At 41.9% G+C, this 57,671-nt stretch carries 56 protein-coding genes, 1 tRNA gene and 1 riboswitch (2 of these 58 running past the window's edge); of the genes, 26 read left to right on the top strand and 31 right to left on the bottom strand.

Annotated elements, in window-relative coordinates:
• Positions 1–82: the 5' end (the start) of a pseudouridine synthase gene (locus tag ACY8DT_RS00570; protein WP_462421034.1), read on the bottom strand. 614 nt of this gene lie to the left of the window's left edge; 82 of the gene's 696 nt are visible here — the first part of the coding sequence; its start codon is at positions 80–82; its stop codon lies off the left edge, out of view.
• A complete protein-coding gene (locus tag ACY8DT_RS00575; RefSeq protein WP_462421035.1) occupies positions 82–1,716 on the bottom strand; it encodes a putative polysaccharide biosynthesis protein in 1,635 nt (544 codons plus the stop codon). The genes ACY8DT_RS00570 and ACY8DT_RS00575 overlap by 1 nt, the downstream gene beginning before the upstream one ends.
• A gap of 78 nt (positions 1,717–1,794) precedes the next feature.
• Between ACY8DT_RS00575 and ACY8DT_RS00580 the strand changes: the two genes are divergently transcribed.
• Positions 1,795–3,048 carry a BaiN/RdsA family NAD(P)/FAD-dependent oxidoreductase gene (locus tag ACY8DT_RS00580; protein WP_462421036.1) on the top strand — a complete coding sequence of 418 codons (1,254 nt, stop codon included), beginning with the start codon at positions 1,795–1,797 and terminating at the stop codon, positions 3,046–3,048.
• 313 nt (positions 3,049–3,361) lie between these two features.
• Here the strand turns inward: ACY8DT_RS00580 and ACY8DT_RS00585 are convergent, their stop codons facing one another.
• The gene (locus ACY8DT_RS00585; protein WP_462421037.1) at positions 3,362–3,685 is read right to left on the bottom strand and encodes an antibiotic biosynthesis monooxygenase; all 324 of its coding nucleotides are present in this window, start codon (positions 3,683–3,685) and stop codon (positions 3,362–3,364) included.
• Positions 3,686–3,842: 157 nt separating this feature from the next.
• Here ACY8DT_RS00585 and ACY8DT_RS00590 point away from each other — a divergent pair, with 157 nt between their 5' ends.
• Complete coding sequence (locus ACY8DT_RS00590) at positions 3,843–4,376, top strand: DUF421 domain-containing protein (RefSeq protein ID WP_462421038.1); 534 nt, start codon at positions 3,843–3,845, stop codon at positions 4,374–4,376.
• Between the two features lie 21 nt (positions 4,377–4,397).
• Here the strand turns inward: ACY8DT_RS00590 and leuS are convergent, their stop codons facing one another.
• The 4 genes from leuS to ACY8DT_RS00610 all read right to left on the bottom strand — a co-directional run bounded on the left by leuS (position 4,398) and on the right by ACY8DT_RS00610 (position 9,878).
• Complete coding sequence (leuS, locus tag ACY8DT_RS00595; protein ID WP_462421039.1) at positions 4,398–6,812, bottom strand: leucine--tRNA ligase; 2,415 nt, start codon at positions 6,810–6,812, stop codon at positions 4,398–4,400.
• Positions 6,813–7,079: 267 nt separating this feature from the next.
• Positions 7,080–7,544, bottom strand: a complete 465-nt coding sequence (locus ACY8DT_RS00600; RefSeq protein WP_462421040.1) for a methylated-DNA--[protein]-cysteine S-methyltransferase — start codon at positions 7,542–7,544, stop codon at positions 7,080–7,082.
• 5 nt (positions 7,545–7,549) lie between these two features.
• The gene (locus ACY8DT_RS00605; protein ID WP_462421041.1) at positions 7,550–9,100 is read right to left on the bottom strand and encodes a permease-like membrane multi-spanning protein; all 1,551 of its coding nucleotides are present in this window, start codon (positions 9,098–9,100) and stop codon (positions 7,550–7,552) included.
• Positions 9,078–9,878, bottom strand: coding sequence for an ABC transporter ATP-binding protein (locus ACY8DT_RS00610; protein WP_462421042.1), 801 nt, complete (start codon positions 9,876–9,878; stop codon positions 9,078–9,080). Before ACY8DT_RS00610 ends, ACY8DT_RS00605 begins: the two co-directional genes overlap by 23 nt.
• A 55-nt stretch (positions 9,879–9,933) precedes the next feature.
• Here ACY8DT_RS00610 and mnmM point away from each other — a divergent pair, with 55 nt between their 5' ends.
• Positions 9,934–10,512 carry a tRNA 5-(aminomethyl)-2-thiouridylate-methyltransferase MnmM gene (mnmM, locus tag ACY8DT_RS00615; RefSeq protein WP_462421043.1) on the top strand — a complete coding sequence of 193 codons (579 nt, stop codon included), beginning with the start codon at positions 9,934–9,936 and terminating at the stop codon, positions 10,510–10,512.
• A 12-nt stretch (positions 10,513–10,524) separates the two neighbouring features.
• On the opposite strand, the gene ACY8DT_RS00620 is transcribed toward mnmM, so the two are convergent.
• Positions 10,525–11,325, bottom strand: a complete 801-nt coding sequence (locus ACY8DT_RS00620; RefSeq protein ID WP_462421044.1) for an alpha/beta fold hydrolase — start codon at positions 11,323–11,325, stop codon at positions 10,525–10,527.
• A gap of 82 nt (positions 11,326–11,407) precedes the next feature.
• Between ACY8DT_RS00620 and ACY8DT_RS00625 the strand changes: the two genes are divergently transcribed.
• Entirely contained in the window at positions 11,408–11,914 is a 507-nt protein-coding gene (locus ACY8DT_RS00625; protein WP_462421045.1) for a gamma carbonic anhydrase, read from the top strand.
• Between the two features lie 106 nt (positions 11,915–12,020).
• Entirely contained in the window at positions 12,021–13,007 is a 987-nt protein-coding gene (locus ACY8DT_RS00630; RefSeq protein ID WP_462421046.1) for a proline dehydrogenase family protein, read from the top strand.
• A gap of 43 nt (positions 13,008–13,050) precedes the next feature.
• On the opposite strand, the gene ACY8DT_RS00635 is transcribed toward ACY8DT_RS00630, so the two are convergent.
• On the bottom strand, positions 13,051–14,463 hold the full coding sequence (locus ACY8DT_RS00635) for an FAD/NAD(P)-binding protein (protein WP_462421047.1): 1,413 nt from the start codon (positions 14,461–14,463) through the stop codon (positions 13,051–13,053).
• An 87-nt stretch (positions 14,464–14,550) separates the two neighbouring features.
• Positions 14,551–15,456, bottom strand: coding sequence for a nuclease-related domain-containing protein (locus ACY8DT_RS00640; RefSeq protein ID WP_462421048.1), 906 nt, complete (start codon positions 15,454–15,456; stop codon positions 14,551–14,553).
• A gap of 358 nt (positions 15,457–15,814) precedes the next feature.
• Between ACY8DT_RS00640 and ACY8DT_RS00645 the strand changes: the two genes are divergently transcribed.
• Positions 15,815–16,060: a hypothetical protein gene (locus ACY8DT_RS00645; protein ID WP_462421049.1), complete on the top strand. Its 246-nt coding sequence runs from the start codon at positions 15,815–15,817 to the stop codon at positions 16,058–16,060.
• 62 nt (positions 16,061–16,122) lie between these two features.
• On the opposite strand, the gene metK is transcribed toward ACY8DT_RS00645, so the two are convergent.
• Positions 16,123–17,304 carry a methionine adenosyltransferase gene (metK, locus tag ACY8DT_RS00650; RefSeq protein ID WP_462421050.1) on the bottom strand — a complete coding sequence of 394 codons (1,182 nt, stop codon included), beginning with the start codon at positions 17,302–17,304 and terminating at the stop codon, positions 16,123–16,125.
• Positions 17,305–17,391: 87 nt separating this feature from the next.
• Positions 17,392–17,494, bottom strand: a riboswitch (SAM riboswitch).
• Positions 17,495–17,573: 79 nt separating this feature from the next.
• The gene (locus ACY8DT_RS00655) at positions 17,574–18,329 is read right to left on the bottom strand and encodes an Ltp family lipoprotein (protein WP_462421051.1); all 756 of its coding nucleotides are present in this window, start codon (positions 18,327–18,329) and stop codon (positions 17,574–17,576) included.
• A 319-nt stretch (positions 18,330–18,648) separates the two neighbouring features.
• On the opposite strand from ACY8DT_RS00655, the gene pckA reads away from it, so the two are divergent.
• The 5 genes from pckA to ACY8DT_RS00680 all read left to right on the top strand — a co-directional run bounded on the left by pckA (position 18,649) and on the right by ACY8DT_RS00680 (position 25,371).
• The gene (gene pckA / locus ACY8DT_RS00660) at positions 18,649–20,226 is read left to right on the top strand and encodes a phosphoenolpyruvate carboxykinase (ATP) (protein ID WP_462421052.1); all 1,578 of its coding nucleotides are present in this window, start codon (positions 18,649–18,651) and stop codon (positions 20,224–20,226) included.
• 349 nt (positions 20,227–20,575) lie between these two features.
• Entirely contained in the window at positions 20,576–21,616 is a 1,041-nt protein-coding gene (locus ACY8DT_RS00665) for a quaternary amine ABC transporter ATP-binding protein (protein ID WP_462421053.1), read from the top strand.
• Positions 21,606–22,445: an ABC transporter permease gene (locus ACY8DT_RS00670; RefSeq protein WP_462421054.1), complete on the top strand. Its 840-nt coding sequence runs from the start codon at positions 21,606–21,608 to the stop codon at positions 22,443–22,445. Before ACY8DT_RS00665 ends, ACY8DT_RS00670 begins: the two co-directional genes overlap by 11 nt.
• 23 nt (positions 22,446–22,468) lie before the next feature.
• Positions 22,469–23,392 carry a glycine betaine ABC transporter substrate-binding protein gene (locus ACY8DT_RS00675; protein ID WP_462421055.1) on the top strand — a complete coding sequence of 308 codons (924 nt, stop codon included), beginning with the start codon at positions 22,469–22,471 and terminating at the stop codon, positions 23,390–23,392.
• Between the two features lie 122 nt (positions 23,393–23,514).
• Complete coding sequence (locus tag ACY8DT_RS00680; RefSeq protein WP_462421056.1) at positions 23,515–25,371, top strand: oligopeptide ABC transporter substrate-binding protein; 1,857 nt, start codon at positions 23,515–23,517, stop codon at positions 25,369–25,371.
• A gap of 305 nt (positions 25,372–25,676) precedes the next feature.
• Here the strand turns inward: ACY8DT_RS00680 and ACY8DT_RS00685 are convergent, their stop codons facing one another.
• Positions 25,677–26,138 (bottom strand): NUDIX domain-containing protein, encoded by a 462-nt coding sequence (locus ACY8DT_RS00685; protein WP_462421057.1) that lies wholly within the window; start codon positions 26,136–26,138, stop codon positions 25,677–25,679.
• Between the two features lie 78 nt (positions 26,139–26,216).
• Between ACY8DT_RS00685 and yidD the strand changes: the two genes are divergently transcribed.
• Positions 26,217–26,465 (top strand): membrane protein insertion efficiency factor YidD, encoded by a 249-nt coding sequence (gene yidD, locus ACY8DT_RS00690; protein ID WP_462421058.1) that lies wholly within the window; start codon positions 26,217–26,219, stop codon positions 26,463–26,465.
• A 15-nt stretch (positions 26,466–26,480) separates the two neighbouring features.
• Here the strand turns inward: yidD and menE are convergent, their stop codons facing one another.
• From menE to ACY8DT_RS00715, 5 genes are read right to left on the bottom strand one after another with little or no spacing between them, the layout of a single operon-like run.
• Positions 26,481–27,860 (bottom strand): o-succinylbenzoate--CoA ligase, encoded by a 1,380-nt coding sequence (gene menE, locus ACY8DT_RS00695; RefSeq protein ID WP_462421059.1) that lies wholly within the window; start codon positions 27,858–27,860, stop codon positions 26,481–26,483.
• A gap of 42 nt (positions 27,861–27,902) precedes the next feature.
• Entirely contained in the window at positions 27,903–28,724 is an 822-nt protein-coding gene (gene menB, locus ACY8DT_RS00700) for a 1,4-dihydroxy-2-naphthoyl-CoA synthase (protein WP_462422202.1), read from the bottom strand.
• 11 nt (positions 28,725–28,735) lie between these two features.
• Entirely contained in the window at positions 28,736–29,521 is a 786-nt protein-coding gene (menH, locus tag ACY8DT_RS00705; RefSeq protein ID WP_462421060.1) for a 2-succinyl-6-hydroxy-2,4-cyclohexadiene-1-carboxylate synthase, read from the bottom strand.
• Complete coding sequence (gene menD / locus ACY8DT_RS00710) at positions 29,511–31,172, bottom strand: 2-succinyl-5-enolpyruvyl-6-hydroxy-3-cyclohexene-1-carboxylic-acid synthase (RefSeq protein WP_462421061.1); 1,662 nt, start codon at positions 31,170–31,172, stop codon at positions 29,511–29,513. Before menD ends, menH begins: the two co-directional genes overlap by 11 nt.
• Complete coding sequence (locus ACY8DT_RS00715; RefSeq protein WP_462421062.1) at positions 31,169–32,530, bottom strand: isochorismate synthase; 1,362 nt, start codon at positions 32,528–32,530, stop codon at positions 31,169–31,171. The genes menD and ACY8DT_RS00715 overlap by 4 nt, the downstream gene beginning before the upstream one ends.
• 127 nt (positions 32,531–32,657) lie before the next feature.
• Here ACY8DT_RS00715 and ACY8DT_RS00720 point away from each other — a divergent pair, with 127 nt between their 5' ends.
• The 3 genes from ACY8DT_RS00720 to ACY8DT_RS00730 all read left to right on the top strand — a co-directional run bounded on the left by ACY8DT_RS00720 (position 32,658) and on the right by ACY8DT_RS00730 (position 34,885).
• The gene (locus ACY8DT_RS00720; RefSeq protein WP_462421063.1) at positions 32,658–33,581 is read left to right on the top strand and encodes a 1,4-dihydroxy-2-naphthoate polyprenyltransferase; all 924 of its coding nucleotides are present in this window, start codon (positions 32,658–32,660) and stop codon (positions 33,579–33,581) included.
• A gap of 182 nt (positions 33,582–33,763) precedes the next feature.
• Positions 33,764–34,495: a DUF5067 domain-containing protein gene (locus ACY8DT_RS00725; RefSeq protein ID WP_462421064.1), complete on the top strand. Its 732-nt coding sequence runs from the start codon at positions 33,764–33,766 to the stop codon at positions 34,493–34,495.
• Between the two features lie 126 nt (positions 34,496–34,621).
• Positions 34,622–34,885 (top strand): hypothetical protein, encoded by a 264-nt coding sequence (locus ACY8DT_RS00730; protein WP_462421065.1) that lies wholly within the window; start codon positions 34,622–34,624, stop codon positions 34,883–34,885.
• Positions 34,886–34,948: 63 nt separating this feature from the next.
• Here the strand turns inward: ACY8DT_RS00730 and ACY8DT_RS00735 are convergent, their stop codons facing one another.
• Both ACY8DT_RS00735 and ACY8DT_RS00740 read right to left on the bottom strand, forming a co-directional pair.
• Positions 34,949–35,425, bottom strand: a complete 477-nt coding sequence (locus ACY8DT_RS00735; RefSeq protein ID WP_462421066.1) for a hypothetical protein — start codon at positions 35,423–35,425, stop codon at positions 34,949–34,951.
• Between the two features lie 25 nt (positions 35,426–35,450).
• Positions 35,451–36,557 carry an alanine racemase gene (locus ACY8DT_RS00740; protein ID WP_462421067.1) on the bottom strand — a complete coding sequence of 369 codons (1,107 nt, stop codon included), beginning with the start codon at positions 36,555–36,557 and terminating at the stop codon, positions 35,451–35,453.
• Between the two features lie 165 nt (positions 36,558–36,722).
• Here ACY8DT_RS00740 and ACY8DT_RS00745 point away from each other — a divergent pair, with 165 nt between their 5' ends.
• From ACY8DT_RS00745 to ACY8DT_RS00760, 4 genes are read left to right on the top strand one after another with little or no spacing between them, the layout of a single operon-like run.
• The gene (locus ACY8DT_RS00745) at positions 36,723–37,868 is read left to right on the top strand and encodes a betaine/proline/choline family ABC transporter ATP-binding protein (RefSeq protein WP_462421068.1); all 1,146 of its coding nucleotides are present in this window, start codon (positions 36,723–36,725) and stop codon (positions 37,866–37,868) included.
• Positions 37,865–38,500 (top strand): ABC transporter permease, encoded by a 636-nt coding sequence (locus ACY8DT_RS00750; RefSeq protein WP_462421069.1) that lies wholly within the window; start codon positions 37,865–37,867, stop codon positions 38,498–38,500. Before ACY8DT_RS00745 ends, ACY8DT_RS00750 begins: the two co-directional genes overlap by 4 nt.
• A 22-nt stretch (positions 38,501–38,522) precedes the next feature.
• Positions 38,523–39,464 (top strand): osmoprotectant ABC transporter substrate-binding protein, encoded by a 942-nt coding sequence (locus tag ACY8DT_RS00755; RefSeq protein WP_462421070.1) that lies wholly within the window; start codon positions 38,523–38,525, stop codon positions 39,462–39,464.
• Complete coding sequence (locus ACY8DT_RS00760; protein WP_462421071.1) at positions 39,461–40,156, top strand: ABC transporter permease; 696 nt, start codon at positions 39,461–39,463, stop codon at positions 40,154–40,156. The genes ACY8DT_RS00755 and ACY8DT_RS00760 overlap by 4 nt, the downstream gene beginning before the upstream one ends.
• 48 nt (positions 40,157–40,204) lie before the next feature.
• On the opposite strand, the gene ACY8DT_RS00765 is transcribed toward ACY8DT_RS00760, so the two are convergent.
• Positions 40,205–41,524 carry a thermonuclease family protein gene (locus tag ACY8DT_RS00765; RefSeq protein ID WP_462421072.1) on the bottom strand — a complete coding sequence of 440 codons (1,320 nt, stop codon included), beginning with the start codon at positions 41,522–41,524 and terminating at the stop codon, positions 40,205–40,207.
• A gap of 238 nt (positions 41,525–41,762) precedes the next feature.
• Between ACY8DT_RS00765 and ACY8DT_RS00770 the strand changes: the two genes are divergently transcribed.
• From ACY8DT_RS00770 to ACY8DT_RS00790, 5 genes are all read left to right on the top strand, one after another.
• Positions 41,763–42,383, top strand: a complete 621-nt coding sequence (locus ACY8DT_RS00770) for a flavodoxin family protein (protein ID WP_462421073.1) — start codon at positions 41,763–41,765, stop codon at positions 42,381–42,383.
• Positions 42,384–42,607: 224 nt separating this feature from the next.
• Positions 42,608–42,847 (top strand): hypothetical protein, encoded by a 240-nt coding sequence (locus ACY8DT_RS00775; protein ID WP_462421074.1) that lies wholly within the window; start codon positions 42,608–42,610, stop codon positions 42,845–42,847.
• Positions 42,848–43,061: 214 nt separating this feature from the next.
• The gene (locus ACY8DT_RS00780; RefSeq protein ID WP_462421075.1) at positions 43,062–43,556 is read left to right on the top strand and encodes an ArsR/SmtB family transcription factor; all 495 of its coding nucleotides are present in this window, start codon (positions 43,062–43,064) and stop codon (positions 43,554–43,556) included.
• Between the two features lie 40 nt (positions 43,557–43,596).
• Complete coding sequence (locus tag ACY8DT_RS00785) at positions 43,597–44,961, top strand: MFS transporter (protein WP_462421076.1); 1,365 nt, start codon at positions 43,597–43,599, stop codon at positions 44,959–44,961.
• A 212-nt stretch (positions 44,962–45,173) separates the two neighbouring features.
• A complete protein-coding gene (locus ACY8DT_RS00790) occupies positions 45,174–45,884 on the top strand; it encodes a hypothetical protein (protein ID WP_462421077.1) in 711 nt (236 codons plus the stop codon).
• A gap of 76 nt (positions 45,885–45,960) precedes the next feature.
• On the opposite strand, the gene ACY8DT_RS00795 is transcribed toward ACY8DT_RS00790, so the two are convergent.
• From ACY8DT_RS00795 to ACY8DT_RS00840, 10 genes are all read right to left on the bottom strand, one after another.
• A tRNA-Thr gene (locus ACY8DT_RS00795) sits at positions 45,961–46,031 on the bottom strand.
• Positions 46,032–46,136: 105 nt separating this feature from the next.
• Entirely contained in the window at positions 46,137–47,327 is a 1,191-nt protein-coding gene (locus ACY8DT_RS00800; protein WP_462421078.1) for an MFS transporter, read from the bottom strand.
• Between the two features lie 7 nt (positions 47,328–47,334).
• Positions 47,335–47,766 (bottom strand): MarR family winged helix-turn-helix transcriptional regulator, encoded by a 432-nt coding sequence (locus tag ACY8DT_RS00805; protein ID WP_462422203.1) that lies wholly within the window; start codon positions 47,764–47,766, stop codon positions 47,335–47,337.
• 150 nt (positions 47,767–47,916) lie between these two features.
• The gene (locus tag ACY8DT_RS00810; RefSeq protein ID WP_462421079.1) at positions 47,917–49,101 is read right to left on the bottom strand and encodes a thiolase family protein; all 1,185 of its coding nucleotides are present in this window, start codon (positions 49,099–49,101) and stop codon (positions 47,917–47,919) included.
• Between the two features lie 33 nt (positions 49,102–49,134).
• Complete coding sequence (fadB, locus tag ACY8DT_RS00815; protein WP_462421080.1) at positions 49,135–51,393, bottom strand: 3-hydroxyacyl-CoA dehydrogenase/crotonase FadB; 2,259 nt, start codon at positions 51,391–51,393, stop codon at positions 49,135–49,137.
• 48 nt (positions 51,394–51,441) lie between these two features.
• Positions 51,442–52,647 (bottom strand): acyl-CoA dehydrogenase FadE, encoded by a 1,206-nt coding sequence (gene fadE / locus ACY8DT_RS00820; protein ID WP_462421081.1) that lies wholly within the window; start codon positions 52,645–52,647, stop codon positions 51,442–51,444.
• Positions 52,648–52,696: 49 nt separating this feature from the next.
• The gene (gene fadD / locus ACY8DT_RS00825; RefSeq protein ID WP_462421082.1) at positions 52,697–54,211 is read right to left on the bottom strand and encodes a long-chain-fatty-acid--CoA ligase FadD; all 1,515 of its coding nucleotides are present in this window, start codon (positions 54,209–54,211) and stop codon (positions 52,697–52,699) included.
• Positions 54,212–54,235: 24 nt separating this feature from the next.
• Complete coding sequence (fadX, locus tag ACY8DT_RS00830) at positions 54,236–55,795, bottom strand: fatty acid degradation protein FadX (RefSeq protein ID WP_462421083.1); 1,560 nt, start codon at positions 55,793–55,795, stop codon at positions 54,236–54,238.
• Between the two features lie 490 nt (positions 55,796–56,285).
• Positions 56,286–56,636 (bottom strand): DUF4352 domain-containing protein, encoded by a 351-nt coding sequence (locus ACY8DT_RS00835; RefSeq protein ID WP_462421084.1) that lies wholly within the window; start codon positions 56,634–56,636, stop codon positions 56,286–56,288.
• Between the two features lie 368 nt (positions 56,637–57,004).
• On the bottom strand, positions 57,005–57,139 hold the full coding sequence (locus tag ACY8DT_RS00840; protein ID WP_462421085.1) for an HNH endonuclease signature motif containing protein: 135 nt from the start codon (positions 57,137–57,139) through the stop codon (positions 57,005–57,007).
• 215 nt (positions 57,140–57,354) lie between these two features.
• Here ACY8DT_RS00840 and ACY8DT_RS00845 point away from each other — a divergent pair, with 215 nt between their 5' ends.
• Both ACY8DT_RS00845 and ACY8DT_RS00850 read left to right on the top strand, forming a co-directional pair.
• On the top strand, positions 57,355–57,537 hold the full coding sequence (locus ACY8DT_RS00845; protein ID WP_462421086.1) for a hypothetical protein: 183 nt from the start codon (positions 57,355–57,357) through the stop codon (positions 57,535–57,537).
• 14 nt (positions 57,538–57,551) lie between these two features.
• Positions 57,552–57,671, top strand: partial view of a hypothetical protein gene (locus ACY8DT_RS00850; RefSeq protein ID WP_462421087.1) — the 5' portion only. It continues 3 nt past the right edge of the window; only the first 120 of its 123 coding nucleotides appear in the window; it begins with the start codon at positions 57,552–57,554; the stop codon falls past the right edge of the window.

Raw genomic sequence — 57,671 nt, forward strand, 5'->3', positions numbered from 1 at the left:
TGACCTGACCATCCCTGATCAGTTTAGACACTTCTTTACGGCTGCCGATCCCGGCATTAGCCAAAAATTTATCCAATCGCATTATAAAAACCTCAACTTCTGTCTGATTTTATCTGCTCTGGCACCCAGTATCTCGTCAGCCAGCCTGCTTCTGAATGACAGGAACATATAAACGAATGCACCGACCGGCACCGTAACAGCAAGTATGATGATTGAATCAACCTTGTTCTCAACGTCAAGAGTAAACAGCAGAAGCAAATAAACGACCTCGACTGACAACAGCATGACTACAGTGTAAAAACCAATCTGCATCAGCGGCTTTATCAGTGGACGGATGTGGAATTTTCCATATTTCTTTATAATCCAAAGATTTAAAGCCACGCCGATACCAAGTGCAATCGCCGTGCCCATTACCGCACCCACCGTGTGGAACTGCATGATCAGTGGAATGTTGATTGTAACTTTGACTGCAAGCACTGCAAGGACGACATATAATGTAAGGTTCTGTTTATCAATCCCCTGTACAATCGAACATGTGATTGAAAACAGTGAAATGATTATGCTGACTGGTGCATAGAATATTAGTATTTTAATACCCATCTCATTGTAACTGTAAAAGGATGTATACAGTGGTGCGGACAGGATCATCATGCCGACCGCTGCCGGAACGGTAAAGAACAGAAGCATCAGAAGCATCATCTTGATTTGATGATGGACATTGTCCATTTCTTTCCTCTGAAAATTTTTAGTGATGAACGGCAGGATGCTAATCGCGAAAGCTGCTGCAAGAGACGTCGGAATCATGATCAGCTTGTGTGTCGTAAGATTCAGCATACCGAACCAGCTGTCATGGTACTGCTCCGGCACACCCGCCATCGCAAGACCGTTATTATGTGTCAGCTGATCGATGAAAATTATCACGGGTATACTGATTCCTACTATTATAAATGGAATCCCGTAACGTATGATTTCACCGTACATTTCCCTATACGAAAAATCGTAATCTGTTTTGTCAGCTTCTACAAGCTTCTGAATATGAGGCTGCCTCTTTCTCCAGAAGACGAACAGAGTCGCAATAGCACCGATTCCACCGATGAATGCTGCAAATACGGCGATTTCATTGGCTGTCTGAACTGTACCATCCAGCACATTGATAACAATATAGGCACCGCTCAAGAGCACTGTGATTCTGATGATCTGTTCCACTACGGATGAGGCACTCGTCGGACCGAATGATTCGAATCCCTGGAATATACCCCTGAATGTCGCCATGAATGGAATGATGATGACTGCGATGCCGATAATGCGGATGATGCGGGTAATATCTTCCGCCGTCCAGCTGCCCTCCCCGCTTCCTGCTGCAAGCGTCTGCAGATTAGCTATGTAGGGCGCTGCGATATAAAGTGCCAGAAACGCGAGTATACCTGAAGCGATCATTACGAGCAGACTGGATTTGTACAGTTTCTGACTCGTCTGGTATGCACCCAGTGCATTGTATTTGGCTACATACTTCGACACGGCACCGGGCACCCCTGCTGCTGCGATTGAAAGCATGATTGTGTAGGGCGTATAAGCATAACCGTATAAGGCTAAGTTTTCTTCTCCGCCCATAATACTGTAAAATGGAATCAAGTAGAGCATTCCTAAAACTTTAGTGATCAATGTCGCCAAAGTCAGATAGAATGTCCCTCTAACCAGTTTATTTGAATCTGACATTTTTATAACCTTCTTATTTTAGACTAAACTACATTATAATCAAAATATCATCACTTTCAAACCAAAAGGAGAAAATCTATGTTTGACATAATCGTTGTAGGCGGCGGCGTCAGCGGCCTCATGGCAAGCTATGCTGCCTCAAAAGATGGCAGAAAAGTGTTACTTATCGAGAAAAATAAAAAGCTCGGACAGAAACTTCTCATATCAGGCGGCGGACGCTGCAACGTCACAAACCGCCTGCCATACGAAGAGATTATCAGCCATATACCAGGTAACGGCAAGTTCCTGTACGGCCCTTTCAGCACATTTGATAATGAAAGCATCATAGACTTCGTCCAAGCACGGGGTGTCGGCCTTAAGGAAGAGGATCACGGCCGGATGTTCCCGGTGACCAACAAGGCAATTGATGTATTGAATGTCTTTTTAAAAGAACTGGATCATAATGATGTGACAATCCGGTACAATACTATAGTAGAGAAAATAATAATCGAAGACAGTAAAATTACCGGCGTACAGCTGAACGACGGGGAAATTATAAAAGCCGGCAATGTGATCATCACTACTGGGGGAAAAAGCGTACCGAACACCGGCTCCACTGGAGACGGCCACAGATTTGCGACAGAAGCCGGCCACAATATTACAGAGTTATTCCCGACCGAGGTGCCCATCACCTCCTCCGAGAACTTTATTCAAGAAGGCACCTTAAAAGGGATGAGCCTGAGTAATGTTGCCCTGTCCGTCCTCAGAAAAAACGGCAAACCGAGAATCACACATCAGATGGATATGATATTCACACACTTCGGCGTTTCAGGTCCTGCGGCACTCAGATGCAGCCAATTTATATTCAAAGAGCAGAAAAGTCAGAAACGTAAAGATATTTCCATGATGATAGATTTTTATCCAGATGTTAAAAAAGGTGCTCTGCAGGAAGAACTGGATGCATTGTTAAAAGCCAGCCCTGATAAATCCATTAAAAATATTCTTAAAGGAATGATGCAGGACCGTCTTGCCGAATTTCTGATCGGATATAATGATATCGACGGCGACGCGACCAGTCATCATCTTAAAAATGAAAATAAGCATAAGATTGTTGAATTTCTCAAAGGATTCACCTTCAAAGTCGACGGCACCCAGTCCATTGAAAAAGCTTTCGTCACAGGCGGCGGTGTCAATTTGAAAGAGATAACACCCCAGACGATGGAAAGCCGTATGGTTGACGGTCTTTATTTTGCCGGAGAAGTGCTGGATATCCACGGCTATACCGGCGGCTACAATATTACCAGCGCCCTCGTGACCGGATATGTTGCAGGCCACAGCGCGGGTTTGAAGTGAGTTTCTCTTCTCAAGGCTGGGCCGGATGGCATGAAATCCTACTTTCAACCTGACTCGTACCATTCCAGACATGCGGATGACACGAAACCCTACTTTCCATCTGACTCGTGCCATTCCAGACATGCAGATGGCACGAAACTCTACTTTTCATCTGACTCGTACCATTCCAGACATGCAGATGGCACGAAACCCAGTCTTTCATCTGGCTCGCGCCATAACTCATGACCACCGGACTGCAACTTATAGCGCCGCGGCATATATCAGAACACATACAGCAAACCCCATCACTCATGCTGAGTGACGGGGTCGGACTTTATTCCGGTTTATGCTGGTAGGCAATATCATAAATGCGGATTTCGTTGTCAATAATCGGATTATCTATCTTTTTTTCTTCTCCGGATTTTGCCTCATGCGCTTTTTTATTTTTACGGCTGTCTCTCCAGGCTTCGAATGCATCATGATCTCTCCATGTTGTTGAGATCAAAAGCTCGTCATGGTCCTCAAGGTTTTCATTCTTCAATACTTCCATCCATTCGAAGCCTTCAAATGTATGCACAGCTTTCGGTTCCTGAAACTTTACTGCCACTTCATCGATCCGGCCCTTTTTAATGCTTAATGCGTTTACCACTTTAATCATTCTTATCCATCCTTTCATAAAGGTTCTATATAAAACAATATCATAAATCACATCGTCAACTATCATTGTAAAAGTTACAATATTCTAAAAAGGTTTAACTTTTTCTGTATAAAGGAATTTATAAAAAGCATAAGTTGTACCGGAAAGGAGTATCATTTTGTCTTTTCAAAATATGTTTATCGGTGATTTCGAAGTCATTCTGCGCACAATCATTGTCGGCCTGCTCGCATACCTCTCACTGGTTGTCATTATCAGAATCAGCGGCAAACGCACATTATCTCAAATGAATGCTTTTGACTTCATCGTTACGGTTGCACTTGGTTCGATATTGGCAAGCATCATCCTGACTAAAGATGTGTCCCTCGTCCAAGGGATGACAGCATATTTAATATTGATCGTCATGCAATATATCATTACCAAGCTGACACTCTATAGTGATAAATTTAATAAAATAATTAAATCTGATCCAAAATTATTATATTATGATGATCATTTTTTAGATAAAAACCTAAAAAAAGAAAGATTGAATAAAACTGAAATCCATCAGGCAGTCCGTGCAAATGGGACGGCTAACCTGGAAAATGTAAAGGCTGTAATTCTGGAGTCTGAAGGCAGTATTTCTGTCATTCCTAAAAGCGACAAAGATTCAGATGATAAGGATAAGGATATAATGACAAATGTGAAAAAGTAAGGTCGGAGACCTTACTTTTTCTTAGTTTGCCACTATATTGATCAGTTTTCCCGGTACTGCAATGACTTTCCTTACAGTTTTATCCTGGATTGCTTCCTGGACTTTGTCAGATTCGATTGCGATGCGTTCCAAATCTTCTTTGGATGCATCTGTCGGTACATTCATCTTCTCGCGGACTTTACCGTTAACTTGAATGACGATTTCAACTTCTTCTTCAACCAGTTTACTTTCATCGAATACCGGCCATTCTTCATAAGTTATCGTACCTTCATGACCGAGCTTTTCCCACAGTTCTTCCGCTAAATGCGGTGCAATCGGAGACAACAGTTTAACAAAGTTGCCAATATGCTCTTTGGATATTTCGTCCTGCTTATTACACTCATTGACGAACACCATCATCTGAGATATTGCAGTGTTGAAATCCAGTGTTTCATAATCATCGGAGATTTTCTTCACTGTCTCATGATATACCTTATCGAGCTCAGGTGTTTCTCTATCGACAATTTTATCCTGAATTTCGCCTGTATCTTCATTGATGATAAGCCTCCATACACGGTCGAGGAAACGTCTCGAACCATCCAGCCCGGTCGCACTCCATGCGATTGAAGCATCAAGCGGTCCCATGAACATTTCATACAGTCGAAGTGTATCTGCACCGTGTGAATAAACGATATCATCCGGATTGATGACATTACCTTTTGATTTACTCATCTTCTCATTGCCTTCACCAAGAATCATGCCCTGGTTGAACAACTTCTGGAACGGCTCTTTTGTATGCACAACACCGATATCATAAAGCACTTTATGCCAGAAACGTGCATACAGCAAGTGAAGGACAGCGTGTTCAGCCCCGCCGATATATAGATCAACCGGCAGCCAGTGTTTCAGTTTTTCAGGATCTGCCAATGCCTCATCATTATGCGGATCGATAAAGCGCAGGTAGTACCAGCAGCTGCCTGCCCACTGGGGCATCGTATTCGTTTCACGGCGTCCTTTGACACCGTCTTCTCTCACAACTTCTATCCACTCTGAGTTATTCGCAAGTGGCGATTCACCTGTTCCGGACGGCTTTATTTCATCCATGGACGGCAGTTCCAAAGGAAGCTCATCTTCAGGTACTGTTGACATCGTCCCGTCCTCCCAGTGGATGACTGGAATCGGTTCGCCCCAGTAGCGCTGACGTGAGAACAGCCAGTCACGGAGCTTATATGTCGTTTCTTTTCTTCCATAATTATTGTCATTCAGAATCTCAAGTGATTTTTCAATCGCCTCTTCAGTGCCGAGGCCGTCGAGTTCGCCTGAATTCACATGGGTTCCGTCGCCTGTATAAGCTTCTTCCTCTATGTTTCCACCCTCGATCACTTCGACGATCGGCAGACCGAATTCCTGTGCGAATTCATAGTCACGCTGATCATGTGCCGGAACAGCCATTATTGCGCCTGTTCCGTATGATGCAAGAACATAATCAGAAATCCATATCGGAAGTTTTTCACCGTTGAACGGATTGATGGCGTAAGCACCTGTGAAAGCACCTGTTTTTTCTTTCGCAAGATCAGTACGCTCCAGTTCACTCTTCATCGCTGCTTTATCCTGATAAGCTTTGATCACTTCTTGTTGTTCTGCTGTCGTGATTTCATCCACCAGCTCATGTTCCGGTGCGAATACGGCATATGTCGCTCCGTAAATCGTGTCAGGACGTGTTGTAAATGCAGTAAATTCTTTATCGGTATCTTTTATCTTGAAGTCGATATTCGCTCCTTCAGACTTGCCGATCCAGTTGCGCTGCATATCTTTAAGTGATTCCGGCCAGTCCAAATCTTCCAGATCTTCCAACAGACGATCTGCATATTCAGTGATTTTCAGAACCCATTGACGCATCGGTTTCCTTACTACCGGATGTCCGCCCCGCTCTGACAATCCATCGATGACTTCTTCGTTTGCCAGTACCGTACCGAGTGCTTCACACCAATTCACAGGCACTTCATCGATATAAGCGAGTCCTTTATTGTACAGCTGGATGAAAATCCACTGTGTCCATTTGAAATAATGAGGGTCTGTTGTATTGATTTCACGATCCCAGTCATAACTGAAACCGAGTTCCTTGATCTGCCTGCGGAAATTATCGATATTCTTTTCATTAAATTCACGTATATCATTTCCTGTATCAATCGCATACTGCTCTGCAGGAAGGCCGAAAGCATCCCAGCCCATCGGATGGAGGACATTGTAGCCCTGCATACGTTTCATTCTTGAAACGATATCTGTTGCTGTATAACCTTCCGGGTGACCCACATGAAGCCCTGAACCTGAAGGATATGGAAACATATCCAACGCATAGAATTTTTTCTTATCATATTCTTCTTCTGTTTTGAACGTTTTATTTTCTTCCCAAAATTCCTGCCATTTCTTTTCAATCTCTCTGTGATTATAAGCCATTTGGACCCTCCTATTTGTATGTAAAAAAGTATATAAAAATCCCATGTTTAATAAAACATGGGACGATCTATATGACCGCGGTACCACCCGCATTCACTTTAAAAGTGCATCTCAAAAGTATTCAATTCATTGAATACAGACAAGTTCATGGCCTGCTGTTACCGGTTTTCACCGCCACCGGTTCTCTTGAAACAGCTTCACATTACTACTTCTGTACAAGTACTAATATATGTTATTTTTTAAATATTAGCAAGTGTATAAAATCATTTATATTAATTGCAGACCCTCAATCGTCAGTAATTTCGACTTTTTATCCAACCCGCCGGTGTAACCGCCTAAAGTGCCGTCACTTGAAATGACTCTGTGGCACGGGACAATGATTGAAACCGGATTTTTACCATTCGCATTGGCGACGGCCCTTGAATAATTCGCACCCCCGCATCTGACAGCGAGTTCTTTATAACTGATTGTCTGCCCGTAAGGGATTTTCCACAGTTCACTCCAGACCTTCTGCTGGAACTTCGTTCCGCTGTACCTGAAGTTGATCGGCACTGTGAAATCGCTCCGTCCGCCGCCGAAATATTCATTCAGCTGCTCTATACACGTATCAATCACCTCTGTATGATCATCACTTTCTCCAGGCTCACTCACATGATCGATACCAATTATCTTTTTATCATCACTCGATATCTTCAGCCAGCCGACCGGAAATTCCGCGTAGACAACTGCCATATCCATCACCCCTTAAAAACGATTTTTAATCCTCTGTCATAAATATTTTTCACTATTTTAGTGATTAACAAGTACATAACCGTGCTGAGTACAAGTATTCCCATAATCATTATACCAATCATCCGATGATTCAATTCACCTTCTGCACCGACAAATATATTAGACATCAACCCTGTTGAAAATACTAATATAAAAATGACTATTGTCATAATCACAGATGCGCCGGTATCCAGACGCTCTGTGGGTTTATTGGTGTTGACAACCGGATATTTCGCACCGAACCACATGCCGATCGGAATGACTGCCAGTGCAGTCAGAACAATAAAAACAAAACTGTAAACGAGTCCAAGTATAGAAACATCTGTAAATATAAAGACGATCATCGACATCAGCATATATACCGGAACGATTGTCATGAAATTATAGAGGAATTTTGAGGCCACTACATCACCCGCTTCAACCGGCAGCGAGCGCATCATATCATGATGCCGCGCATCCCTTGCCGTATTCGTTGCCGAAGCAAATATGGAAATGATGACGGTCCCGGTAATGGACACTGAGATAACAATCGCATCCATACTCATTGGTACAGCATTTTCAGGTCCAACCGGATTAAACGCTACAAAATATACGATGAAAGGAATGAAATACTGCGGTAAAATTGCGGACCACTCTTTAAAATCTCTGATTGTCATATTAAAATCTTTCATTAACAATGCTTTTTTTACAGAATGGACGCCCAGAGATTTACCGCCTGCTTTTTTCCCGCGTCCGGAAGTGGTGATCCAGCCTTTGATAAAACCGTCTTTAACCACATGCGTCAAAGAAATAAAAATAGTGATGGACAAAATAACACTTAAAATTATAAGTACAAAAAATTTACCCAGACTCACACTATAAATGAATCCATCATATAACCAGTCGGGGTCAGGAAAGTAGTTCAGCACAGTTTCTATATTGACCACACCGAATGTAATGATAAGATACGGCAAAACTGCAGCAAAACCGCCGATAAATGTCAAAATTTCCGAAACCTTTTTAGGACTCGCAACTTTCGTCACCAAAAATACGATGATATAGCTTATGCCAAGTATTACTAAACTGAGCAGCATAAAATATATAATGGAAGATATGAATGGCAACACACTCGTATACCTTAAAGAAAATGCACTTCCCGTTATGAGAGCGACAGCCAGTGTTATCGGTAAAACGCCTGTACACAGCTGCATGATGAATTTTGCACGGAGCAGATCTACTGCCTTGACCGGAAAAGTTAGATATAGTTGCATATTTTTGTTCATGAACATATCTTTTACAATACGATTGACCGTTATCAGAGACAATATGATCATGAGCAGCACAGAGATCATCAACATGATGGATGACAGCATCGCTTCTTCTGCAAATAATAAAAAGTTGAAAAACGTAATGATGATTATTGGAAGGAATAATAATGCCACCAATACAATAATAGCGAGAGATATTACTGTCTGCGTGCGTATATTTTTAAAGTGATTAACCGCCGATTGTATCTCAACTTTCAGAACCGGGAGCATCCCCTTCCTCCTCCCCTGTCAGTGTTAAAAACACATCTTCAAGTGAACCGGATTCAAGACCGCTTTCGGCTCTCAGCTCGGTGAGTGTGCCGGTCGCTTTCTCTTCACCTTCGTAAATGATTAATATCCTGTCCGCGATCTCCTCAGCAAGACTGAGTGTGTGCGTCGTTAAAAAGACGGTGTTCCCTTCAGTGACATAATTTCTTAAAAAGCTTTTCAAGTTACGGTTGCTCTTTGGATCAAGCCCCACATTCGGCTCGTCCATAAAGATGACTTCCGGTTCATGCATCAATGCCCCGATTATTACGAGCTTCTGGCGCATTCCGTGGGAGTATCCTTCCACTAATGTACCGAGTGCGTCCGTTAAATCAAACAGCTCAAGCAGCTCCGCGGATTTTTCTTTATAATCATCCTGGGACATTTGATAAACACTCGCTACAAAATCCAAGTATTCTTTACCAGTCAATTTCCCCATAATATCCGGTGTATCCGGAACGAAGCTCACTTTTCTTTTAAGCGATACACTGCCCACGCCCGGCTGCTCTCCGAGTATTTCAATCTTTCCGGCAGATTTTTCAGTGAGGCCCATCAACATTTTAATCGTCGTCGATTTGCCCGAGCCATTCGGCCCCAGAAATGCGAAGAGTTCTCCATCATCCACTTTAAAACTTAAATTATGTACAGCATGTTTGTGTCCAAATATTTTTGTCAAATTGCTCACTTCAATCATTTCCACGCTCAACTCCTCACCTGTTATATAAAATAATATATCCATCATGTCCAATACACAATCCATATGGTAAAATTCTTTTATAAAGAAGAGGTGTACTATTATGCTCGAAAGAATTCTGCCAAAGGCAAAATCCCTGGTTAAAGAGATCGCAGCACAAAATGATATTTTAATCGATGCCACGTGCGGCAACGGCCACGATACAAAGTTCATGGCAGACTTAACCGGTCCTTCCGGAAAAGTTTACAGTTTTGATATTCAGGAAGAGGCGCTCGATAATGCGAAAACCTTAACTGAAGGCTTATCAAACATCCATTACATACTCGACTCGCACGCCAACGTGGACAAATACATAAATGAAAATGTAAAAGCGGCAATGTTCAATCTGGGATACCTGCCTAAAGGCGATAAATCCATTACGACTAAAAGTGATTCCACACTGGAAGCGATCACTCAGATCTTCGATATTTTAGAGCCTGGCGGCAGAATCGTCATTGTCGTCTATCACGGCCATCCAGGCGGTAAAGAAGAAAAGGATGCTCTGTACGATTTCGTGATGCAGTTGCCCCAGAAGGAAGCAAATGTTCTGGAATACCGTTTCATCAACCAGAAAAACAGCGCCCCTTTCATATTCTGTATAGAAAAAACTCATGCTGCCCAGCCGAGTGATCGGACAGTATGAGTTTTTTATTTTCTATAATAAACCGATTCTGAACAGTTGTGAATCAAAGAACTTCTCTAAATAATAATATGGTGTTTCAGTGTCCTCCCGCTGAAATATGCTGTGATCTTCACTGTTCAGCATAATGACCTGAAGTTCTTTGCTCATCATTTTTTTAACGTAGTTTGAAGAGATGAAAGGTTCAATGATTTCATTCTCATTGCTGAAGATTGATAAGACCGGCACATCGGGGAGGTCATCAATATTTTCTGCAGTATTCTTCATCTGGTTGATGACCGTTTTATACCAGTGGTAGCTCACTTTTCTCACCAGCAATTCGTCACTTTCATAACGTTCCAGATAGTTTTTATCCGATGTGAAGTATTTCATTTTGATTCCCGGGTTAAACTTCGTCTCGTCACTCGTCGTCCTTACACTTGTCATCAGCGTGTTCTTTCTATTCATAAACGACTGTTTGAATGACAGTAACGGGTTCAGTAATACAATTCCGTCTATATTAATATTATTCTGCTTTATCAATTCAAGCGCAATCAGTCCGCCCAGTCCCTGACCGATGACAAATGTCGGCAGATGGTATTCTTTTGTCATCTCAAACCATTCCATCACTCTGTCGACATACTGATAAAAGTCGGTGATGTGTCCTTTATGCACTCTGGTTGTCTGCCCGTGCCCCGGCAGATCCCCGGTGATGACATGGTAGCTAGAACTTCTTAACTGACTGGTTAAACCGTTGTAATATTCATGGTGTTCGAGCATATCATGAATGACGACAACGACCCCTTTAGGCTCGTATTCCGTTTCCCATTTCCACATTTGAGGCAAGTCTCCTTCGATCCTTTTGTAATTCTCTATGATACAATTATTATAACAACAATATACAGAAAGGATAGTGGAAATGAAACTGGATTATAAAGGGATTTCACCAAAAATACATGAAAGCGCTTTTGTAGCTCCAAATGCGACAGTAATAGGAGATGTAACCATCGATGAGTATGCATCAGTATGGTTCGGCAGTGTTTTACGCGGAGATATTGCACCCATTAAAATTGGTAAACATAGCAATATCCAGGACTTGTCGATTTTACATGAAACGCCTGATATGCCTCTTATAATAGAGGATTATGTCACTGTGGGCCATAAAGTGACACTGCACAGCTGTACAATCAGGAAAAATGCATTGATAGGGATGGATTCCACAATTTTGGATGGTGCCGAGATCGGCGAAGGTGCTTTTATTGGTGCCGGGAGCCTTGTCACACCGGGCACGGAAATCCCGCCGAAGACACTTGCGTTTGGACGACCGGCGAAAGTGGTAAGAGATTTAACGGAAGAGGATATCATAGAAATGGAAAGGATCAACAATACTTATACCAGCCATATCCCCCATTATAAAAAGGGGTGAATTAAAAATTCAAAGTTTATCCATAATTTTCTAAATTTGATTGTCTACCTTTTTTATAAAAGGGTATAATAAACATGTTGAATATTATTAAAGTAGGAGAGGTTTTATGCCAGTATTAAGAGATATTTTCATACATCTTTCAGAGAACAAAATTTTGAATGACGCTACAAAAAAAATAGGCTTGAAATTTGGCGCCGATAAAGTGGTCGGCGGCATTAAAGTGGAAGATACGATCAAGCGTATTGAAGACATCAACAATCAGGGGATGAGCGTCACATTTGATAATCTCGGTGAATTCATCACAGAGAAATCCGACGCGCTGTGGGAAAAAGGGAACATCATCGATATGATCAAAGCCATCGACGAGAATAATCTTGATGCACATGCATCTGTAAAATTATCTCAAATTGGTCTGCATATCGATTATGATTTCTGTCTGGAGAATACACGTGAAATATTGACCGCTGCAAAACAGGCAGACATGTTCGTCAATATTGATATGGAGAACTACGCATCTTATGATATTACAATCCGTCTGCTGGATACAGTATTGAAAGAGTTCGATAACGTCGGAACTGTCATTCAATCATACTTATTCAGCTCAAGAGAAGATATCATTAAATATAAAGATCAGAGACTCCGTCTTGTAAAAGGCGCGTACAAAGAAGCCCCCGAAGTCGCTTTTCAGGACAAACGGGATATCGATGCTGCATATTTGAGACTGATAAAAACACATTTATTAGAAGGTAAAGGTTTTACGTCCATCGCGACGCATGACCACAATATAATAGAAGAAACTATCGATTTCATCAAAGAGAATAATATTCCCAATGATCAATTTGAATTCCAGATGTTATACGGGTTCAGAAAAGACTACCAGAGAAACCTGGTTCAACGCGGATATAACACTGTCGTATACGTACCATTCGGCTATGACTGGTATGCATACTTCATGAGACGTCTCGCTGAACGTCCTCAAAATCTCAATCTCGTTATCAAAGGTGTAACAACAGACAAACGTTTCCAGACAGGTGCAGCCATCGCTGCCGGTGTCGGTGCATTAGTCGCAGCTTATCAGCTGTTCAAGAAATAAAATCATGTCCTCCCGCCAGGCTCACCCTTGGCAGGAGGTTTTTTCATTGATTTTCCATGATGCTTTCAACCATTACTTTTGTATTCTGCACCAGTATATTCACTGTATTTGACATATAATCTGAACTGAAAGTCAAATGACCTATCGCATACATATGATGCAATGTTCCATATCTTGGACTGATCACTCTATGTTCTTTATCCACAATCAAACCACCGAGTTCGCTCGGAGCTATCAGCATCCTGTTTATCATGTTTACAATTAACGGTGTCTTTTCTTTAGTGATATCCTTTATCGGTCCGGTTGCATTGATTAAATAATCCACTATGAACGTTTCATCTTCATCAGTCCTCACTTCAAACTGAACACCTGTCCCCACCTCTTCAATTCCATCGACGACGATCACCCTGCCCGCTTCAGCCCACTTTACAAGTTGATACGCAACTTCAAGCGGCATTGGAGAATGATTTTTATCAATGAGCGGATGGATTTCATTCATGAACCTCTCTTTATCAGATTTAGAAAAGTAAGGAAACACTCTGCTGAACAGCGGATTTACTGTAATGATCAAATACTGCAGTTTCCCTACCTCATTTTTATGCCTTATATCAAGTTTCAAATCATCCAGGGTACTTTCAGGGTGGCGGTAAAATAACTTTTCATCAACGCCCTGCTCCGCCATTTCTTTTCTGAACAACTCAATGATTTTATCGAGAGATATCAGGTCATCCTCTATGTAGGTATACACTTTTTCTTCAGTGAAGTATTTAATGTCAAAATAATGACTCGTCCCTCTTACAGACGGCATGTCGCCGCTCCTTGAAAATAGGTGAACTTCATCAACCGATTGTTCCATTATCAAATATCTGACACAGTCGATTGCAGAAAGCCCGGTACCAATCACTCCGATTGAACCGTCAACATCAGTCACAGTATGATTCAGAGGATAAGGATTGTGAATATTATTTTTCACACCTTCCAGTTTATACGGATCATTATAGCTCAGCTGCCCGACTGTTAGGAACACTGCATCATATTCCTCCGTTTTGAACTCTGAAATGACTGTGTAACTTTCTCTTTCTTCATTGTACACAACATCCGCCACTCTCTCATTGATCAGCTGGACATTAGAATGCTTTCCCACAGCCCTCTGGAACATATCCGACGAATAATGGCCGAAATGCTTTCTTGAATTATAATTATGAACAGGTAAATTCTCTCTATTCAGCCATTCCACAAAACTATAAGGTCCATTTGTAAATGACATTTCTTCAGAAGGGATATTGAGGAGAAGAACTTCACTGTCTTCGATATATGGCTTGCCCCGCCCCATCCGATCCTTCAAATCGAATATATCAATTCTAAACGAGTCATCAAAATTTGGATGATTGATCATATGATGCAAGATCGCATTGCCGGCGATGCCTCCGCCGATAATTGCTATTCTTTTCTTCATTACATGCCCTCCGATATCATTACAGTGCTGGATTTTTTATAAAATAAAACCCCATACTCGAAGTATAGGGTCATTAAAAAGATACGTCTATGGATTAAGCGTTAAAATTGCATCTTCAATTTCTGCCAGGTCTTTGACAGTGTATTGGAATCTGCCGTGGAAAATGTATTTAAGGAAGAACTCTTCCAGTTCATCTTTCCCGACAAGCACTTTGACATTATCATCAGAGTAGTTGGCAATGGAATAATTTCCGCCATCTTCAGGGTTGAAGTATATCAACGGTACAAGATCATATTGCAGCTTCAATATATTTTTCAGTTTCTCAGCAGATAATTTAGCCTCATCAATTACCGGGTTATAGTGATTTACGGATATATTCTCAGAGTCTGACTTATCGAAGATAAGTGTCTGTTCCTGAGTTTTATCCAAATCCAACAGTTCAAAGAAAGATTCGATATAAGGCAGCTCTTCAAAGTTATTTTCGCTGATACCGTGGAGTATATGTCCACTCCAGTATTTTGAGTCGATCAGATACAGACCTGTTCGTGTCAGAACTAAATGATCGATTTTTCTGGTGTTTGTAAAGTTGCGGCTTGGAAGATATACATTCGATAGTATCAACATATCGGCATCACGGATTTTCCCTTCACCGACCAGCTTCTCCTTCAACTGAATCAAAGCCAGATCCGTTAGATATTCACCCTTGTCCACCGTAAACTGATATAAGCTCGACAACTTATTATTCAGTAAGTTTGTATCATTATGATATTTTTCATTAAGAGTGGAAACTTCTTTCTTATGAGCCAGATGTTCCTCTTCCTGTTCATTCTCATATTTATCAATCAAGCTCTGTTTTTCTTCATTGTGTGAGTTCTGAACTTTATTAATCTCATTACGATGCTTAAAATAATACACTAGAAATACAATGATCAGAATTAATAATACAGCTGCTACAGCTATAAAAAACGGATTTGTAAAAATCTCTGTATTCATACGCATATCTCCTATTCCATTTGTACTTTTCGATATCTTTCTCCTTTAATATTATAACAATACTACAAAAAAGTTATCGATACAAAACAAAAAATTTATTACATCAATATAATGTATTAAATAATCGAAAATGATAAAAGCATCAAAACCATTAATATGACAGTACTCTTAAAAATAAAACATGAATTATTACACATTTTCCATTAGGATTTGCATCGTTTTATTTTATATTTTTAAAATTATATGTTTTAATAATCAACACATGGGTAATGTAAATATAACTTGCTATATAGAGATAAAGAAGTGGCAGGGTTACTCATTAATATTATATTAGGAAATTAATTAGGAGGCTTTTACTATGGAACTTAAAAAATATCTACTGGCAGGCGGCCTTGCATCCGTAATGGTACTTGGTGCATGTGGCGACGGCGGAGAAACTGAAGAAGATCCAGCAGCAGAAGATCCGGCAATGGAAGAAGGCGCTGAAGATCCGGCAGCAGAGGATCCGGCAATGGATGACGAAGAAGAGGAAGACTCTGCAGTGGAAGAGGATCCAGCAATGGATGATGAAGAAGAAGACGAAGAAGAAGACGAAGGATTGTAATATTCAAACTCAATTTAAAATTAGAACCCGGAGCAATTTCTGCTCCGGGTTTATTGTTGTTTTTATCGATTTAAAAACGTTTTGATCTCATCCACTTTATCCAATGTTTCCCACGGCAAGTTGATATCTTCACGTCCAAAATGTCCATAGCTTGCAGTATCTTTATAAATCGGACGCTTCAAATCAAGCATTTTAATGATTCCATCCGGAGAAAGATCGAAGAGTTCCCTGATTGCCTCTACAACTCTGCTCTCTTCAAAATCCGATGTTCCAAATGTATCTACAGAAATCGAAACAGGCTGGCTGACGCCGATTGCATATGCGAGCTGGATTTCACATTTATCACATATACCGCCTGCAACAATGTTCTTTGCGATGTATCTGGCAGCGTAGGCTGCGGAACGGTCCACTTTAGTCGGATCTTTTCCGCTGAAAGCACCACCGCCGTGTCTTGCGTAACCGCCGTAAGTATCTACTATTATCTTTCTCCCTGTTAATCCAGCGTCACCCTGAGGACCACCAATCACAAAACGTCCTGTAGGGTTGATGAAATATTTTGTTTCCTTATCGAGCAGCTCTGCCGGTACAACTGCTTCTATGACATGTTCAAGCAGGTCATCGTAAATCTGCTGTGTAGAGACGTCTTCACTGTGCTGCGTTGAAATAACAACAGTGTCCACTCTTTTCACATTATTGTTCTCATCGTACTCAACAGTGACCTGTGTTTTACCGTCAGGTCTCAAATAGTTCAATGTATCATTTTTTCTGACTTCAGTAAGACGGCGTGATAATTTATGAGCCAGTGATATCGGTAACGGCATCATTTCCGCTGTTTCGCTGGAAGCAAAACCGAACATCAAGCCCTGGTCGCCTGCACCTGTTGTAATTTCATCCGTCGTTCTCGTCTCAATCGCATTATCCACTCCGACTGCGATGTCCTTCGACTGTTCATCTATTCCCGTCAACACTGACATTGTTTTATAGTCATAACCGTATTTTGCATCAATATAACCGATGCCCTTCACCGTTTCTCTTACAATTTTAGGAATATCCACATAAGTTTCTGTGCTTATCTCTCCGACGATCAATGCTAGCCCTGTATTGACTACTGTTTCACAGGCAACACGTGCATCCTGATCCTGCTTTATGATTTCATCCAATATCGCATCTGAAATCTGGTCTGCAATTTTATCCGGGTGTCCTTCTGTTACCGACTCTGAAGTAAATAAATTCTTTTCACTCATCCTATATATATCTCCTTTAAGTTATTCGCTATCTCTTCAAACAAAATAAAGCCTTCTCTCTGACATAGAGAAAAGGCTTCGCTCTTCCCCTTATCGATCAGAATAATCTGCATTCTTTAGCACCTTCCTTTAGTAAAAGAGGTTGCTGGGCTTCGACGGGTTTGCTCCCTCCACCTACTCTTGATAAGAGATAACTTGAGTTTAAATATACTAGAGTGGAGACGACAATTCAAGATGTTAAAAGGATGGAGTTTCAGCTGATGTCTCTCTTAATCCAGATTATCGACTGCATACTGCGCCTCTTCAGCTGTAAACTGTTCACCATACTCTGAAACCAGCTGGTCGTAAACCGCAGCATTCGACATACTCATCATATCCCGATAAGTCTTTGCGGACTCCAGAGCATTGGCATTCCAATCCCATTCTATATTGTCTACAGCATATTGTGCTGCTTCAGGTGGAAAGTTCTCCCCATACTCTGAAACCAGCTGATCATATATTCCTGCTTTTGACATCGACATGATTTCTGCATATGTGTAAGCACTTTCCAAAGCGAGCTCCCACTCTCTTGGAACCGTCCCTTTTTCAGCAGCGGTTTCTTTATCCACTTCAACATCAGTATTTTCTTCAGCTCTTTCATCTTCCGATTCTTCTTCAATAGAAGATAATTTCTTTTCCAAATCTGAAACCTGATTGGTAAGGGCATCATTTTCATCATTCATTTCATTGTTTTCCTGTTTCAAACTTTCAACTTCTGACTGCAGCTCTCCTTTCTCCTCTTCCATAGTTTCTAGTTTTCGCTCAAGTTCCTGTGCACTGTCATCGGTGTTACTTTGTGCCCCTAATACATCGTTCTCTTCCTCTAAAGCCTCAACTTCTTCTTCAAGCTGTTGCTTATCAGATTCAAGCTGGGAAATTTGTTCTGATAGTTCATCCGATGAAGCTGTGTCCGATTCCTCTTCTCCACCACAGGCACCGATAACCAGTACAAGTATAAAAACAATACCGATTAAAAATCGTTTCATATTAAATTACACCCCTTCTAAATATTTACATCTAATTATATATGATTTAAATTTAGATATAAGATAATAGACTACAATTTTGATAATATTTCACATTTGATATATTCATCGTTTATAATCAATTTAACTTTCTTTTTTATTTTGAAGTTTTTAACGTGTAAATTAACCACTTTCATCAAGACCGACCTTAACATTTTTAAAATCAGATAGTATCATTAAATTAAAATTAATTTGTACTGATTTAATGTGTTACCACATTTCTTAATGTGTTATACTATTTGCAATTAGTACATTAAAATAAATCCCTGGAGGCATTTAAATGGTCAAGCATTCTGATTTAATCTCAAAGTTAGTATCTAAAGATACAACAGAAGTTCAGCTTTCTGCTCCACAACTTGTTACCGCTTCACTTAGAAGAGGAGAAGGTGCTTTAACTGATACAGGCGCTTTAAGAGCAGAAACCGGTAAATATACAGGTCGCAGTCCTAAAGACCGTTTCATAGTGGAAGACAACGTATCGGATCATAAAATTCACTGGAGTGAAGTAAACCAGCCGATTTCAGAAGAGATTTTCGATAATCTATTTGAAAAAGTGATTGATCACTTAAATTCTAAAGAAGAGACTTTCGTGTTTAAAGGTTACGCAGGGGCTGACGAATCTACCCGTTTGGACTTGCAGGTTGTCAATGAATTCAGCTGGCACAATCTTTTCGTTCAAAACCTGTTCATCCGTCCTGAGACTAAAGAAGAGGCACTCAATATCGACCCGCAGTTCACCATCGTATCTGCACCGACTTTCAAGGCAGACCCTGCAGTCGATGGAACAAACTCTGAGGCATTTGTCATCATTTCACTTAAAAAGGGAATTATTTTAATCGGCGGTACAGAGTATGCCGGAGAAATGAAGAAATCAATCTTCTCTATCATGAACTACCTGCTGCCTGAAAAAGGTGTGATGAGTATGCACTGTTCAGCCAACGTCGGAGAAAACAAGGATGTTGCATTATTCTTCGGCTTATCCGGAACAGGTAAGACAACTTTGTCCGCGGATCCTCACCGTGATCTGATCGGTGATGATGAACATGGTTGGAATGACGAGGGCGTTTTTAACATTGAAGGCGGGTGCTATGCGAAAACGATAGATTTATCCGCAGTGAAAGAGCCGGAAATCCACGGTGCAATCAGATTTGGGACTGTACTGGAGAATGTCGTTTTAGACGAAGAAGGTACACCTGATTACGAAGATAAATCACTGACTGAAAATACTCGTGCAGCCTACCCGCTTCATTATATTGACAATGCACGCATCCCTTCAGTGGCAGGTCATCCAAAAACAATCATCTTCTTGACGGCGGATGCATTTGGCGTATTGCCTCCGATCAGTAAATTGGACAGAGATCAGTCAATGTATCATTACTTAAATGGATTCACATCCAAACTCGCAGGTACTGAAAGAGGAGTGACTGATCCACAGCCGGTGTTCTCATCATGTTTCGGCTCACCATTTTTACCGTTGGAAGCGACTGTCTACGCTAAAATGCTTGGCCGTCTGATCGATAAGCATGACGTCAACGTCTATCTTGTCAATACAGGATGGACAGGCGGCGGTTACGGCATAGGAAAACGTATGGACCTGACTCACACCCGCACAATGATCCGTCGTGCAATCAGCGGAGAATTGGAACTTGGTGAGTTTAATAAAGATGAAACCTTCGGTCTTAACGTACCAGTTTCAGTGACAGGCGTTCCTGATGAACTCTTAATGCCTAAAAACACATGGCTGGATAAGGAAGGCTATGATGAGAAAGCAAATAATTTAAAAGAAATGTTCAAAGAAAACTTTAATAAGTTCGGTGAACAGTCTGCAGAGATTGCTCAAAAAGGTGGATTTAACTAGTTAAATCCTTTTAATTCAAAGTGATTGGGACAGAACCATTCTCAAGATAAAAAATCCGTACGCTTTAATCCTGGGGGAATAGCGTACGGATTTTTCTGTCCATCAGCCGGCCTATCATCTTTTTATAACCTTATGTTACATCCCCTTCTTCATATTTTCAGAAAATAAAATGATTCGAATTATCAGTTACTTTAAAATAGTAATTTATAATTGTAAACTAACAATTTTTTACTCAGTTGGTTTGATTTATAAAATTACCTGTGTTACGTTAAATAAGATCAAAGTTTAGTAATTCTTCAAACTGTCAGATTGTACGACAAAACTAATCATCAAGTTAGGACTGAGTATTTTGAGTGTTATTGAAATTAAGGATGTTACAAAGGTTTTTGGACCTTACACGAAAGAAGTTGAAGAACTTTTACATAAAAACAAATCCAAAAATGAAATTTTAAATGAAACCGGCTCTACAGTTGCTGTAAAATCTGCAAATTTGTCGATTGAAAAAAGTGAAGTTTTTGTAGTCATGGGCCTTTCAGGCAGTGGTAAATCTACCTTGATACGATTAATCAACCGCCTAATAGATCCCACGACCGGGGACTTGATTGTCAAAGGAAAGAACGTCTCAAAGTTGAGCAAAACAGAACTAAGAGAGTTCAGAAGAGAAAACTTCAGCATGGTTTTTCAGAGCTTCGCCCTATTCCCTTTTAAAAGCATATTGGATAATACTGCATTCGGGTTGGAAGTCCGGAATATTCCAAAGAAGGAAAGACTGGAAAAAGCGAAAAATGCGCTTAATATGGTTGGTCTCGCCGGCTATGAAAATCAAAAGCCCAGCCAATTGTCAGGCGGTATGCAGCAGCGTGTGGGCCTGGCCCGTGCGCTCGCCAATGACACTGATATCCTGCTTATGGATGAAGCATTCTCAGCCCTTGATCCTTTAATCAGGAAAGAGATGCAGAATGAACTGATGCAGCTTCAGCAGAAAATGCAGAAAACAATCGTCTTCATCACACACGATTTAGATGAGGCACTGAATATCGGCGACCGCATCGCATTGATGAAAGATGGAGAAATTGCCCAGGTCGGAACACCAGAGGAAATAGTGACAAATCCGGCAAACGACTATGTCAAAGCATTCGTTAAAGATATCGACCGCTCAAAAGTGCTTAAAGTGAAACATATCATGCGTCCGGCCAACCCGCAGGAAAATACTGCTGCAAATCCTGTCATTGATTCTGAAGATCTGCTTTATAAATCATATGAATCATTTAAAAACGGTGTCAGAGAATTAACAGTAAAGGAAGATGATAAAATCGTCGGCATAGTTGAATTCGATAAAGTATTTGAAGTACTTGCTGTTGGAAATGAGGTGGAAGAAGATGTTAGATAACATACCACGCCTTCCTCTTTCCGAATGGACTTCTGACTTCGTCAGATGGGTTACAAGTGCATTCAGCTTTATCTTCGATCCGATCAATAATTATCTCGGTACTTTGATGAATTGGATAATCAGCGGGCTTGAGTTCATCCCCCCTCTATTATTCATACTTATCATCATGGCGCTGTCAGCCATCTTTATGAAAAAGAAAGTACTCTCCCCTATCCTTATAGGTATCGGCCTGGTGTTCATATACAATCAGGGATTATGGGAAAACCTGATTGATACTATGACTCTCGTCATCATCAGTGGTCTGATTTCAATCGTCATCGGTGTACCTCTAGGAATTCTAATGTCCAGAAGCAATACTTTTGAAATGCTCATGAAACCGATACTCGACTTGATGCAGACGATGCCGGCTTTCGTTTACTTGATACCTGCAGTGGCATTTTTCGGCATCGGTATGGTGCCAGGCGTGTTCGCATCAGTGATTTTCGCATCACCGCCGACCATCCGTTTAACGAACTTGGGGATAAGGCAGATTTCGGAAGAATTGATTGAAGCCAGTGATTCATTCGGTACGACACCAATGCAGAAATTGCTTAAAGTACAGCTTCCCCTTGCCAGACCGTCAATTATGGCAGGAATTAACCAGACGATCATGCTGGCGCTTTCCATGGTTGTCATTGCATCTATGATTGGTGCACCAGGATTAGGTACAGAAGTATTGAGTTCACTTCAAAGAGCTCAAGTAGGTCCAGGATTTGTTGCCGGACTGGGAATTGTCATCTTGGCAATCATTATAGATAGATTTACCCAGACCAGCAGTTCAAATAAATAATATATTATAGGAGGAGTTTATTTATGAAAAAATGGCATCTTTTGTTTTTAACAGCCGTTCTTTCACTTGTGCTTGCTGCATGCGGCGGCGCAGAAGAAACAGACAGTGGTGAAGAAGGTAGCGGGGAAAACGCTGAGTCCACTGAGGAAAATGGTTCAGAAGGCAGCAGTGATTTAGGTGAAGAAGACATCACTTTATCTTACGTTGAATGGGATACAGAAATTGCTTCCACTCACGTAATGCAAAAAGTATTGGAAGATGAAGGTTATAATGTTGAAGTGACACCTCTTGATAATGCTGTTATGTGGCAGTCAATTGCAACAGACGAAGCAGATGGCATGGTGGCGGCATGGTTGCCACTTACACATGGTGATCTTTACGAAGAGTACGAAGATCAGATTGTAGACCTTGGTCCAAACCTTGAAGGCGCAGCAATCGGTATGGTAGTACCTGAAGACTTTCCTGTCGATTCTATCGCAGACCTCAGCGATGAAGCAAACCAGACAGTGACCGGCATTGAACCGGGTGCTGGTGTAGTACAGGCATCTGAACGTGCTGTCGGCGAAGATTACGATAACCTGAGTGACTGGGAAGTTCAGACTTCATCATCAGGTGCAATGGCGACAGAACTCCGTTCAGCAGTTGAAAACGGTGAAGAGATCGTCGTAACAGGATGGTCACCACACTGGAAATTCCAGGAGTTCGACCTTAAATACCTTGAAGACCCGGAAGGTTCTTTTGGGGAAGCTGAAACGATCAACACTGTCGTCAGACAAGATTTAGAAACGGACAGCCCGCACGCATATAACGTTCTTGATAATTTCTACTGGGACACTGAACAGATGGAAGAAGTTATGCTGGAGATAGAACAAGGTGCTTCACCTCAGGATGCTGCAGAAGCTTGGGTTGAAGACAACCAGGATGTAGTATCAGAGTGGACTGAATAATCATCCTTCTCCGGTAATATTAGTCTTAAAAGACTTTTATTACCGGTTTTTTTATGAGTTTTATAATTGTTAGAAAATTATAAAAAATGATGTGTTTTATAAAATTTTGTGGTAGGATTAATATGAAAGCGATTACAATTAAAGGGGATAAAATTATGAAAGAAGGATTCAGTATTAAAACGATGCTTTTGATCTTCACCATGAGTCTGCTGCTCGCCGCATGCGGGGATGAACCATCGGAGCCTGAAGCAGATGGGACAGGAACTTCAACAGATGAAAATGCGGAAGCGGATGGTGAGTCAGATGGCAATGAACTCTTTGATTATGAAGATTTTCCACAGACTGTGTCGAATACAGGGGATCCTACAGGTGAAGGGACACTTCAAGTCGGTTATTCATCCAGTACACCATTTGAAGGAACTCTGAATTATAATTTCTATACCGGTACACCGGACATGACCATGCTTGGTTTTTTTGATGAATCAGTTTTCACTTCAGATGAAAATATGCAGTTTACCAATGAGGGCGCCATTCATTTTGATATGAATGAAGAAGACAATACTGTCACTTTCACTGTGGCTGAGGATGTTTATTGGCACGACGGTGAACCTTTGACCATCGAGGATTACGTTGCTTCCTATGAAGTGATCGGCCATCCTGATTATGACGGTGTCAGAGGAACTACCGACGGATTTACATTGATTGAGGGGTATGATGAGTATAAAGCCGGTGATGCAGATGAGATTTCAGGTATTGAAGTGATTGATGATGATACCGCAGTGTTTACATATAAAGAGCTGGCCCCATCACTCACATCAGGTGGCTTTTGGTTCTATGCTTTCCCGGAACACCACTACGAAGGTGTGGACGTCGAAGATATGGCATCAGCACCGGAAACAAGAGAAAATCCTATTGGTATCGGTCCATATAAAGTGGATTCAATTATTACAGGGGAAACAATATCATTGACTAAGTTTGAAGATTACTGGAGAGGTGAACCCCAACTTGACGGTATGGAGGTCAGCGTAATCCCGCCCTCCTCCATTGCCAATGCGATGGAAAGTGGCGAGATCGATGTCGCAGCATCATTCCCATCCACACAGTTCCCAGACGTCCATGACATGGGAGGCGTCGAATGGCTGATGCAGCTACAGAACTCATACGGATACATCGGATTTAAACTCGGCGAATGGGATGAAGAAAATGAAATGGTAGATTATAAGCCTGATGAAATGAAAATGGGTGACATCAATCTTAGACGTGCAATGTGGCACGCAATCGAACTCGATGCCATGGGAGAAAACTTCTTCAACGGCCTTGCCTGGAAGGCACAATCGGTAATGTCACCTGTTCATGCAGGATTCCATAATGATAATCTTGATGTGCCGGAATATAATCCGGATGAAGCAAACAGAATTTTGGATGAAGCGGGTTATGAAGATATAGACGATGACGGCTTCAGAGAAACACCCGACGGTGAACCTCTTGAAATCAGCTACCTCGCAATGTCGGGTGGCGATGTCGCTGAACCATTTGCAAACTACTTGATGCAGTCATGGAGAGCGGTTGGCCTGCATGTCAGACTCGTCAACAACCGTCTGATAGAATTCAATACATTTTATGACATGGTAGAAAATGACGACCCGGATATTGATATTTATGAAGCTTCATGGAACGTCGGTACAGACGTGAACCCTGACCAGTTCTACGGTGCAGATGCACCATTCAACTATTCACGTTATGAAACTGAAGAAAGTACTGACCTTTTAGTACAGGGGAATTCACAGGAAGCACTCGACATTGAGAGACGGATTGAAATTTATAATGACTGGCAGGAACTGATGAATGAAGAAATACCAGTCATTCCGACACTGAACTTCTCTTACGTCACACCAGTGAGTGAAAATGTGATGAACTGGAGTGAAGAAATAGGGTTCAATGAGGATACACATCTTTACAGAGTCGGATTTAGTGAATAGGCAAATTAAAAACACCTTTCATATTTTAATATGGAAGGTGTTATATTTTATCTTCGATTTGAGATTGAATTCTTTAGTTCTCAAATCGAATCTCAGATGATTTTTCGATTTGAAATCCAAATTCTACCGGATCAAATCGAATTCGACACCCTATTTCGATGTGAGATTGATTTTCAGAAGCCTCTAATCGATTTTTATACTTAAATTCAATTTAAATAGCAGATTTTCCTTGTTCAAATCGATTTAAACATCACATTTCGATTCGGTCATCGATTTAAGATCTCTCAAATCGAAATCAGACAATGCTACCCGTCAAAAAATTCATCCATTCGGCTCATCTCATACAAATAATGAATGCACTCGTCCTCAAGCAGCACGCTCCTGTCTTCTTCAGGAACATCATCTGCAGTATCAAACACTTCCGGCCCGTGTGTTTCGAGATACTCGCACTTAAAAAACAGATTTTTCACTTCTATATAAAAGACTGCTTTATTAAACGGTTTTTCAGCATGTACTGTATATGTCCCAATAAATTTCAAGCGCTCGGCAGACGCGCCTGTTTCTTCAAACAGTTCTCGCTGCACTGCTTCTTCCAATGTTTCATCCGCTTCCACTTTACCGCCGGGAAACTCAATGCCCCGTATTTTATGATGGGTGAACAAGTATTGATGATTAAACTTTGGTATTGCGAGGACATGTTTTGTGTTATCCACATATCCTTCTGTAAATGTCACTTTCCTGCCTTCAAAATCCGTAAATTCTTTCATTTCATCAACATCCTTTGTTTGCTTAATCTCAATATACCCGATATCATATGTATAAATTAATAAAAACTTGGTGAAACTATGAAGAAAATCATAATATTATTTTTCCGCTTTTATCAAAAAGTCATCTCACCGATGTTCCCGCCTTCATGCAGATTCAATCCGACATGCAGTAACTACGGTATTGAAGCCGTCCGGGAACATGGCGGACTCAAAGGCGGCTGGATGGCGATAAGACGTATCCTTAAATGTCATCCGTTCCATCCGGGCGGATATGATCCCGTGCCTTTGAACCCTAAAAACTATCCAGACAGTAAAACTGATCAGTAGGCCGGAATCTCCGGTCTACTGATTTTTTATATATCGTTCATAATTTTTCTGTCTTGAGACTTTGCCGGTGGATGTCATAATGATTTCATCGACAAAATATATCTCTTTCGGCATCTTATATCTGGCCAGCGTCTCAGACAGATGATTTAATATATCACTTTTAATATTTTGATCGCCCTGAATCAAGAGCACAGGGACCTCGCCCCACTTCTCATCCTGCACTTTGACAACGACGCAGGATTCTATGCCGCTCACCTCATGGACTCTGTCCTCAATCTCTTTAGGATAAATGTTTTCGCCGCCGCTTATTATCAAATCTTTACGCCGGTCCAGTATATATAGATATCCTTCATCATCGATGTATGCGAGATCTCCAGTTTTGAAGTATCCGTTTTCCTCATCTATCGGTGCATTTAAATATCCGGGGGCCACATTCTCCGCTTTGACTAATAACTCTTCGTTCTGATCGACTTTTATCTGTACATTTTTTAACGCTTTTCCTACAGTGCCGTTTAAAATCTTTTCATCATGATATGGAATAGAAACGATTTGAGAGCAGGTCTCAGTCATGCCGAATGAATTATATACAGGCAGATTATTATCCAGCGCTTCTTTTAAGACATTTTTAGTCACCCCGGCTCCGCCAAGTAGAATGCCCTGCAGATTACTGCCGAAATCATTGCCGATTTTAAGCAGCCTCTTCAGCATTATTGGCACCAGGCTTGTATGGGTGACCTCGTCTGTCTTTAATAAATTAAAGATTTTCTCTTCGTCAAACTTATCCACCACTATATTTGTACATTGGGCAATTACGCATCTGAGCACAATCGACAGTCCTGAAATATGAAATATCGGGTTGACCTGCATCCACACGCTGTCCGTATCATAGCCGAATCTGCTTTCGCACCCTTTTGCGGAGGCATAATGATTCAAATATGTCTGCTTGACCGCTTTGGCCCGGCCGGTGGTCCCTGAAGTGAACATGATGGATAAAATACTGTCTTCATTGACCGCCGGCGATTCAAAATCCACCATCTGCAACTGCTGCAGATCATCAAAACTGATCACTTCAAAGCCGTCGATTTCAAATCGTTTAGTCGCAATGATTGTTGATACATCAACATCTTTCAGCTGCTCTGTGATTTCATGGTTCGTCAGCCTTGTATTGATAAAAACAATCTCCACACCGGCCTGCATCAAAGCATGGATCAGCTTCAACGAATCAAGCGAGTTGTAAATATAGACACCCAGCCTATTCTGTCCGAGAGACTTTATTTTACGGGAGAGTACATCGGCTTGTTCATATAACGCTTTATATGTAATGGTTTCCCCACTGTATTTCACAGCGATTTTATCAGGCACATCTTCAGAAGCTTTTCTCAGCCAGTTTTCCATATTCAACACCTCAAAAAACCCATCTGTCAGATGGGTTTGATATTATGGGAATTTCGGGAATTGGTCGAAATCCGGTTTTCTTTTCTCTTTGAAAGCGTCACGGCCTTCTTTGGCTTCATCTGTCGTGTAGTAAAGGAGTGTTGCATCCCCTGCCATCTGCTGAAGTCCTGCAAGTCCGTCCGTATCAGCATTCATCGCAGCTTTTAAGAATCTAAGTGCAGTCGGTGAGTGTTCCATCATTTCTTCACACCATTTGACAGTTTCATCTTCCAGTCTCTCCAGTGGTACTACTGTGTTTACCAGACCCATGTCCAATGCTTCATCAGCATTATACTGACGGCATAAATACCAGATTTCACGCGCTTTTTTGTGGCCGACGATACGTGCAAGATAGCCGGAACCGTATCCTGCATCGAATGAACCGACTTTAGGACCTGTCTGGCCGAATCTCGCATTATCTGCAGCAATAGTCAGATCACACACGACATGAAGTACATGACCGCCGCCGATAGCATAGCCTGCAACCATGGCAACGACCGGTTTAGGAATCACACGGATCAGGCGCTGAAGATCCAAGACGTTCAATCTTGGCACATCATCTTCTCCGACATATCCGCCGTGCCCGCGGACGGATTGGTCTCCGCCTGAACAGAATGCGAGGTCGCCTTCACCAGTCAATACGATGACATTGATATTCTGGTTATCGCGTGCCCGTGTGAATGCATCTATCATTTCTGACACCGTCCGCGGTGTGAATGCATTTCTCACTTCCGGTCGGTTGATTGTGATCTTACCGATACCATTGTAATATTCATACTTGATTTCTTTGTATTCTTTCAGTGTTTCCCACTCTCTAGCCATAATTAGACTGCCTCCTATTTTAAGAACTCTGTTATTATTGTATCAAACTTTTCTGCCGATTCTAAATGAATGTTATGCCCGGCACCTTCTACTATTTTCAATTCGGCATTTTCAATTGAATCTGCCATTTTTTTATTGATATCCACAAACTTTTTATCGGTTTCACCGGCAATCAATAAGACTGGCATTTTAAGATGTTGTAATCCGGACCAGTACGACGGCTGCGCACCTGTACCATATTTCAGCAGGCTGTCCGCCACTTCCTCCGGCTGCTGTGCTTCACGCATTTTTCTCTGCTCCGTGAATGCTTCGGCAGACAGATTCTGCTGGCTTTGGAATAAACCCATCCTCTCCCATTCATCCAGGAACTTCCGGTAATCTCCCATGATTTTTTGTGCTCTTTTTTTATCTGTTTCCAGACGCTGTTCTTTTTCACCTGCATCCAAAAGACCCGGTGAAGCACTTTCGAGTATTAATGATTGAACTTTTTCCGGATAAAGTACCGCCAATGATAAAGCTGTCCTGCCGCCCATGGAATAACCGAGCACATGCACCGCATCAAGTTTCAATCTTTGCAATATCCCGCTCAGGCCATGCGACACATCTTCCATATCATAGTCATACTTCCTGCTCTTTGACCCGCCGAACCCCGGTAAGTCTGCGTAAAGTAAGTTATATGAACCACTTAATGTCTCACCGATACTTTTCATGCTTCCCGAGTCAGACATGAAACCGTGCAATAGAAAAACGGTTTCTGAATGATTGTTATCTTCAAAATAAAAATTCATATCAAGTGTCAAAGCGCTTCACCAACTGTGCGATTTCTGATTTCAGCTTCTGATGTGAATCCAGATTGTCCGTCCGGTCTGTTATGATTTCAATGATGTTCCTGCCGGAAGCAGGCATTTCAAAACCGTTCATATCATCCATCGATTCTATCTTTCTATAAGTGAAGTCGTAAAGTTTCGCGCTGTATTCAAAATTCAAATCCAGCGGTGTGCCGAACAATCTTTCAAAGTGATCTTTATTGTCATATTGCGGAAGAAAGTTGAAAATTCCACCGCCGTCATTGTTGAAGACGACGATATTGATATCAATGTCGTTCAGCTTGGACATGATCAGACCGTTCATATCGTGATACAGTGCGATATCTCCGATGACGAGCGTCACTTTATCTTTCACCGCCATGGCAATCGCCGTGGATACTACACCGTCAATACCATTGGCACCACGGTTTGCATAGACTCTTCCTGCAGGCATTGTGCCATAGCGTTCGACATCCCGGATCGGCATACTGCTCGATGCAAAGATGATATCATCTCGTGTGCGTTTCAGCACTTCATACATGAAACGTCCTTCGTCACTGTAATCACCAATATTGCTGTCTATATGACTTCTGATTTCCTTATCCAGCCTGATGAACCAGTCTTTCAATTTTTGATCATCGCCGCTGCCGATCAAATCTTTCAGTATTGATCCAATATCACCAACATATGTTTCATCTGGTGAAACAGGGAATGTTTTAATGATTTCAAACTCACTGAGCAGTATTTGTCTGACCGGTGAACTGCCTAAAAACCGATTGGTCAGCTTGGACGTGACCGGCTCACCCACACGGATGATATAATCCAGGTTTTGGTTGATGAATTTCTGCTGTTTGTCGGTCAGACATGAAAAGATCAGGTCATGTGCAGTGACAATGTTTTCGCTGTTGATGCGGGTGTGCTGACGCGGGTCCGCCACTACGATGACATTCGGCTGGTTGAACAATCCCTGCAAATGCTCGAGAGATGCATCCGTCTCACCCAAAACGACGAGTATATTACCGTTCAGCGGCTGAACATCATAATGGATGGCCGCTTCTTTAACTTCAATTCTTTCTCTCGTAAATAAATCAGTACGTGTCAAGTCCGGCATTAACGGTTCACGGATTGGAATATTGAAATGCACCGGTCCGAGACTCGTACCCGTAAAGTACTGTCCGGCCTGCTTCACTTTCGCTCCGATCAGACCTGTATAGTTCTGCGAGCCTTCAGCAACCGGCAGCTCCGTGTAGTAGGAAACATAATTCCGGTACATATTGCCCTGGTCTATCGCCTGCGGTGCGCCGATGTTACGCAGCTCTGCCGGCCTGTCGGAAGTCATTATTATCAGAGGTATATGGCTGAGTCCCGCTTCTGCGACTGCAGGCGTATAGTTTGCCGCTGCAGTACCTGAAGTGCATATGAGTCCGACCGGTCTTTTTTCTTTTTTGCTCAAACCGAGTCCGAAGAAAGCCGCGCTTCTCTCATCGGGATGGATATATGTTTTGATATGCGGATGGATTTCTGCAGCAAGTGCCAGCGGTGTAGATCTAGACCCCGGTGAAATGACCACTTCATCCATTCCGTTTTCATACAGACTGTCCAGCAGAGTGAATACTTGAATCGTCAATGCTTCCTGATGATTCACGCTTCCACCTCCAGAACATTCATCATTGGTGTAAACTTGACATCCGTTTCCAAAAATTCTTTATCGGAAGAAGAGCCCTTGACTATGCCGCAGCCTGCAAAAAGGGTCGCACTCGTTTTGGACAAAAGCATCGAGCGCAGGCTTACGACAAACTCCGAATCATTGTTTTCATGGATCAGACCGATGGGCGCAGCATAGAGTCCGCGTGTGCCGTACTCCTTTTCCTTGATATAATCTTTTGCTATTTTTTTAGGCAGTCCGCCGACGGCCGGCGTCGGATGGATTGCCTTCAGTATTTCAAAGATTTCTATATCATCGTTCAATCTCATTTCAATCGGTGTATGCAGATGATAAATATACTTATTCTGCAGAATCTCAGGTACATCATCATACTTGATGACAGAACTGTACGGTTTAAGATCTTCAACTATAGACTGTCTGACCAGTTCATGTTCGTAACGGTTCTTCTCATCATTGAGAAGAAAATTCTGTTGATATTCGTTGTCCTCTTCATCCGATGTCCGGGGGGCAGATCCAGCAATTGCGTTCGTCCACAAATAATCATCCTTGATTTCGAAAAGACGTTCAGGCGACTTGGAAATAAATGCACTGCTCCCTTTCTCATAAAAAATCGTATATGTGCCTGTTTCATCTTTCAGGCGCTCGAGCAGATACAGCGGGTCCATTGATGATTTGAACGTAATCAGACGCTGTCTCGCCAACACCACTTTCATGAATGTCTCTTCATCCAACACTTCCACTGCCTCATCTACGAGCTCTTTCCACTCTTCAGGGAAAATATCTTTGACGATATTTACCTCTGCGCCTTCGTAAGAGTCAGGTTCTGTTTCAGACAATGCACGGAGCGTTTCCATGAGCTCCTCAAAAGTATCTGATAATTTCTCAGAATTTTGAGGGATGGTATAGAACAGCTCCTGTCTGACCAGGTCGAACTGAAATACAGGCAGATGGAATTCCGCCATTGAAAAATCAGACCATTCGTCGGTTGTATCTTTATCATCGAATTTGACCCCGCCGAAAAGACTCAGACGGGAAGTCAGTTCCTCAGTCATAGGTACCATCTGTATACTGTCATATAATTTTTTCTTCTCATCAGACAACCGTGCCACTTTAAACCTGTCACGGGAAATGGTTGCCCTGTATCCTATACCGACGGTATCAAATTTATTATCTTTGGACTGGAACCAATAACGTTCTCCAAGATAATCTTTAAAGTATGTGAATATTTGTGCGTGGCTCACATCATATTCACTGATCGGTATATGTAGTGTTATGTATTCTTTATCAGAATCGATGATTACTGCATCGATTGCATTTTGATATTCTGTCAAACTCATTGATTTACACTTCTTTCTACATAGTTACTCATATTTTATCATTTATTCGCTATACTGTGTATCTTGAGTTATCAATTCCTCACTCAAATATGATAAAATCAATGAGTCAATATAAAGTTAAAGGAAGATGATTGTGCAAGGTCCAGATACTCTTACAGGCTTTAAAAAATATATCAGCTTAACAAGGCCCCATACGTTAACTGCAAGTTTCGTCCCAGTGCTCGTCGGGACATTTAGTGTACTGCTGTTTGCGCCGATACGGTGGGACATGTTCATCGCTATGCTTATTGCTACATTGCTGATTCAATCTGCTACAAATATGTTCAATGAATACTTTGATTACAAAAGAGGGCTCGATACCCATGAATCTGTGGGAATTGCCGGAGCCATCGTGCGGAACGGCATGTCTCCGCAGTCTGTCTTCAGTTTTGCAGTCACATTCTATATTATTGCGGCACTGATCGGATTATACATAGCCTTCAACTCATCGTTATGGATACTCCTCATAGGAATTATATCAATGGCTGTCGGTTATTTATATACCGGAGGACCATTTCCTATCTCATGGACGCCGTTTGGGGAAGTATTTGCAGGATTATTTATGGGTACCGTCATTATCATGATTACATTTTTCATCCATACCGGTACACTGCATTATTTCCCGCTTCTGATGTCCATACCTGTTGCAATAACAATCGGACTGCTCAATATGGCAAATAATATACGGGACCGTAAGAAAGACAAAATGAGCGGCCGTAAAACTTTTGTCATTATGGTCGGCAAACCCGTGGCAGTCATGACATCTGCAGTATTGCTCGCATTTTGTTACCTCTTTTTAATATGGATTACATTTTTTGAATCCATCGGTTCCATCTTTCTACTGTTACCATTGCTCTCTGCTCCTGTAGCGTTTAAAACAGTGGTGAAGTGGAAAAACGGAGACACTCCGATAGAATTGATTCCGGCCATGGCTTCCATGGGGAAATTGAATACGATGTTCGGCTTATTGTTATCCATAGGACTCCTCATCTATGGACTGACAGGTATATGATGACAGAACCCTCTTTTAGACAGAGGGTTCTTTTTCATTAATGAAAAAGGTATATTTTGGTATATATAATAATAAATGTAGAAAAATAAATCTTTTTACTTCAATTTTCGAAATAAAAATTGATTATTTGTCAAAATATTATTATAATTGTTGTGTATCTATATAATTAGGGGGAACTACTAATGAGTTTAAAAAAATATTTACTAGCAGGCGGACTTTCTACAGTTCTACTTCTTGGAGCGTGTAACGGGGATGACACTTCTACGGAAGAAGAAACTGATGATGCAGCTACAGAGGAAACTGACGACAGTGCAACTGATGATACAGCAGAAGATACTGCAACAGAAGACGATGGCAGTGCAGATGATGAAAAGGAAGAAGAAAGCACTGATGAGGAAAGTGGCGATGGAGAAATTACATATTCAGGAGAATATGGTGAGTTCACGGTCGCTTCATACGAGCAGTACACTTTAGAACCGGAAGAAGCTGAAGAGGAAGAGGAGGAAGAAGAGGGAGAAGAAGCTGAAGAAGCTGAACCGACAGATCTGGTATTGATCGAATTTGAATTCACTAATAACAGCGATGTTCCAACTTCTCCGGAAGAAGCATTCGGCCTGGACCTTGCAGTCAGACAAATGGCTGAAGCGGGAGAAAACACTTTGGAAAACTTGACTATGGATCTGCCGGAGGATCATGAACAAGCAGATCTGATAGCTGAATCCATAGAGTTGGTGGAGCCCGGCGAATCAGCAACAGCTTTAGTTGCCTACGGCCCTCTCGACACCTCATTGGAAACTGTCATTCAAAGCCGTAATGACGAAGAACTTGATGAAACACTCGAACTGGATGGTGCTGGAGAAGCAGAAGAGGACAGTGCCGATGACGAAGAAGAGGAAGAAGATTCTGAAGAGTAATCGCTTTACGGATATAGACTTGGACCCGGATAATAAAATCCGGGTCCTTTTTGTTTTACCCTTCTGCTTGCTTTCACTCCCCGGTCTCTTGTTATAATGTGATTAGACCTAAATGGAGGGGTAAATATGCTGGATATTAATCTTAAAACTATTGATGAATCTGAAAAAGAAGTTGTAGTAAAAAACCATTCATTTCAAGATGTCAAAAAAGCACAGGAATTATATGATAGATTGACAGAAGAATATGCTGAGCAATCAGTACCATTCTTTGATAATGACGAAAAAATAATTAAACTGGAATTAAGTAAAGATGATAATGATGAAATGGAATCTGAATGTTATTTAGAATATAGCGATGAGCTGCTGAACAGCTTATATAATAGACTTTAAACAGTAAAGGACAGAGACTTGGAATGAAGTCCCTGCCCTTTTTTTATTTAAAATTAGATTTCATCAGAAGGCCGGATTTAACAGGACAACGATATCCTCGTTTTGCCTGATGGTAATTTTTATTTCATCAGGGGCCGCGTCCAGATAATACGAATAAGTCATCTCTTCCTGCTGCTGCACTACAGTTGTTCCGAGAAAGTTTTCACTGAGCAGATTACTGATGTCACGGACGCGTTTTGAATCAATCTCTACGACCTCCCCACCCTTTTTCTCAGGGATTTTGAAGCCCGGGTGGTGTTCATTGTCAAAGATTTCTTTGTCATTAGAATATAATCGTATGTCTTCCATGACGACAGACTGGTCAGAGTCATTTAAAATTGTAAAACGGTACAATTTCTCATCAGTAAAGGTATCTTCAATTATTTTTTCATTCTTCACTTTCAGCTTCACTTTCGGTTTCTGTCTCACCAGCAGCATTTGTATGAGTATTCCAATGACCACTGCTGCAACAATGAGTAAAATGATTGTGAAAATATCCATATTCACTGACTTCCTTTTTTGCAGGCTATTGTAATTTCCCTCTGGCTGATACTTCAATCTCTTCAAGCATTTCTTCATTTTCTACTAAATAAGCCTTTTCATACAAGTTCGAAACCGGACAGATATGGTTCATGATGATCTCGATTTTATCACCGATGTTGACCTGATTGCTGAATTGCTCATTATATATGATTGCATGCTCATCGAACATGCCGTCAATATGCACATCATCGAAACCGACGATCTTGCCGAGTCCTTTAGTGGCGGTCAACCCGACTTTCCTGTGCTGCTGGGTAAGACCTTTCGCCCCCACATCTGTGATCACACGCTCGCTTGTCGGCTTACTGATAACGGTGGTGAGCACTGTGGCAGCACATGTGTCATCAGTGCCGATGACATTCGCCTGCGAGCCGTCCATCAATATATATGTTCCCGGGCGTATTTCAGTGATGCCTTCCGGCATATCAAAGCCGAGTATGAACGGCGGAGTGGAACCGATGCTGACCACATCACATGCCATGCCGTGATTGCGTGCAATATCGGCAAAGTGCAGCGTCCTTCCCGAACTTTCTTTAAACAGTTCTGCCAGTTCATCAATCGTGCCTGCCTTATAAGTATGCCCGTCATGTGAGAACACGCCTTTAAAACTCACATTTTCACTATTTTTAATCTCCTTAAGCAGTTCGATGAAATCATGTTCTTCTATGATACCTGAGCGCTTCTCCCCGACTTCGATTTCAATGAGCACTTGCGCTTTATTATCCGCACCTTCGAATACTTCATCTATCTCTTTGACACTGTAGAGGCTGTCGACTCCGAATGAAATGCTGATGGATTTTGACAGGTTTCTTATACGTTCCACTTTGGACTTGCCGATAATCTGATTGGCTATGAAAATATCATCGAGACCAGATTCTGCCATCACTTCAGCTTCTCCGACCTTTGCTACAGTTATTCCGACGGCACCTGCGCGCTTTTGTCTTTGGGCAAGTTCCGGCATTTTATGCGTTTTAGTATGTGGACGTAAATCCACTTTATGCCTGTCTGCATAGTCCTGCATGGAAATAATATTGCGGTTCAATATTTTGTTGTCGATCATTAAGGCAGGTGTATCTAACTGCGTATGACTCATAACATTCTCTCCCTATGCTCTGATTATATATAATGCTACTATATTACTTTAAATCTTAAAAATCTAATTTATAAGTTCTATCGTTTACCTATAGATTTCATTGAACTTTAACTCTGCTATAATGATATTAGTGGAATTTTACTAAACATACGAAGGAGATAATCTATGCTAAGTATTAAAGGTTTGACCAAAATCTATCAGGGAACGACAAAAGCTGTGGATGATGTCACCATAGATATTGAAGATGGTGAATTCGTCGCTTTTATCGGAACTTCCGGAAGTGGTAAGACAACCGCACTCAGAATGCTCAACAGGATGATCGAGCCGACGTCAGGCACCATCACCATTGACGGTAAAGACGTCAACAAAATGAATCCTGTCGAACTGCGCCGCAGCATCGGCTATGTACTTCAGCAGATCGGACTCCTGCCGCATATGACGATAAAAGAAAATATCGTCCTTGTCCCAAAACTCCTCAAATGGTCTGAAGAGAAAAAAGACAAAAAGGCACGTGAGCTGCTTAAACTCGTTGATCTGCCCGAATCTTATCTTGACCGGTATCCTTCCGAACTGTCAGGCGGTCAGCAGCAGCGTATCGGTGTGGTCCGTGCACTTGCAGCAGAACAGAATATCATCTTGATGGATGAACCGTTCGGCGCACTCGACCCGATTACACGCGATACACTCCAGGACCTTGTTAAAGAGCTGCAGCAGAAGCTGAACAAGACTTTTATCTTCGTTACGCACGATATGGATGAAGCGATCAAGCTGGCAGATAAGATCTGCATCATGTCTGAAGGCAAGGTGCTGCAGTTTGATACACCCGACAATATACTGAGTGCACCTGCCAATGATTTCGTCAGAGATTTCATCGGCGAAAACAGACTGCTCCAGGACAGGCCGAATATACGGACAGTAAAAGAAGTGATGAAAACACCGATTACGGTCAATGTCGACGAATCATTGAATAATGCGGTGAAAATTATGCGTGAAAAGCGCATCGATACCATCTTCGTGACTAACAATGAGCAGAAGCTTCTCGGCTATCTGGACATCGAAGATATCCAGGAAGGCGTACGCAAAAACACAGAACTGATCGACATCATGGAACGGGATGTTTATAAAGTGGCACTGGATACGAAACTCCAGGACTCCATAAGGACCATCCTGAAGAGAAATGTACGCCACATACCGGTTGTAGATGAGAACAACATACTTAAAGGCCTGATTACACGTTCCAATCTGGTTGATATCGTCTATGAATCCATATGGGGAGAAGATGAAGTCCCGGCTGGAGCTGATAGCCGATGATTGATTTCATAACAGAAAACAGAGCTGAACTGCTCGAAAAGACGATGGAACATTTCTTCATTTCAATTGTTGCACTGTCAATCGGCATATTGATTGCAGTACCGCTCGGCATATTGATTGCGAAAAACAAAAGATTTTCAGGCATCATTCTGACGACGGCAGGCGTACTCCAGACAATACCGACACTTGCCCTGCTGGCGTTGATGATTCCGTTGTTTGGCATCGGAAAGACACCTGCCATCATTGCGCTTGCAGCCTACATTCTCCTGCCGATGCTTAACAACACCATCATCGGTGTTCAGAGTATTTCAGGAGATGTAAAGGAAGCTGCGAAAAGTATGGGTATGACCAACTTACAGCTGATGCGTTCAGTCGATTTCCCGCTTGCCCTGCCTTACATTATGTCAGGTGTGCGTCTGTCCAGCGTTTACGTCATCAGCTGGGCGACACTTGCGAGCTACATCGGCGCAGGCGGACTGGGAGACTTTGTGTTCCAGGGACTGAACCTGTATGAGCCGATGATGATCATCGTTGCAGCGGTACTTGTGACGACCATCGCACTTCTCACCGACTTAATATTGTCTTTTGTAGAAAAATGGTCAGTACCTAAAGGACTGAAAGTATCCAGATAAAAGGAAGGAGTTTTAACTTACTATGAAACAATTTAGAAAAATGTTCATCGTGATGCTGACTTCTCTATTGGTGTTATCTGGATGCAGTCTGCCGGGTCTCGGCGGCGGTTCAGATGATCCGATAAGAATTACATCACTTGATACAAGTGAATCACAGATTATGGCTCACCTTGTCAGACTGATGATAGAACATGATAGTGACGGTGAATTGAATCCGACAATCATAAATAATCTTGGTGCATCAACATTACAGCATCAGGCAGTACTGAATGGCGATGCCAATATGTCGGCAGTCAGATATTCCGGTACAGAAATGACCGGTCCGCTTGAACAGGAACCGATTACAGATCCTGAACTGGCAATGCAGACTGCCAAAGATATTTTCTCAGATACATTCGATCAGGTTTACTTTGACTCATACGGCTTTGATAACTCATATGCATTCATGGTGACGAGTGAAACTGCAGAAGAATATGACCTTGAAACTACCTCAGATCTTGAAGAATATCAGGATGAATTCGGATTTGGCGTGGATACTACCTGGCTGCAGCGTCCAGGTGATGGTTATGAAGGCTTTACAGAGCACTATGGTTTTTCATTCAGCAGTATCAGCCCGATGCAGATAGGCCTTGTATATGATGCTCTCGACAATGGCAACCTTGAAGTTGCCCTCGGTTACACATCAGACGGACGGATTGCCGCTTATGATCTATTTGTACTGGAAGATGATCTGCAGTTCTTCCCGCCGTATGATGCCGCACCGCTTGCTACAAAAGAATTGCTGGATGAGTACCCGGAACTGGCGGATACGATGGACAAGCTTGATGGAATCATCACGACGGATATGATGCAGCAGCTGAACTATGAAGCGGACGGCGAAGGTAAAGAACCTGCTGTCGTCGCTCAAGAATTTTTGGAAGAGAATAACTACTTTGAAGAGACAGAAAGCGAGGATCAGTCATGACTGGAAATATTATCACAGACTTTTTTAATTACTTTATAGTAAATGGCGGCTACATTTTTGAACTGTTTTTCAACCACCTGTTGATGTCGGTCTACGGTGTTATTTTCGCTTCTGCAGTCGGTATTCCGATCGGTATACTGATTGCACGTTTTTCCAAATTATCAGGCTTGATCATCACACTGACGAATATCATCCAGACGATTCCGGTCATTGCGATGCTCGCCATCATGATGCTTGTCATGGGTCTCGGCAATACGACAGTCGTCGTGACTGTGTTCTTTTATGCACTGCTGCCGATCATTAAAAATACTTATACAGGGATTTCAAATGTCGATTCCAGCATTAAAGATGCCGGTAAAAGTATGGGGATGACACGTAACCAAGTATTGACGATGATAGAACTGCCACTGGCATTATCTGTAATTATCGGCGGACTCAGAATCGCGCTCGTTGTCGCCATCGGCGTTGTCGCAGTCGGTTCGTTCATCGGCGCCACCACCCTTTCAGATATAATCATTCGTGGAACCAACGCTTCAGAAGGCACGGTCTTCATACTGGCCGGTGCGGTACCGATCGCAATCATCGCAGTGCTGGTCGATATCGGTCTCAGACTTCTTGAAAGAAGACTCGACCCGACAAGAAGGAAAAAAGCTGAAAGTGAAACAAACCCGCGCGTTCAGACCATCAATTAGAATAAAAATCTGCAGGCCCAAAAAGTTGGGAGCTGCAGATTTTTTTATCTATTCACAAGCATGGTTGTCCTTATCCCTATCCATTTTCGGCTGGTAGGCAGGATGATCCGACGACACCCCGTCAGGGAATACCTCCTTAAGATCTGTACAGTTCTGAAAGTTGTAGGATGCATTTGCTCCGGCGTCAGACCCGGTTGAAGCATTATTTGATGGAGAATCCGAGGCAGGTTCTGAAATGGCATCCGCTTCTTCCTCATAATTGAAGCCCTCTCCGTCTTCATTGACATATCCAGGGATTGACCAGACCCCCAGCTGATTATCTTTCGCATATTGTTCAGCAGCTCTGAATTCTTCCAGGTAGCGCTGCTGCTCATAAATATAACCAACCCTCGCCAGCCCCTCTTCAAGCAGGACTTCATGGACACTGACATCATCTGCATACAGGTAAACAAGCTCCCTCATATAATGATCCTGTTTTTCTCCATCATCATACTCAATATATAACTTATTGGCATTATTCAACAGTTCAGTCAGCCTCGCTGATGCTTCCTGGCCGTATGGCTGGACCGGCTCTGTGGGATGTACAGTTTCAGGTGTATCTATGAGCAGTAATCTCAAGTTTAGATTATTACCATGTTCATCAATAACATGCACCGTATCACCGTCAACAACACGGTACAGCTGTACAGGAATGAGCCCATCTTTAACAGGTACTTTTTCATCAGCTTCTTCGGCCTCTTCTGCAGCTTTTTCTTCTGCAGCCTTCTTCTCAACTTCGGCCTCTTCCGCAGCTTTTTCTTCTTCGGCTTTCTTCTCAGCTTTGGCCTCTTCTGCAGCTTTTTCTTCTTCGGCCTTTTTCTCAGCTTGGGCCTCTTCCGCAGCTTTTTCTTTTTCGGCCTTCTTCTCAGCTTCGGCCTCTTCCGCAGATTCATCTTCCTCAGTAACTTCATCAATCGAGGCCTCAACGAGTGCTGCACCTGTATTATCTTCAACTTTTTCTGTGTCAGCAGAAGTTCCGATGAATACGAGTGACAGTACCAGCATTCCGATTGTAATTCCTGTTGTCAGATTAAACTTTCCTCTTTCGTTGTACTTATTTTTATATGTTTTATTAAATAATAGTGATAGTACGAGTCCGGCTGTGGATAATAAAAATACAACTATAAAAATATCCGACAGAGTGACACTGCTGCTTACAGCGGCATAAATCAACATGAGAATCAAAGTCATAGATGTACTAAGTATTGCACCTCTCCATAGTCCCTTTTGAGACTTGCTATTCACACTTCTGGTATAAAGTGCACTCAAGTATAATCCAAAACTGGACAATAGACCGACGATTATGATTGGTATAAAAATGAAACCCAAATCTATCCACTCCCTGAAATATGTTACATATATAGTATACGACAATTTTTTAGAATATTTATACACAATATGTAAGATTAATGACAAAATCACATATTTTATGCATATAATTAGTATTTTAATAAGTATATTGACAATAAACTCTCTTTTTTATATGCCTTATACATACAAATGAGTTTTAAAGCACTGCCCAGGGGAACAGGACAAGTAAGTATCATTTCGAAAGGAGTATATTTTCATGAGTATTAAAGCTCTTTATTTGAACACTTCTCTAAAAACCGGTGAGGAAGCATCTAACACCGAAGCACTGATGCAGAAATCGATGGATATTCTTAAAAACGAAGGTGTTGAAACTGAACTGCTGAGAATCGCAGATTATAATATCACCCCGGGCATGAGTCCCGATATGGGCAATGGTGATGAATGGCCACAGATTTTCAGCAAGATAATTGACTCGGACATCGTTGTGATTGGTACACCGATCTGGAACGGGCATAAGAGCAGTCTGGCAACAATCGTCATGGAGCGGATTTATGCACAGAGCTCGGAAACTTCAGATAATGGACAATCCAAATATTATAACAAAGTGTTTGGTACAGTGGTGACAGGCAATGAAGATGGCGCGAAAGAAGCAGGCGGTTCTATCCTTTCACGTATGGCTAACCTCGGCTTTACCATTCCTCCCAACACGAATGCTTACTGGATCGGTGAAGCTGGTCCCGGTCCGTCTTATATAGAAGCAGGCCAGGAGAATGATTTTACTAAAAACCAGATACGGATGATGAGTTATAACCTGATTCACTTTGCCCGGCTGTTTAAAGAGAATCCCATTCCTGCCGAAGGCAATCTTCTTGAGTAAAATTCATCGTAAACTGAATGAAGAAGCATTATATTGACTTTAAAAAATAATCACAATAAATTTTCCAATCACCGGGGTTTCAGCAACGTATTCAAACCCGGCAAACTTATTATAGAAGAAGTTGCCCTCCACTTCTGATCTTTTGTATAGAGAATAAAATATACTTTTAACACCCACTACAGCGGGTATAGTATCACTACATCTATTAAATGGAGGATTTTGATATGAATATTAAGAAATATCTACTTGCCGGCGGTCTCGCTTCAATACTTGTTTTAGGCGGCTGCGGGGGCGATGAGGAAAGCGCAGATGATGCAGGCGGCGAAGGCGCCGGTGATACAGAAGAAACCAGCGGCGTTGAAGATGAAGAATCTTCCGAAAGTGCCGGAGATGCTGTTGAAGACTCCGGTGAAAGTCTGGACGACGGTGAAGTACCAGAAGAGCAGGAAGACTCAGAGGAGTGATATATTTTGATATCGAAGATAAATATTACCGCTTTCTAATATAGAACTGTTATGGAGATGATTATCTTCATAACAGTTCTTTTTATTTATTTAAAAATATTTCTTTACTTATTACATTTATGCTGTATACTATAATTACAATCTAATTAATTAGTTCGAATAATATTAACAGTTCGTACTGTATAAACAGTTCGTCTGCAGAGGAGAATGCCGCATGTCTAAAAATGAAAACAAACCACTGAAAATTTCAGTAGATCAAGCAAAATTACTAGGAAGCGCACTTAGAATAAAAATCCTCGCAACGATTGAAAATGACGCGAAAACTTCCAAACAGGTTGCCGTTGAAATCAATGAGTCACCCGGCAATGTCCACTATCACATGAAGAAGCTGTATGAAGGGGACCTGATAGAACTGGTGGAAGAAAAACAGGTCGGCGGCGTCGTCGAAAAATATTACTTGGCAAGAGCAACGACATTCAGCAGTGATCATGAAGTATATCCGGAACTTCAGGCTGGTTCCAAAGCTGAATCAAAAGGTTCTCTCAGTGCAGCGCTTTTGCTTAAGGAAGAAGACCAGCAGGAATTACTGGATGAGTTCCGTGATCTGATTGCCAAATGGGTTAAAAAGACGAATGATAAAGATGTTCAGGATGTTGAAGAGTTTGTCATAGGGGTCAAACTTTTCCAAAGAGACACGAACTCTAAGTAATCAAAATCTACTTTTAAAGTAGAAAAACGGGGGTAATTTTATGTTATTGAACAAAGACGTGCCCTATGCTGAAAAGTTGAATTTCGTTATTTATCTTGTCAGCCGGCTGATGACGAACTTGGGGAATATGGTCTATATGTTCGCAGTTTCATACTCTATTCTATATACCACCGGCTCCGCTTTTTACTTTTCAATCAACCTGGCATTGATGACACTGGTGTCCCTTCTGCTCCTCCCCTTCTCCGGATGGCTGAGCGATGTATGGAATAAGAGGACTTTGATCATTTCCGGAGAGATAATGATGACTTTTATCATCGGGGGACTGCTGGTCTACTCATATCTCTACGGCTTCAATCTTATTGCCGTCTATATCACGACAGTTTTGGCTTCTTTCATCAATCCGTTCATATCCAATGCCTATCAGGCAGTGATGACTGAAATGTTCCACGCCGACAGAATCCAGAAGGTCATGGGCTACACGTCTTCGATCATGTCTTCAGCGGTCATTCTCGGTCCTGCATTTGGGGGCGTCCTTTTCGGATTGTTCGACTTCTATGTCATGATTCTGGTGTTCTTCATCGCCTATTTCATTTCTGCGGTTCTTGATTTTTTCGTCAAATTTAAATTGTATTATGATGAGGCCAATTATGTTTCAGAGGAAGATATCGGAGAAGAAGTATTATCCAAAGCTGATAAATTCAAAAAAGATATTTCAAAAGGTTTCGTGTATATTTGGAAATCCAGCATATTGAAAAGGGTATTCATCATGGCTGCCGTCATTAATTTCTTTACTGCACTACTCGCCATCTATCCTGAAAAAGTGATGATTGTAGAACTCGGTTTCAACCCGGAAGCTGTCGGCGTAATCAATGCATTTGACGGAGTCGGTGCACTCGTTGCAGGTGCTGTCCTCGGTTCGATAAAGCAGATAAATAGTCCGATCAGAGTAATGAAAACCGGCCTGCTTCTTTTAACCGTAATGTTCTTACTTTTCCTGCTGCCGATCTATGTCACTATGCCGCAGCTTGGGATAATGATATTTTTTGCAGCGATAGGATTCATCATTGCCGTTCTTGTACAGGTGATCAATGTACCTTTCTTCACTTATATGCAGGTCATTACACCACAGAACATTAAGGGCCGGGTGTTTTCGGTCGTGAGTATTTTTGCGATGAGCATCCAGCCTGTCGGGACTTTATTATACGGGGTATTATATGATTTCGTTCCTTACTGGATCATACATGTTGTCAGCTTTCTGCTATTACTTTTAGCCATCACCGCCGCATTGAAAGAAGATATTATTGAAGGGGCAAGAAAGCAGTTTACCGCTAAGACGGCTGAGATGGAAAATGAGAAGGAGCTATCAAAAGTTGATTCTATGGCAGTTGAGAGCTATAGTGATTAAATAAAAATCCCGATGTGATTTAAAAAATTCACATCGGGATTTTTGTATAAAGCCGACAGCGAGAATCATTTTAATAATGCAATAGACTACAATGCGCAATATTATAATGTTTATATAATTTCACATACACAATAAAACATATTAAAGCACACTAGAAAGTCACGTAATGGTCACGTATAATTAAAATTAACAATATTTAGGAGAGTTTACAAATGGCTGAATTATTTGGACTACTGTTTTTTGCCCTTGCCGTACTGCTGTTTTTCGGACTGGTCATATCACTTATCATTTTAATCGTTATGGCCGCTCGAAAGAAACCTGTTAAAAATGCCGGAATCATGTCAGGTGTATTGGGCGGGAGTTTTATCTTTGTCGTCGTACTGATGTTTGTCGCCTTAGCCAATGTGGAGGATACGGTCCCACAGACGTCAAGCTACCCTACAAGCAGCTCGGATGCACAGCAGACTGAAGAAGTCATAGAGGAAGATAAACCTGAAAACGAAGATGAAATTGAGACAGATTTAGCCACCGAAGAAAGCGATGATTCTCATTTAACAAATGATGGAAGCGATCCAACAGACTTTTCAGAGTACAATGCGGATGTGGACATGACAGATATCGAACGCAACCCTGCAGAATATACTGATGAATGGATTGCATTTGAAGGTAGAATCATACAGGTGATAGAAGATGACGTGATGACTGCTTACAGAATTGCGGTGAATGATGATATTGATAGAGTGGTTTATGTGGAAACTTTAGGAGCTAGCTTAGAGGAAAGATTGCTGGAAGATGACCATGTGGAAGTATACGGCTCATTTTATGATTTAGTGACCTATGAGACGGTTATCGGGAATACGCAAACAATACCTGCGTTTAATGCACATGGGGAGAGGATTATATTGCAAGAAACAACCGAGTAAACAAAAAAAGCCCGGGTTTCCAATCCAAATTAAAAAACCACCCACGTCGAATGGATGGCTTTATAAGGTTCTTTTAAGCCGACAGCGAGAATCGAACTCGCATTTCAGCCTTACCATGGCTGCGTTCTGCCATTAAACTATGTCGGCACATAAAAATAAGTATTTCAGAACATACTTTTTAATTATAGCAGATTACTTTCAAATCTTAAAGCCCCGCCGGATAATATCTTTACCCCGGCGGAAAGATTATACTTAACTGTCTATCAATTTCTTATCCACCCTGCCGTGCAGGAAGTGGTATAACACCATTCCTACGAGGATGACGACAACCAGCAGCAGATACATGCCTCTGTATCCGGACACTGGTATTAAATATCCCAGCAACAACGGCCCGAGACCCAGACCCAAATCAAGCGCAATAAAATAAGTAGAGTTCGCAAGACCCATATTTTCACGCGGTGTCATCTTAATCGCCAATGCCTGTATAATGGATTGAATGTTACCATAACCCAGTCCCAGTAAAGTTGCTGCGATTAATAGAACAGCGCCGACGTATGCCTGGCTGATGACGATCATTCCGAGCGCAAATAAAATTATTGCCGGATATATGACGACATTCGCTCCCTTTTTATCCATTAGTGGTCCGGTGATCGGGCGGGATAAGAGCACAGTGACCCCGTATACTAAAAAGAACAGGCTGCCCGCTTCAATCAGATTGATTTCCTGTGCATATCCGGTAACAAAGGATAATATGCTCGAATAGGCAAATGCCATCACAAACATGACCACTGATATCGGCAATGCGCGTTTTTCATAGTAGTCGGAAAAACTGAAAGGTGCATTTTTCTGTTTTACCGGTTTATTCACATTCGGCGGTCTCAATGTGAGACTCAGCAGTAAACTGATTGCCGACATGACCAGTGAGAATACAAAAACACTTGTAAAGCCGACATTCGTTATCAGCATCACACCGATCAACGGTCCTATCGCAGTCGCCATGACAACAGACATGCTGAAATAACCGATGCCTTCACCACTGCGGCTTTGGGGAATTACCTGAGCCACAATCGTACCGGTGGCAGTCGTTGCCACTCCTATCATGATGCCGTGCAGAAAACGCACGAGAATCAGGCCATAAAGCCCGAGCGGCAGAAAATATAAGGACGTGACTATTAAAACCAACACCGCTCCGACCATCAGCATCTTCTTGCCACCCGTATAGGCGACCTGCTTACCTGCATATATCCTCCCCACCAGTGCACCGATGACGAATATGCTTGCGACAAATCCTGCCATACTCATCGAAGCATCATACTCATTCATCGCATAGACCGCCATCGTCACAAGCAATAAATACATGGATAACGTCAAAGCCAAATTCACGATAGATGTGCTGATAAAATCCCTGGTCCAAAGTTTCTCTTTATAGTTACTATTACTCAATTTATCATTATCTTCCTTTATATTCTTTTATTCTGCGGGAGATTTTCTGCATCAGTTCTGTCAGTTCTTCAATTTCTTCCGACTTTATTTCCTGCAGTGCATACTCATAAAATATATCCGTTTTGTCCCTGACTTTCTCATAGACCTGCCGGCCCTCTTCAGTAATATCTATAATACGCACCCGCCTGTCTTCACCCGGCGTGCTCATTAGAAATCCCCGGTCAATCAACTTCATGACCATACGGGTGATCGTCGGTTTTTCCACGCTGTTATATTCTGCAATTTGGCTGATTGTGTGGGGGCCGAAATTTTTTAAATACACCATTATACGCCACTGTGAACTGTACAGATTGAATTCCGATAATAACAGATCCATATTCGTAACATACGGACGGTATGTACCCGAAAGTTCAAAGAATAACCTGCGCTTATCCTCCATATTACTCAACTGATTCACCCCAATATAATTAGTTACCCTAAGTAATTATATTATGAGATTTATAGTTTGTCCAGTCTGCCATTCGGAATCCGGGTGAACTTAAAACCCCGTCAAACTTTCGACGGGGTTAATCCAATTAAATCTGTACATTTATCTTACATATTCAAATATGCCTGCTGCACCCATACCGACACCGATACACATGGTTACCATGCCGTATTTTGAATCCGGTCTCCGCTTCATTTCTGAAAGCAGTCTTGCTGTCAGCATTGCACCCGAAGCACCAAGTGGGTGTCCCAGTGATATTGCACCGCCGTTCACATTCGTTTTCTCGGCGTCCAGCCCTGCTTTTCTGATTGATGCGACTGTCTGTGAGGCAAATGCTTCATTCAGTTCGACAAGATCCATGTCATCTACTGTCAGACCGGATTGCTCGAGCACTTCCGGTATCGCATATGCCGGTCCGATTCCCATAATCTTCGGATCGACACCGACTGCTTTAAATCCGACGAAACGTGCGATTGGTGTGACACCGAGTTCCTTTACTTTATCCCCTGACATCACGACAACAAATCCTGCCCCGTCTGTCAATGGCGCCGAAGTTCCTGCGGTGACCGTCCCGTCTGCTTTGAACACAGTTCTCAATTTGCTTAAACCTTCCATGGTTGTATCCGGACGGATGTGTTCATCCGTCTTAAATTCATTTTTAGTGACAACCGGTCCCTCTTCATTATAGGTTACTTTATTGACATCCACCGGTATGATTTCATCTTCAAATCTGCCCGCGTCAAGCGCCGCCTTTGCACGCTGGTGGCTCTGCACCGCATATGCATCCTGATCTTCTCTCGATACTTCAAATTCTTCAGCAACCATTTCAGCTGTCAGCCCCATCGGATATGACACGCCTGAGTCTGCATCCTGCAGTATTGGGCTGTTCGTCGGTTCATTGCCCCCCATCGGTACGGCACTCATCAATTCCACGCCGCCGGCAACCAGCACGTCCGCCTGCTCTGCCTTGATTTGATTTGCAGCGAGTGCGATCGTCTGAAGTCCCGATGAACAGTAACGGTTCACCGTCTGTCCGGGCACATCATTCGGCATGCCTGCCAAAAGTGCGATTGATCGTGCAATATTCTGCCCTTGCAATCCTTCTGGAAATGAGTTCCCGACGATGACATCTTCGACCATATCCGGATTGAATTTGCCATCGACCCGGTTTAATACACCTTTCAGAACTTGCGCAGCCACCTCATCCGGTCTGTCGTGGAACATCGCACCGCCTTTTGCCCGTCCGGCAGCGGAACGTCCGTAAGCTACTATATATGCATCCTGCATTTAACTTCATCCTTTCTCTGTTCATACATTTGATTAATTACGGAGCGGTTTACCCGTTTCAAGCATGTAACTGATACGTTCATATGTTTTTTCAGTTTGGAGAAGTTCCAGGAATCTCTCCCTTTCCAATTTCTGCAAATATCTCTGATTGACATATGTGTTACGCGGCAGATTCCCGCCCGATAATACTTCTGCAATTTTCAATGTAATATCGTAATCATGATCGCTGATGAAGTTACCGAGACGCTGAGCATCGAGCATTCCCTGTGCCAGTGCTTTAAAGTCACTGCCGAGGGCGATGTACTGTCCTTTCGGTTTTGGAATATAATTCATCTCCGATTCAAGACGCGCTTTATTTAACGCAGCTTCCACCCGCTTCTCCATATTCAGAATGATTGAATCGGTATCACGTAAATATCCGTATCTTTTTGCTTCATATGCATTCGTCGACACTTTTGCCATACCGATATTCGTCAGCACTTCTGTCATGGACTGCTGTTTATCATCATGTTTATGAGTCGTATTTAATATACGGTCCGACATTTCAGCAAGACCGCCGCCGCTTGGCAAGAGACCGACACCCGCTTCGACCATACCGATATACGTTTCACTTGCTGCCACAACAAATGGAGAGTGAAGCACTAATTCGCATCCGCCGCCGAGCGCTTTGCCCTGTACAGCGGTAACAACCGGTTTCAATGAATATTTCATCCGGTTGAAACTTTCATGCAGCTGATCGATTGCCGGACCGACCAGTTCATCCACTTTCTTCATTTCATGTGCTTTTTTCATCATATACAGGTTGGCGCCGACGCTGAAATTTCTTCCGTCAGTATACAGAACCATGCTTGAATAATTTTCATTTTCAAGTAGATCGACAGCTTCGATCAAATCTTTTGCAAAGCCGTCGGAAATAATATTATTCTGACTCTGCAGTTTTAAAAGCAGCTGGTCTCTATTCGCAACCGATAAATTTGAATCCTCACGGTTCCAGATTTCACTGTCGATGAATTCATGTACAGGTGTCACACGTTCCAATGACTCATCTGTTTCGTAAAAAGATCCGCTGCGCTTTTCTATCCATTCCGGCAGTTCACCGAGTTCTTCTTTCATACGTTCTTTAACCCGTTCGAAGCCCATCAGATCCCACAGTTGAAATGGTCCTTTTTTCCAGTTGAATCCCCAGACGACCGCACGGTCTATATCTTTATAGTCCGCTGCCGCCTTTGGTACATTCAACGCTGAGTAATAAAAATTGTTCCTCAGTGTTTCCCACATGAACAACCCGGCTTTATCATCCGCATTAAAAATGGTATCCATATTCGCTTTTAAATCTCTGGTGAATTTACCGAGGATTTCAAATGACGGCTGTGACTGCTCGACATATTCATCAGTTTCTGGGTCAAAGACAAGAATTGATTTTTTCTCTTTTTTATAAAATCCCTGTTTCGTTTTTCTGCCTAGAGCACCGTTTTCCATCAATTTTTCAGCAAGCACTGTATCATGGAAAAATTCTTTTTCCCCAGGCACCTGCTGCAGCCCTTTTGTGACTGTTACTGCAATATCCAGACCGACTAAATCGACCAGGCCGTAAGTCCCGAGGCTCGGCCGGCCGATACTGCGACCTGTCAATGCATCGGTGTCAGTAATCGACAGTCCCGCTTCTTCCGCTCTGTACATCACGTCATTCATCGTCTGGGTGCCGACACGGTTTGCTACAAATCCGGGTACATCATTCGCTACGACGACCCCTTTTCCAAGCTTATCTTCAGCGAAACTCTGAGCTCTCTTTAACGACTGTTCTGCAGTATCTTTAAGCGGAATGATCTCAACCAGCTTCATAATGCGCGGCGGGTTGAAGAAGTGCATTCCAAAAAACCTCTGACGTTCTTCATCGCTGAACACTTCAGCGATATATTCGATTGGAATACCTGACGTGTTTGTCGCAAATAATGCATCTTCTTTTGCGACTGCCTTTACCTTATTCCACACATCGTGCTTAATTTCCAGTTCTTCTTTAACCGCTTCTATATAAATATCTGCATCGTCCTGGTCCTTCAGATCCTCATCGAAATTGCCGTAAGTCAAATTCGGTGCAAATTCCAGGTCGAACAGCTGGGGCTTCTTTTTATCTGTGATTATTTCGTAAGATTTTCTTGAAACCTTATTCGGATCTTTTTCATCTATTGCCATATCAAGTAATTTCACTTTTAAACCCGCATTGACGAGCAGGGCAGCAATTTGACTGCCCATCACTCCTCCACCCAACACGGTTGCTTTTCTTATCGTCATGAAGAACCCTCCATATTATTTTATCTGTCATTTTGAATGCTTACCGGCTTAAAGGAATGCTGAATCGCCTGTTAATGCACGTCCGATAACGAGCGCATTGATTTCATGCGTCCCTTCGTAAGTGTAGACTGCTTCAGCATCGGAGAAGAATCTTGCAATATCGTACTCGGCAAGAATGCCGTTTCCTCCGGTAATTCCGCGTCCCATTGATACGGACTCACGCAGTCTGAGAGCATTCATCATCTTGGCTGTCGATGTTGCGACTTCGTCATACTCGCCGTTCTCCTGCATGCGTGCAAGCTGTGCAGATAATGTCATCGCATGAGACAGATTCCCCTGCATCATCGCAAGTTTTTCCTGGATCAGCTGATACTTGCTGATTTCTTTGCCGAACTGTTTACGCTGTGTCACATAATCGAGCGTTGCACGGAGTGCGCCCGCCATAGCACCTGTAGCCATGTATGCAACACCCGCTCTTGTAGAATAAAGTATTTTGGCAATATCTTTGAAGCTGTTGATGTTCTGCAGACGGTCTTCTTCATTTACGACTACATTATTTAAATGGATATTCGTATTCGGAATGATTCTGAGTGCAATTTTGTTTTCGATAATATCTATATCGACGCCGTCCTGTTCCGGACGGATGATGAAGCCTTTGGGCTTGCCCGTGTCTACATCTACTGCAAACAACGGGATGACATCTGAGACATTTGCACCGCCGATCCATTTTTTAGCCCCATTTATAATCCAGCTGTCGCCTTCGCGTTTAGCGGTTGTTTCAAGTCCGCCCGCTACGTCCGATCCGTGCTCCGGCTCAGTCAGTGCAAAACACGTTCTCAGTTCATGCGACTGAAGTTTTGGTATATAGTGTGCGACCTGCTCTTTAGAACCGCCGAATAGAAATGCATTATGTCCAAGACCCTGGTGTACGCCGAGCACTGTAACCAACGACACATCGAATCGTGCAACAGTATAGGACATGAAGAACTGGAACAGCTGACTCGGTGTTTTAGCACCTTCACGCCCTTTAAACAGCAATGGATTCCTGAAATAATTCAGCTTGCCCATATCATCAAAAAAGTCTTCGGGCACTGTTGCATTTACCCAGTGATCATTGATGGAATCACGGTACTTTGTCTCAAGCAGGTCATCCAGCTGTTTTAAAAATTCAACTTCCCCTTCAGTTAATTCTTTTGATACATTCAATAAATCTTCTGGATATAATTCTTTCAATACTTTATCTTTTTCAGTCATAATGTCCCCTCCGCATTTATGATAACGCTTTCAAATAACCTTAAAAATTTTATTGATTCACTTCTTTTTCCTTGGCTTTTTCATTCATCAATTTCTGAATTTCCAATCTGTCCGGCTTAGCAGTAGAGTTTAATGGAATATCTGACATTTTCAGATAAAGTCTTGGTATTTTATATCCAGCAACCCTTTCTCTTATATGTGCATCCAGAATCTCTTCAAAGTTTTCTGTTTCTTCAGCCAGAACAATTGCAGCAGATACAGACTCCCCGTACTCAGGATTGTCGTAACCGACTACAATTGCCGATCTGACAATCGGATGTTCTGAAAGTGCAGCTTCAACTTCTGAAGGCAGGACGTTTTCACCGCCGGTAATGATCAATTCTTTCTTACGGTTGACGATATAGATATCCCCGTCTTCATCTTTTCTTGCAAGGTCGCCAGTCAGGAAATAACCGTCGGTAAACGATTCAGCCGTTTCTTTTGGCTTATTCCAATATCCCGGTGTGACATTTTTCCCTTTAACCGCAAGTTCGCCGATTTCTCCGTCTTTCGTTTCACTGCCGTCATCATCAAACAGTTTCATATCCATGTACATGATCGGTTTCCCAATAGCCATCGGTTTAACTTTCGAATTATGCGGTGTATTCACCATGGCAAGCGGCGCTTCCGTCAGACCGTAGCCGTTAATAAGCGTCAGACCCATACTTTCAAATTTCTTCTGTACTGCTGGCAGCGGTGACGATCCACCCTGGATCAAGTACTCGATGTTCTCAAAGTTTGCAGGGTTGAAGTTTTCTGCAGCAAGCATGCCGTAATACATCGTCGGTATCATGATCAAATAATCCGGTTTGTATTTGGCCATCAGGTCATTGAGTTCTGCCCCATCAAAATACCGGTGCAGTACAAGTGTGCCGCCTGCCATGATTATAGGCAATGCAGTATCATTCAAGCCGAGCACATGAAACATCGGTGTCGATATGATCGAGATTTGTTTCGAGTTCGTTTTATATGTCAGAGCCGCATTGATAACGTTCGATACGTAAGATTCGTAGGTGAACATGACCCCTTTAGGCAGTCCCGTCGTACCGCTCGTATACATCAGAGATGCCAGCTCATCACTTTCAACATCTACAGTTTCAAACGGTCGATGGTTTTTCGGGTTGCATATTTCATCATATTCCTCTGAATCGATATCCATATGCAGCAGTTCTTCAGGTGTGCCAGTCAGACTTTCTTTATGTCTTAAAGAATAAAAAATCATCTTAACTCCGGAATCTGCAATGATACTTTGAATTTCTTTCGGTTTCAGACGCCAGTTGATCGGTAAAAATACAACACCCATCTTGAATGATGCAAACAGTAAGTCGAATATCGCTACATCATTCGGTGCAAAAATCCCGACGACATCACCGCGTTTGATTCCCTGGTCTTTAATGTGATTCGCCAGGTTTTCCGCACGTATATTCATATCCTGATATGACCACTCCGTCCCCTTCTGAGGGTCGATGACCGCTGCTTTCACTTCGTCATAATCCGATCTTGTTTTAATCCAATCATAATTCATTTAAATCTTCCCCTTTGTCATTAATTATTCTTTTATCGATTGTGCAAGTTTCCCCCATGTTTCATGAAAAATTCCTTCGTCGATGACTTTCAATTCTTTGGAAATTGCCGGCTTGAAATCCATCTGCAACAGCACATCACGTTCCAAATCAAGACCTGGTGCGATTTCAATCAGCTCCAAACCATCCTCAGCCAGCTGGAACACTGCCCGTTCTGTGACATAATATACTCGCTGTCCAAGCTCTTTTGAATAAGCTGCATTAAAATCCAGACTTTTAACATGATCTACAAATTTCTTCGAAAATCCCTCTTCTTCAATGTACAGTTCATTATTTTCACAGGCCGATTTCGCCCCCACGACCATCGTCCCTGAAAATATCAATGTTTTAATCGTCTGGCTGAGGTCTATAAATCCGCCGTTGCCATTCATTCTGTTTCCGAATTTTGATACGTTGACATTGCCTGAACCGTCGATTTCAGCAAAGCTTAAGAATGCGACATCAAGCCCCCCATTGTAAATGAAATCCCAAGTCATATCATGACGCATTCTGGCATCGAGATTGTAGTTCATGCCAAAATGGTTACCGCTGCCGATCATACCGCCAAAAATACCGGTATCGATATTCAGTCTGACAAGATGGTCAGCAGCCTCTTCTCTTAACACATTACTCAGTTCATTATTGATGCCATAGCCGACGCTGACACCGTCCCCCTCCTTTAAAAACTGCGATGAACGTCTCAATATGATTTTCCGCGCGCTGAATGGGACAAGTCCCTCTTTCGGTTCAACTATTCTATGGTGACCGGATAAAGCGGGGTCATAATAGGTCTGTATTACCTGTTTATGATATTTGGGATTTTCATTTATGACCACATAATCGACAAGTTCACCGGGAATGAACACATCATTCGGATTAAACTTTCCACTTTCAATGATTTCTTTCACCTGCACGATGACTATGCCGTTATTTTTACGTGCTGCAGTGGCCGCGCTGAATCCTTCACCAAGATGAGACTCATGAGTCATAAAAATATTCCCCTTCTCATCCGCATAAGTTCCCCTTAACAGCGTCACATCAATTGCGGGAAAATTATAATGAAGATATTCCTCATCATTAATTTCAATTAAAGAAACCAGATCCTCCTCAGTAACATCGTTCATTTTGCCCCCTGAATATCTCGGATCCACAATCGTGTTCAATCCGATTTTAGAAATCATCCCCGGCGAAGAATATGCGTGATTCTTGTAATGCGTCGCAATAACGCCCTGAGGTAGAAAATAAGCTTCGATTTCATTATTTTTAATCGCATCAATCGTAAACGGTGATGCGATGATCAAACTAGCAATGATTCTTTTGACCATCCCCCTTGATATAAAAGAATCCAGATCGAAGCCGTCGTCAAAATCACTGATATCATTCGAAACGATAAAAGTGAGAGTATCAGTTTTCCCATCTTCATCATGCTGCTCAGCCAGATGCTTTAAAACTTCCATTGGCAGATTGCCGGTGGATAGAGCTGCCAGAGCGATGACGTCTCCACTTTTGACAATACCTTTCAATTCTTTGTAAGCAATAATCTTCATAATTCAATCTCCCGACTTTCGATATGAATTTTCAGAATATAAACACCCCTTTGTTTATTTTTCTATTTACAAGGATAAATGTACCACCACATGTTTTAAATGTAAACGATTTCATTTCAAATAATTCAGATTTTATAAAAATAAAATTTTATCCCTAATACTAGTAACAGGTACTAATTATTAGTGGTCAAACCACTGTTGTTGACGTCATATCAAGCCTTATGGTTAAATTTACCTTTTGAAATTTTTGAAAATTATGTTCATCTTAAAATGAAATAAAAAAATATTGACATTTCGTTCTAAAAATGTCCAAGTACATAAAAACCACCAGGCAATACCTGATGGTTTTAGATAATGATATTATTTTTCCTCTTTAGCTATGCCGTAATTTCATTCTTTTTCATGGTAGAAGCTAATTATACTCTTTAAATAGAACGATTTTTTAACATACGTATTATATTTCAAGCAACTAATTTATGCAGATTTACTTTTATTGTAAATTTATAATTCCAGTTTCGGTTCCCCAGAATCCCGATCGCACTTGTAGTTGCTTATCACTGCTATTCACTATATCTTGAGTTACATCAAAAACAATGTTTGCTGTACGTGATGGTCCAGGATTAATCTCTTCTAAAAATAGACCACTACCATCATCATTTGCATTTATCGACTCTGAACCATCTGGTTCAAATACTCTTTCACCGTAAATAATTTTAAAGAAATTACTATCAGTAGTTATAGCTTCATTTTGGTGGTTCACAACTGTAACATCCATAACAATATAAGTATCATTTGCTTCAGAAGCTATAAACTCAGAACCCACGCTATCTGATTGATACATTTCATTGATAGTGAATTCTACACCATCAACCTCTAATGGTTCACCAATTCCTACAATTTCATCAACTTCTTCTTCAACAATTTCCTCATCCTCAGAGGCAGATTCTACTTGTTCCTCGCTATCTGTTTCTTCTACCTCTTCTGTTTCTTAGGCTGGCTCTTCTGTAGTTTCCTCGGATTCTTCGGTATTTTTTCAGAAGCAGTTTTTACAGATTCATCTTCGGTGTCATTTGAATCTTCGTTGATAGCATAGCCCCACAAGCTCCAATTAGAATAATTACTCTAAAGATAATAAGTAGCCACTTGAGGTAGCCCCCCTCTTTTTTTCCGGAGTTTTGTTTCTGTTGTTCAAATTCTCTTCTTTCTTGATCAAACCCCCTTTTTTCCCCATCTAATTGCCTTCTTTCTTCTATTACATGGTTTACATAGCATTTGATAGTTCTCAGTCACTGTTCGACCATTGGAATACCAATGGTCAATGTGGTCCACTTCCATTTGCTTCATAATAAAAGTATCTCCACAGTTCGGGCATTTAACATTCTGTCGTTGATATGCTGCTGCACGTCCATAAGACCATCATAGTCATATGTATATATAAGTATGTCATAAATATCTCTTATTTCCAGACCGATAAGTTCATCCTCGCTCCTTCAAGCGAGTAGTTTTAAACCTGAGCCAAAAAGAATGAAAAATAAAATATATATAGGAGTGTTTTCATTATGCAGACTTTAGTTGTGTCAAAAATCAAATTGTATCAGGAAGCCCGGAAGAAGGATATTTTAGGTAAAGACCATTACAAGATGAATACCCCACATGCTTTTGCAGCGTTAGGTTGTCATTTCTTACGTGGAGATGTTAAAGAGTCACTGCTTGCGTTGCAGTCAATACTAAAAATGAGGTAGTCACGGTTTATACAGTGTTTACAGGTACGATTGACAGTATCGTTGTCAGCCCCCGTGATATTATGCAGTTTGCCTACTTAATAATGCAAGTTCGCTTGCACTTATCCATAACCACCCGAGTGGTACGTCGAGCC

The sequence above is a fragment of the Salinicoccus sp. Marseille-QA3875 genome, from assembly GCF_054950095.1.

Excerpts from the sequence above, each read along its gene's own strand:
- ACY8DT_RS00840 (WP_462421085.1), bottom strand. The coding sequence starts at position 57,139 with ATGAAGCAAATGGAAGTGGACCACATTGACCATTGGTATTCCAATGGT.
- ACY8DT_RS00785 (WP_462421076.1), top strand. The coding sequence starts at position 43,597 with ATGTTATTGAACAAAGACGTGCCCTATGCTGAAAAGTTGAATTTCGTT.
- ACY8DT_RS00635 (WP_462421047.1), bottom strand. The coding sequence starts at position 14,463 with ATGAAGAAAAGAATAGCAATTATCGGCGGAGGCATCGCCGGCAATGCG.
- fadD (WP_462421082.1), bottom strand. The coding sequence starts at position 54,211 with ATGAATTATGATTGGATTAAAACAAGATCGGATTATGACGAAGTGAAA.
- ACY8DT_RS00770 (WP_462421073.1), top strand. The coding sequence starts at position 41,763 with ATGAGTATTAAAGCTCTTTATTTGAACACTTCTCTAAAAACCGGTGAG.
- ACY8DT_RS00675 (WP_462421055.1), top strand. The coding sequence starts at position 22,469 with ATGAAAAAATGGCATCTTTTGTTTTTAACAGCCGTTCTTTCACTTGTG.
- ACY8DT_RS00685 (WP_462421057.1), bottom strand. The coding sequence starts at position 26,138 with ATGAAAGAATTTACGGATTTTGAAGGCAGGAAAGTGACATTTACAGAA.
- ACY8DT_RS00760 (WP_462421071.1), top strand. The coding sequence starts at position 39,461 with ATGACTGGAAATATTATCACAGACTTTTTTAATTACTTTATAGTAAAT.
- ACY8DT_RS00610 (WP_462421042.1), bottom strand. The coding sequence starts at position 9,878 with ATGATGGATATATTATTTTATATAACAGGTGAGGAGTTGAGCGTGGAA.
- leuS (WP_462421039.1), bottom strand. The coding sequence starts at position 6,812 with ATGGCTTATAATCACAGAGAGATTGAAAAGAAATGGCAGGAATTTTGG.
- ACY8DT_RS00605 (WP_462421041.1), bottom strand. The coding sequence starts at position 9,100 with ATGCTCCCGGTTCTGAAAGTTGAGATACAATCGGCGGTTAATCACTTT.
- ACY8DT_RS00775 (WP_462421074.1), top strand. The coding sequence starts at position 42,608 with ATGAATATTAAGAAATATCTACTTGCCGGCGGTCTCGCTTCAATACTT.
- ACY8DT_RS00740 (WP_462421067.1), bottom strand. The coding sequence starts at position 36,557 with ATGAGTCATACGCAGTTAGATACACCTGCCTTAATGATCGACAACAAA.
- ACY8DT_RS00580 (WP_462421036.1), top strand. The coding sequence starts at position 1,795 with ATGTTTGACATAATCGTTGTAGGCGGCGGCGTCAGCGGCCTCATGGCA.
- ACY8DT_RS00655 (WP_462421051.1), bottom strand. The coding sequence starts at position 18,329 with ATGAAACGATTTTTAATCGGTATTGTTTTTATACTTGTACTGGTTATC.
- ACY8DT_RS00750 (WP_462421069.1), top strand. The coding sequence starts at position 37,865 with ATGATTGATTTCATAACAGAAAACAGAGCTGAACTGCTCGAAAAGACG.
- ACY8DT_RS00730 (WP_462421065.1), top strand. The coding sequence starts at position 34,622 with ATGCTGGATATTAATCTTAAAACTATTGATGAATCTGAAAAAGAAGTT.
- fadX (WP_462421083.1), bottom strand. The coding sequence starts at position 55,795 with ATGAAGATTATTGCTTACAAAGAATTGAAAGGTATTGTCAAAAGTGGA.
- ACY8DT_RS00600 (WP_462421040.1), bottom strand. The coding sequence starts at position 7,544 with ATGGCAGTTGTCTACGCGGAATTTCCGGTCGGCTGGCTGAAGATATCG.
- ACY8DT_RS00680 (WP_462421056.1), top strand. The coding sequence starts at position 23,515 with ATGAAAGCGATTACAATTAAAGGGGATAAAATTATGAAAGAAGGATTC.
- ACY8DT_RS00645 (WP_462421049.1), top strand. The coding sequence starts at position 15,815 with ATGGAACTTAAAAAATATCTACTGGCAGGCGGCCTTGCATCCGTAATG.
- ACY8DT_RS00585 (WP_462421037.1), bottom strand. The coding sequence starts at position 3,685 with ATGATTAAAGTGGTAAACGCATTAAGCATTAAAAAGGGCCGGATCGAT.
- ACY8DT_RS00670 (WP_462421054.1), top strand. The coding sequence starts at position 21,606 with ATGTTAGATAACATACCACGCCTTCCTCTTTCCGAATGGACTTCTGAC.
- ACY8DT_RS00735 (WP_462421066.1), bottom strand. The coding sequence starts at position 35,425 with ATGGATATTTTCACAATCATTTTACTCATTGTTGCAGCAGTGGTCATT.
- ACY8DT_RS00780 (WP_462421075.1), top strand. The coding sequence starts at position 43,062 with ATGTCTAAAAATGAAAACAAACCACTGAAAATTTCAGTAGATCAAGCA.
- ACY8DT_RS00715 (WP_462421062.1), bottom strand. The coding sequence starts at position 32,530 with ATGAGTTTGACAGAATATCAAAATGCAATCGATGCAGTAATCATCGAT.
- ACY8DT_RS00790 (WP_462421077.1), top strand. The coding sequence starts at position 45,174 with ATGGCTGAATTATTTGGACTACTGTTTTTTGCCCTTGCCGTACTGCTG.
- fadB (WP_462421080.1), bottom strand. The coding sequence starts at position 51,393 with ATGACGATAAGAAAAGCAACCGTGTTGGGTGGAGGAGTGATGGGCAGT.
- ACY8DT_RS00810 (WP_462421079.1), bottom strand. The coding sequence starts at position 49,101 with ATGCAGGATGCATATATAGTAGCTTACGGACGTTCCGCTGCCGGACGG.
- fadE (WP_462421081.1), bottom strand. The coding sequence starts at position 52,647 with ATGACTGAAAAAGATAAAGTATTGAAAGAATTATATCCAGAAGATTTA.
- ACY8DT_RS00725 (WP_462421064.1), top strand. The coding sequence starts at position 33,764 with ATGAGTTTAAAAAAATATTTACTAGCAGGCGGACTTTCTACAGTTCTA.
- ACY8DT_RS00630 (WP_462421046.1), top strand. The coding sequence starts at position 12,021 with ATGCCAGTATTAAGAGATATTTTCATACATCTTTCAGAGAACAAAATT.
- metK (WP_462421050.1), bottom strand. The coding sequence starts at position 17,304 with ATGAGTGAAAAGAATTTATTTACTTCAGAGTCGGTAACAGAAGGACAC.
- ACY8DT_RS00835 (WP_462421084.1), bottom strand. The coding sequence starts at position 56,636 with ATGTATCAATCAGATAGCGTGGGTTCTGAGTTTATAGCTTCTGAAGCA.
- yidD (WP_462421058.1), top strand. The coding sequence starts at position 26,217 with ATGAAGAAAATCATAATATTATTTTTCCGCTTTTATCAAAAAGTCATC.
- ACY8DT_RS00620 (WP_462421044.1), bottom strand. The coding sequence starts at position 11,325 with ATGTGGAAATGGGAAACGGAATACGAGCCTAAAGGGGTCGTTGTCGTC.
- ACY8DT_RS00745 (WP_462421068.1), top strand. The coding sequence starts at position 36,723 with ATGCTAAGTATTAAAGGTTTGACCAAAATCTATCAGGGAACGACAAAA.
- pckA (WP_462421052.1), top strand. The coding sequence starts at position 18,649 with ATGGTCAAGCATTCTGATTTAATCTCAAAGTTAGTATCTAAAGATACA.
- ACY8DT_RS00755 (WP_462421070.1), top strand. The coding sequence starts at position 38,523 with ATGAAACAATTTAGAAAAATGTTCATCGTGATGCTGACTTCTCTATTG.
- menE (WP_462421059.1), bottom strand. The coding sequence starts at position 27,860 with ATGGAAAACTGGCTGAGAAAAGCTTCTGAAGATGTGCCTGATAAAATC.
- ACY8DT_RS00845 (WP_462421086.1), top strand. The coding sequence starts at position 57,355 with ATGCAGACTTTAGTTGTGTCAAAAATCAAATTGTATCAGGAAGCCCGG.
- ACY8DT_RS00805 (WP_462422203.1), bottom strand. The coding sequence starts at position 47,766 with ATGGAGGATAAGCGCAGGTTATTCTTTGAACTTTCGGGTACATACCGT.
- ACY8DT_RS00640 (WP_462421048.1), bottom strand. The coding sequence starts at position 15,456 with ATGAATACAGAGATTTTTACAAATCCGTTTTTTATAGCTGTAGCAGCT.
- ACY8DT_RS00720 (WP_462421063.1), top strand. The coding sequence starts at position 32,658 with ATGATTGTGCAAGGTCCAGATACTCTTACAGGCTTTAAAAAATATATC.
- ACY8DT_RS00575 (WP_462421035.1), bottom strand. The coding sequence starts at position 1,716 with ATGTCAGATTCAAATAAACTGGTTAGAGGGACATTCTATCTGACTTTG.
- ACY8DT_RS00625 (WP_462421045.1), top strand. The coding sequence starts at position 11,408 with ATGAAACTGGATTATAAAGGGATTTCACCAAAAATACATGAAAGCGCT.
- mnmM (WP_462421043.1), top strand. The coding sequence starts at position 9,934 with ATGCTCGAAAGAATTCTGCCAAAGGCAAAATCCCTGGTTAAAGAGATC.